Source organism: Acidobacteriaceae bacterium (genome assembly GCA_028283655.1).
GTDB lineage: Bacteria > Acidobacteriota > Terriglobia > Terriglobales > Acidobacteriaceae > Granulicella.
Genome location: JAPWKE010000003.1, coordinates 230,687 through 288,357 on the forward strand (window position 1 = coordinate 230,687; position 57,671 = coordinate 288,357).

Consider the following 57,671-nt stretch of genomic DNA (forward strand, 5'->3'; position numbering starts at 1 on the left):
TGCCATCGATCTACCGCGACGCCGGCAATCCTCTGGCCGAGCGCGATAGCTTCGCGGAGACGGAGGATTGCAATCTCCACAGGCTTGTTGTACTGAACGATTAGCTCGGGTGTATGGACGTTGTCATCCGTCGCCCAGAAAGATGATTCGTTCCCATCGACAAGGCAAGCAGCGCTATAACGTTTTTCTTGGCCCCGAACGTTTGAGGGGATGAGTAATGCTTCCGCCGCAAGATTTCGGCTGAACATCTTCTCGATACGCTCATGAAATATGGCTCCAGACGTTGCATCTTGAGGAGCTATACGTCCTTTGCGGTTGGACGGGAAGTTCAAGAGCAGGCTAGCGCCTTTCCCTACCGATTCGAAGTAAAGGTCAACAAGGTTATCGGGTGTGCGAACTTCGTCGTCTTCTGATAAGTGATAGAACCAGCCAGGGCGAATGGAGACATCGCACTCTGCTGGCTTCCATTGATCTCCAAAACGAACCCCGTTCGGAGGCTCCAAGTTCGTATCTGCTGAAGCATGAATGTCCTCTGCTTGATGCCCTTTGACTTTTGGTGTGCCGTAGGTCGCCCAGCAGGTATTAGCGGCGATGCCTTTTTCGTTACCAATCCAGCGGATATCACCTGTCTTTCCGAAAATAACAGCATCCGGTTGAAGACGACGAACGATGTTCACAATCGTTGGCCACTGGTAGTACGTGGCTTTGTCGATAAGGCGCTTCTCTCTTGCGCCGCCGTAGTAGCCATCTCCGCCATTTGCACCGTCGAACCATATCTCAAAAATGGGTCCGTAGTTCGAAAGAAGCTCGGTGATCTGTGCTCGATAGATGGGCAAGTACTCAGGTTTGCCATAGTATGCGTTGTTGCGGTCCCAAGGGGAGACGTACACGCCAAATTTGAGGCCATGCTGACGAGCAGCAACTGATATGTCTCGAACGACATCGCCTTTGCCGTCTTGCCACGAACTATGGCGGATGGAGTGTTCCGTCGTCTTTGTGGGCCAGAGGCAGAAGCCGTCATGATGCTTGCAGGTGAGTATGACCGCCTTCATACCGGCTCGCTTGAGATCGAGAACAATTGAATCGGCGTCGAAATCTGTCGGGCTGAAAAGGTTGGGGTCTTCGTCGCCGCTGCCCCACTCACGATCGGTGAAAGTGTTCACCGTGAAGTGTAGAAAGGCATAGGTTTCGAGCTTATGCCACGCGAGTTGCCTGCTAGAGGGCAAAGCTCCAAACGGTTGTAAAAGCTGACGCTCCGTAGGCTCCGCCGGCAAGTAGCGGCTGGCTAAGGAGAGAGTTACCCCGGCGAGAAGCTGGCGACGTGTTGTGTGCAATGCCATTCCTTAGTGTTCTGAGAGGATGTCAAGCTCAAGATAGTCGACTAGTGAGACCATCGCCTGAGGGGTATGCTAAACAGAAATAATAGGGTGGGCCTATAAACGCGACAATATGTCAAAAGATATACTTCCTGCTTCTCGAGAGAGCATCACTCATCGATTGTGCAGAACCACAAAAAGTGTGTTGAGCGCTGCGTTACATTAAGAATCGATAGGCACAAAACGGAGGCCTAAAAGGCACCCGAAAGATGCAGGCGGATGCAGATGGCATTGCGATCTCTAATTGCAATAAGAAAAGCCAAGTCGCAATCAAGGCACTACGGGAATAATTATTTAAAATGGTTGACCCCGACTTAAGCCAGATTGCATACATTTTGCTACAACACCTAGAATCTGACTCTTAGAAACCAAATTAAAATGGTCTTCATCGAGTTCCAGCGCGAATCTGAGCATGTTCGCAGTGACTTCGTGGACCCGAGAGCAGGAAGTGATGCGTCGGAGTTGGCAGTGGAATCTCGTTTTGCAGGTAGGAATTGTCTGTGTTGGGATGATATGTCTCTCCGGTTGCGGATTCTCGGGAATGTCCGCAAGTAGCTCGTCGGATATGGTGACCGGTGCAAAGCTACAAGGGAATGTGCACGGTGGACAGCAACCTGTATCTGGAGCAACGATTCAGCTTTACCAAGTGGGGACGACAGGTTACTCCAGTGCCGCCAAGCCGCTTCTTACGACGACAGTCACAAGCGACTCAAATGGAAACTTCAACCTTACCGGTGACTATTCCTGTGAGACGGGCGGGTATGTTTACCTCACAGCCTCGGGCGGCGACCCAGGCTCTGGAGCTAATAACGCTTTGGCGTTGATGACGGCGCTTGGTCCATGTGCCTCACTCACTTCGACCACGTACGTCTCCATCAATGAACTGACTACTGTTGCCGCAGCTTATGCGCTGGCTCAGTTTGGACGTCAGTCTACCTTTGGTACCACCCTTATTCAGAAGGCGGGGGCGGCAGCCAGTGGATCAACTGCCGCAACGGCGCCAGCAGATAATTTCTCGACCTCTGCGGCGAATATTCAGGGACTGGTGAACGCTATGAGTACGGCTAGCGTTCTTGTGAACCCGAACACAGGTGCTGCGCCGGGAAATAACTCCAACGGCACGGCCACGGTGGAGTATTGGACGCTGAATCTCCTGGCCGATATGCTCGCTTCGTGCGTGAATAGCAATGGTTCAACAGCATCGGGATCGAACTGCAGCACACTCTTTAGTGATGTCACTCCATCCGGCTCGACAGCTCCAGCAGACACGATTCAAGCGGCGCTGTATATGGCTCTGAACCCCAACCTTGGATCTACTGCAATTTCGTCACTGTATAGCCTGGTGACGAGTACGCCGCCCTTTGTTCCTGTACCCGCGTCTGCGTCTGCAGTAACGGACCTGACCGTGGGTATTGCGTATACGCCGGTGAACCCCTTTTCCGCGGCTAAAGTACTGAGTGTTCCAAATAGCCTCGCGGTGGATGGTGCCGGCAATGTCTGGGTTACGAACATTGGCACGGGATACCCCGTGACAGAGCTTGATCCAATAGGAAATCCGGTGCAAGCTGGTTCCGTTTCCGGCTATTACTCTGTCACCAATTACAGCGTGGGTGGGACGAGCACGGCGATTTCCGGAGGTGGATCTTATGTTCCTACCACCAGCAGTGCAGCCGGCGTTTCCATACCGTATAGCGTGGCCATCGACACGATCGGTAATGCCTGGATAGCTGACTACAGTGGCAATAGTATTTTTATGATTACGGGATCGGGTGGTATTGCTGGCGGTGCGAATGGTGGCGGCGCAACGTGTGGTTCTGCAAGCTGCGGATCGTCCTCTGCTGTTGGCTATAACATCCAAACTTCGGGTGGACTTGCAAATAGCTATCCAACAGCGGTCGCTGTTGATGGAAGCAATAATGTCTGGTTCACGATGAATGGCAGTACGACGCCGACGGGTTCATGTGGCAGTCTTGGTCTGGCGAGTAAGGGGATTGGTGAATTTGTTGCGGGCTCCTATGGCACCTATGTGCAGGGTGGCTGGGGAACGACAACGTCGTTGAGTATTGCTCTCGATTCGGGAACGAACGACACGTACACTCCGTCCGGAGGCAGTGCGACGACGATCCCTGGTTCGCCTTTCGTGTGGACCATCGGAGAGCAAGGTGGCGGCACTTTAGACGGACACTCCTACTACGGCCAGATCGGTCAATACTATCGGAGCACCTCCGGATCGACCATTAAGCCTGGCTGCTCGTCGACGCTGAATTTCATCTCGAGTGCAAATGCTTCAACTACACCCACGACAAAGATCCCCACTCTTACGAGTGGCAGCGACACGATCAATGCCATGGGCACGCCTTATGCGTTGGCGTTTGATCACTCTGGTGCAATTTGGATCGTGAATAACTGGTACAGCGACACAAGCGAAGGAGTCGCTCATAGCGTGACAAAGGTGGTGCCGGGTTATGGAACTGCATTCACCGCAGCGTCGGCAAGCGCAGCGTTTACTTTTTCGAACTACATCAGTCTCGGCTCGGCTTCTTCGACGCTGACATCGACACAGTTTCTGGCTGTTGATGGAGGGGGCAATGTCTGGGTTACGGGCTCCGGCTCTGGCACGGCTGCGACGGCTGCCATCATTGAGTTGAGCAATAGCGCCACGCTTATCTCTTCGAGCAAAGGGTTTGTTGGTGCGTCCTACACCTCAGGTTCCACGACATCGCAACGCTTCTCTCTAGCGAACGTCAATCATGGTGTAGCTATTGATGGCTCCGGCAACGTATGGATCGCCAACGGCAGTGCAGGTTCTGGCACTGTCACAGTGGTAGTAGGGGCTGCAGTTCCTGTAGTCACGCCGTTGTCTGTTGCGGTGGGGAACAATACGGTCGGTACGATGCCTTAGCTAGAGGACGTGTCAGTGTTCTTCCATTACGGGATAGTTTGTCTCGGCGAGCGTTGTCCATAGTCTAGTCTCAGCCAGTACGTAGATATCTGCGTACTGGCTGAATGCTAAAAGCATATGGACCCGGGATCATCGGAAGTGGAGTGGCATTGTACCGATCTACTTCGGTGTAGGAGCTCACCGAGAGACCTAGGCAAATGCGGCCGTTGTGTGGTCTTGGCGCAAGTATGGATGCTTGTCTGGTTATGGCGATCAGTGCTTCCGCTTGTGTGAAGGTTCGTAAAATAGTGTCATGTCTACGGAGGCTGACGTTCTGGTCGAGGCGTTTGCGGGACTCAATCGGAACGCTCGTGCAATGCGGATGCTTACAACTTGTGGCCTATTGGTTCGTCCGGCTCATGATCTCTATACGTGGCCAATTATCTATCGGTGTCTTCGCTGGTGGATTGTATAGAGCACAAGTGAACGGCTTCAAATATGACGGTGCTTCACAAAGGAGAAGATACGTGTTATCACGCAGGGATGCTGTAAGGCTTGGGATTGGAGTTGCTCTAGGAGCACGTACAGGATTCGCTTGGCGGAACAGAGGCGGATTAGCCTCTTCGCTTGGTAACCTTACTGAAGACGAGCGCATGCGTTGGTGGGAAGAGGCTCGCTTTGGCTTGTTCCTGCACTGGGGACTCTATTCTGTGGCTGCAGGGGATTGGAACGGTAGGCCAGCCAAAGGCGCGGAGCACTTCATGCTCTATGAGCGTATTCCGAACAAGGAGTATGCCAAGCTTGCCGCAGGGTTGACTCTCTCGGAGTATGACCCTGAACAGTGGGTTATTGCGGCGAAGCAAGCGGGCATGAAATACCTCGTGATTACGGCGAAGCATCACGAAGGATTTGCAATGTTTGATTCACCGAGCAATGCTTACAACATTGTGACGTGCTCTCCCTATGGCAAAGACCCGATGAAGCCTTTGGCGAAAGCGTGCCACAAGCATGGGATGAAGATGTGCTTCTACTACTCACTTGGCAGGGATTGGCAGGACCCGGATGTCCCCACGAATTGGCCTGTAAAAGGCGGGCGTAGCAATACCTGGGACTATCCCAACGAAGATGGTAAGGTGTTCTCGAAATATTTCCGGCGCAAGGTGCTTCCGCAGGTATCGGAGCTTCTGACACAGTATGGCCCGGTTGGCGTGATGTGGTTCGATACGCCGGAGACGATTAGTCGCGATGAAAGCATTGAGCTGAAGGCATTGATTCGTAAGCTACAGCCGGCCTGCATCATTGATAGTCGAATCGGCAATGACCAGGGCGACTTTACCGTTGCGGAACAGCATCTCGACCGCGGTACCCCGTCAGGGCCATGGGAGGCCTGTATGACGATGAGCAAGAACTGGGGGTATAACAAGCACGATCAAAACTATAAGACTCCTGAAGTATTAGTGCGGGACTTGATCGAGGTTGTGTCTGCGGGAGGGAACCTGTTGTTAGACACGGGGCCAACGGCACAAGGCACTCTGACTCCGAAGGCTCTTGAGGATATGAAGAGAATTGGTGCATGGATGGCGGAGAATGGTGAAGCTATTTACGGTACTCACCCGTGGATTGTGCGCACGGAAGAGATAGTAAGCATGAAGCCTGCAACGTCTGGAGCTGCGATCACAACCTCGTCGGAGGCGGCTGCAAAGGATGCTGTCAACGATGCAACGCCCACGCAGCTTCTATCTGATCTCCGATTTGTGGCGAAGGGCGAGGATGTATTCGTCTTCGCGCGAAGCTGGCATCAGCCTACCGTGACCGTAAAAACCTTTGCTGCCCATGGGATTGGTGTAAAGAGCGTTGAGCTGCTTGGTTACAAGAAGCCTGTTCTCTGGATGCAAGAGAAGGATCAGTTGAAGGTTGAGTTACCGAAGGACGCGGCAGCTTCGATTCCGGTGCTAACGTTACGTGTGACGCTTCGAAGCTAGCTGGCGTCGAAGCGCAACTAATGCGCGACTCCCTATGTACGGTGAGCTCGAAGACTTCTGCCTGAGAATCGTTGTGCGTGTTCGCTGATGGCGCCTTTAGTCTGGTTCCCTTCGGAGAGAGGATTTGGACTTTGCCGTCTCGCGACGGGCGGATGGTTGCTGTAGTCGTGCCATCGCACCAGACGATATCCACAGTAAATCCTCCGCGAGCATGCAGTCCGCGCACCTCTCCTTGCTTTCATGAGGTGGGTAAGGCGAAGTTCGTTTCCGTGGCTTTGCAGGAGCCTCTCGGTGATCGCGGCTGTCGTTTCGAAGTTTGCATCGATCTGGAAGATGCCCTTATCACCGGGCCCCTGTGCGCTCAGCAGCTTGCTTTGGCTGTCGTGCTTTAAGGAAGCCGAAGATGGATTGAAGGGCGGCGTCTCCGTCGTGGAGTCGAGCTTAAAAGCACGTCACCCATGAGCGGCTCCAACCGGTATAAGCATCGGTGTATCTGGCTGAGTGGCGAAATCACTGTATCCCGCTGTCGGCGTGATAATCACCGTGACGGCGCTCGCTGCATCGATTCGGAGACTGGCGTTCTCTATAGAGCCTTGAGCTGTTTCTGTTCCTCCGTCGAGCGAGACCCGGATACGCACCGCGAAGTACATTCCTTTGAAGGGACGTAGCTGCGGAGATCGAGGTTGATATAAAGCTTCGACGGTTGAATATTCAGAATTATCCTAATTTTTTTTTAGCTGCTACACAGCCGGCTAGATAACGCAGCCGTTAGAAGGAAAGTCAGCCGTAGGAAATCGGCGCGAGATCGTTAGTTTGCCTGAATGGAGATACTTCGGACGAGTACTTTGATTGGCTCGGTAATGGCAAGGATCATTGTGGCGTGTGGCTTCTCGTCATCGGTCAGTGAACGGAGCGAAGTATCTTGCCATGCTGGCGTGCCTTTGCGATTAATCTCCATAAGATTCAGCGCAGAGAGGCCGATCTTCGCAGCGTCTGTAAGTGCAGCTGATGCAGATGCTAAATCGCTTGTGAGTGCGGATTGAGAAAGCGTAGGTTCAAGCATCGCGCCGTTTTGCTTCCATACCGTCAGGAGCTCTCTCGCTCGCTTCAGATCTTCTGGGGATGCATTCCTCTTTGAGATTTGATTGCAAAGCGAGGTGAACTCCCGAGCGAGCATGCTTTCAGGAGGGATTGCGTCAACCATGTGATTTAGCGGTATGAAGGAATTATAGCTACCAAGGTAGGCTCGTCCATGCTGCTTCGGCGGTTCTTCAACATCGGCCAGCGTCTTCAGAAGGGGCATGTTCTTTCCGTTGGATAGCCGTTGAAGCATTCGCATATAGGTCTTATGCGGGCTAAGGCCGTAGGCTTCGAGTATGGGCGACTCCTGATCCATGCGGCGGTACAAATCATTGACGTCCTGTGTTGCTTCGCGAGGAGACCATAGGCGTTCGGCAACAGCTTCTACTCTTGGCCAGATGCGGCTCTCGACGTTCTCTTCGGAAACATATTCGGTCCACATCGCTGCTTCGCCGCCAAGGATGTTGGACTGCTGCTCCTGCGTGAGTTGAAGTGCTTCCTTTGGTAGCGGATCGATAGCATAGTGATCCGCTGCTGGCAGATTGAGATCGAGATAATAACCCTTCGAGAGGATGACCTTGTGGCCACTGCGTGCGGCTTCAAGGAGCTGCTTCGGCCCATGCCACGATTGAATGACCACGTCCTTCGCTGTTTCAGGTTGAAGGATCTCTTCCCACCCGAGCGGAATCTTGCCGTGCTTCGCAACGATTTTCTGCACTCTCAAAGAGAAGTAGGCTTGCATGCCTTTGTCATTTACTATGCCGTGCTGCTGCATATAGCGCATGATGCGTGGGTTTGTCTTCCACTCCTTCCCATTGCACTCGTCGCCACCGATGTGAAGATAGGCATCAGGGAAGATCTCGGTAATCTGGGTGATGATCTTGTCGATGAAGCGATAGGTCTCTTCACGCGTAGGATCGAGCGCGGGGTTGAAGACGCCCCACGTTCTTTCGATGGAGTATGGCCCTGACCCGCTGCCAAACTCGGGATAAGCTGCCAGCATCGCGCTGACGTGTCCTGGCATGTCGATCTCGGGCACGACTCGTATGCCACGATCATGCGCGTAGGCAATGACCTCGAGCATCTGCTCCCGCGTGTAGAAAAGTCCATCGGAACCATCTGCTGTGAGCTTGGGGAGCGAGTGGAGTTCGGCACGGAAGCCTTGGTCGTCGGAGAGATGCCAATGGAAGACATTGAGCTTCACGGCCTCCATACCATCGAGTGTGCGCTCTATTAGAGAGACTGGCATGAAGTGACGACTGCAATCGAGCATGAGGCCGCGCCAAGGGAATCTTGGCTGGTCGTCTATCGTGATCACAGGGATATAAAAGCCTGCGGGGCCAGACGTGACGAGTTGGGTCAGTGTCTGCAGCCCATGCATTGCACCGAGCGGAGTTTTTGCGATAAGCTTTGCGCCCTGCTCCGTAACGACTAGCTGGTAAGACTCGTCTTCACGTGCTTGCTGAATCTGCTCGCTCGCTGCATTCACCTGTATGAGGAGAGTTGGGTGTGTATTGGCAGGATTCCATACAGTGATCCCGGTTCGGTGGGAGAGTGCGTTGCGAAAGCGTTAAAGGGCTCTCTGAAGCCGCGGTTCGGTGTAGCCGCCGAACTGAACAGAGAAGCTTGCATCGAGGCTGAGCGCATGCGTTCCTTCGACGACTTGCGCAGGCAACGGTAAGAGCGAGATGCGATTTTGTGCGTGACAACTCGCGGCGCATGCAACAAAGAAAAGAGACGTAGTGGCTCGTTTAATCAGTCTTACAGCGGAGCGGCTTTTCACAAATCGTCCTCGATCTTATATTGTGCGAAATCGTCTAGATCGTTGCCAGAGATCAACTCAAGCGAAAGAGGCTTGCGCTGGTTGGCTGCGCGATGAGCTGATGCGTGCGTTCTTGCGCTTCCCATTCGGGAGCACGTCGCGCTTCGTTGAGCGGCTGCATGCCGATCGATACCTCGCCCGTGGAATGCAGCGAAGGAGCGTTCAGGGTGAGTCGTTCAATGCTGCGCATCGCGTGTTCAAGTTCGAGCGTCGCAGGCTCGTTTCCCTTGTTGATGACAAGGATGCGGTTGGGGTTGCGGAACGCGTAGACCGTAGTATTACTGTCGATCGTCTGCGTTTGGAGCGAGACGATCTCGCTACCTAGAAGCTCTTTAAAGAGCAGCAGCCCGCCATAAAGAGGGCGCGGTTCGAATGACTTGCCAGAGCCGCCTGCGATAGGCGTGTAGATGCTGGTTGCGCCTCCATGGAAGTACACGCCGCGCTCACCTGATTGAGCCAGCTCGAGCAGATACTCAAGGCTCCAGAAGGCAGAGCCGAAGACGTCGCTCACTCCGGCTTTGCCCCCGCTATAGCAGGAGTTTGTTTCTGCCATGCAGTATGGAATGCGCGATTGTTCTGCAATGCGTTTAATGCGCTGAACGCGCGAAGCGAACTCGTGATCAGGGGTGAGCAGGCGCCGCAGCGTCATGGATGGATCCGTGGGCGGGCCTTCTGCATAGTGGTGGCCGGTAAGAAGCTCCACGCCTTCTGGAGCTTGCGACGCGAAGGCCTCTACCCAGTCGAGATCTTCGGCAATGTCCGGTCCTGCAAAACGAGCCTTTGGAAGAGCTGTTAGTACAACTCGATGCAGTACCGACCACTCACGGAAGTAGTCCTGAAAGCCATATCCTTCAGGCCGCAGACCATTCATCACATAATGATCCGGTTCGTTTCCGATCTGGAAAGCTATCAGGCGATCGCCAAGCGTGGCACTGACAAAGCTCGCCTCTGTCGCTGTTCGCTCAGGTGTGCCGTTCACGAGATTGAGTCCGTAGAGACAGCGCCAGCCTGTGGCATCTAGAAACGCTTTCAGATTGCGAATAGCAAGCGGCGTAATGGTCGAGGGTGAAATCTTACGCTTGCTATTGGTGTCCGCTCCTACTGCCTGGTGAAGAAGCGAGGGAGCACCGATGACACTGGGGTCGTTGCTCCAGCGCGTGTATTCGCTCAAGTTGCCACCGAGGCGTAGGACTCCATGCGGAGAGAGCTGACGGAAGAGCTGAATCAGTTCAGTATTTTCTTTGCAAAAAAAATAAGGGGCTCCGAGTTGAGCCGATTCATAGCTAAGCCCCAGCAGGTCTTCCGGAATCTTAGCGAGGACATTCTGCCAATCTGGCTGCACCGTAAACTTTGATTTACTGGCGGTATCGTTGACAGCAGCTGCATGAGTTGCAAGTGTGGGGAGCAGGGAGAAAGCGGCGAGTTGTGATGAAAATTGTCTGCGAGTAATTAATGGCATTCGGAAATTTGGCGCTAGCTGGTTGGGGAGAAATGAGCTTGTCGAGCTACGGAAGGTTCAGATCCGCCGTGCCAATCTTGGAAGAGTTCATATCTCGTACAACGAAACGAAGCCTCGCAGAATTAGGCGATGCTTTGAACTGTAGATCGTAAATAACCTCTGCGGCGCTGGCTGGCATTGGAGGCGTCGCGGTGGTCTTATGGACTTCGAGATAATCTCTGCCTGTGACTTTTCCTTGAGGGGAAAAGCTAACGACAAATAATGCAGTGTCCGCTTCAAACGCATCGCCGTCACGAGGTTTCCACTCAAGATCTGAGGCTTTTACGCGTAGGTGATAGTTGCTCCTGTCGGCCGTCGTCGGCTTTTCTATAGCGATAGCGGTATACGCCAGTCGATTGGATGCAGCATCAATGAGGTCACTTAGGCTGATCTTCTCTTCAGTCGATGCGATCTGCTGCCGCGTTGGATTTAGCTTCACAGGAGCCACAGCTTCGGGCGGATAGTATCCCTGCCTTGTTTGCACGCTCAATCCAGGGCGATGAACTTGTACGCGAATGTGACGATACTGGGCTGCCGTGGTGCTATCTGTGTTGGGTACATAGCTGAGCGTGTAGTAGTGCGTGCCCTCGTCCAGCGACTTGGTAATCTGCCCATCTATATTGTTTCGATTGAAAAGGAAAGCACCTCCCGTCAATGGAGCAAGACTGGCAAAGGTAAATTCACTTTGGTCTGGCGCTGCGTCTGCGCCTGAAGAGAGTGATGCACTAGCTGCGACAGAGGGATCATTAGCGCTGAGGGAATCATCGCTCTGAGCGGTAGGATTCGCGATACCTCCTCCTTGCAGCCCTGCTGGGTCGATGACAAATAATGCGGCATGCGCGCGCAGCAGAAGGTTGATCGTCATGTGAAGCGATGTCTCGAAAGACTCGAGGATGGGTTCGGCAACGGTGCCGCCTACGGGATCAATCGTGGGGAAGCCTTTGCCAATCCAGACGATGTTCTTGCGTCCTGGAGTACCTATCTGCGACTTCGCGATTTGCTCTAGTGCACCGAGCGCCATAATGATGCGTTTGCCATCTCCCGCACCCAGGCCGCTGATCTTTGGGTTGACCGGCTTATACTTTTGCAGCGCAGCCAGCAGTGCGGCGCGATCCTGCGTGAAATCTTTCAAGACTAGAAAACGGTCGGAGCGTACGACGAGGATCTCGGTCGGCTGTGACAGAACTCCCTGTTGTTGCCTAAGGTAACGCTCTATGCATTCGCGGGAATACGCCATATCCTCAAACTTCGTGAGCATCTCGTCGAGCACGAGAATTGCGACGGGTGCGTTTCCAATCTTCTTCAGATCTGCAGAAGATTGCACGATAGAGCTGTCGGGCATGGGCAACAGAGCATGGTCTTGCACAGATTCAAAGTGCTTGATGATTTGTGGCTGCTTATCCTCAAGAACGGTGAAGTCATGCTTTGTGAGTCCGGAAACGATATTACCTTTGTTGTCCGTGACCACGATATCCAGAGACACGATGCGCGAATAGACGTGAAGTGTTTCCGGGGTATTGGTTGACTGTGCATGGAGGCGGTCGGCAGCAAGGGCACCGATGAGCGCGAGGGTGAGCAGGCTGGTGCGTCGCAGCGAAGGCAAGTGTACTGCGTATGGTTTCCGGCGCAGATTCGTGGTGCAACGTGCTGTTCGCATCATCGTCCTAGATACATCAGCCAGCCTGAAAAAGCCAAAATGTTTGATATCGCAAGCGCTCGCATCTTCAGCCACATCGACTGCGGAGGGTGATTTTGATGAGCCACTACCTCGTTGCTCATTCGTTCAGAAACCCTATCGGACAGAGCATTGTTTTCTCTAGGTTTCAGTTGATTTGCTGACGGACTTATTTTCAATCTGCCATTCGTCAGGGTGAGCTTATGCAGGCTACGGCGTGGTGGGTGCATTTTATGCGCTATTGAAATCTTTCACCTTAATGCCGCTTTGCCGATAGCACCGATGGTTGCAACAGAGGATGATTTGGGGGGCATAATATATCCAAAGTTAGGTAGATCGGAGGATGTGCACCACGTATGCTTGACTGCCAAGAGGCCATCTGACGCACGCTGTCAGTGACTCTTCTTTGGGAGGTGTTGCTCTATGCCCAGATCGGATGCTTCCGCACGAGTCCCTCTTATACGCAGGACAATAGCAACGGATGCAGACGATCATGCCGCCAGCTTAACGGAGTGGAAACAGTCATACGATCAGATATCTCGCGGACCGTTTTGCGGAGTGCTGCGTGAGCTTTGGATGGACAAGCAGCTTCAGGTCTTTGAAGAGACAACCAGCCATGAGTTGCGGCAAAGTTGTGAAGTGTGGGATGGGGCTTACTGGTTCGGTATACCTGTAGGCAATGCCTCGATGGGAAGAATCGGCTCGTGTGCCATCGAAGAGAATATGGTAGCTGTGCGACCGGGTGGTGTGCCGTTTCAACTACATACACCCTCGTCATTTCGCATCTTTGGCATCGTGGTCGATCGCAACTTGCTTCAGCGCTACATCGCCGACACCGAAGGCATTGAACTGGATACTGATTTGCTTCACCGCGAGACGCTGAACGCGGGAACCGCCGCCAACTTGTTGCTCAAGCAAGAGCTGCTGCAGATCTTTGAAGCGCCGGCGTTGTTGCTCTCACATGAGCATGCACGTCAGGAACTGCGGGGTCGATTGCTACATGCGTTTGCGATGCAGTGTCTGACGCAGGCGGATGTGCCGAAGCCATCACTGACCTATGTCGGCCGTCATCGTTTAGTACAGAGAACTCGAGACTATGCCGCCGCTGCCGCTGGCACTCCTATATGCATTCAGGAAATCTGCCGTGCATTGCATGTCAGTCGCAGAACGCTGCAGTATGCCTTTGAAGAAGTTTGCGATATTAGCCCTGCTGCCTATCTTCGTATCCTTCGATTGAACTGTGCACGTCGAGCTCTGCGTGATCGGACGAGCGCGTTTAATGATGTTCGAGGCATCGCTGCGCAGTCTGGATTCTGGCATCCCAGCCAGTTCGCCACTGATTATCGGCGCTTCTTCGGTGAAAAACCTTCGGACACGTTGCGTCGCCGGACGGCTCCGTTTGGCATTGCAGAATCTCGATAAAACCTTCCCACAGACTGATTATTCTTGAAGAGTTTGTCGCTGCGTATTAGGTGAAAGAAGGTGCCGCTGGCCGTTGTGTTGAAGAATTATGGTGCGGCATCTGATACGGTCACTGTTGCTAAACGCTATGGCGGTCAGCAGAATAGCTATGAAATCGCTGCTGCAGGATCCACAAAGGTTGAGTGGCCTGTAGACGAACGTCACGGTTGGCATGATCTGCTCGTGCGTCTCGCAGGTAGCGGTAATGCCGACTACTTGCGTCATTTTGCGGGCTATGTTGAGATAGGCAAAGATAGCTTCAGCGGCCCTGCAATCTATGTAGAGCATTCGGAAGTCGCAAAAAGCTCTTAGCCGTTGTCGCAACAGAGATGATTGGTCTTTGGTGAAAAGGAAGGAGAGCTTTCGAGGGATTTCGAAAGCTCTCCTTGTTTCTTTTACTGTGTGCTAACGACCAACATTGGTTGATAGGACGTTGTGGTGGAGCGGCTCGAAGCGTATGCGTGATACACGCTATTCGCTAATGTCCCCTCAATTCCAATGGAGAGTGCGCCGCTTGATTGTGCTGCGACGGCCGCAGAGGTGACATCGAAGAAGAGGGGCTTGCCGGCTGCTGCTGCTGTCAGTCCCCACGAGCCAACTTCTGTGGTGCTGAATGTTGGAGCGTTATTCCAGGTAATGCTGGTGGTGGTCCATGCATTGCTCGAGACGGTATAAGCTCCGTCCAAAGCGGTTCCAGCATCGACGCCCGTAGCGACTAGATATACTGTTGCTTTCTTGATGGTTCCGCTGACGCCTGTGAGGTCGAATTGCAAATAGGAGTTGCGCGCGTAGATGCCGGTGGCATCTTCAACGCTGAGATAGACGCTGGTTCCGTAGTTCGTTGCATCGTCCGTTCCTCCTTCCACAAAAGCGTTTTGCGAGGGTGCAATGCTTTGGCTGCCAGAGCCCACGATAAAGCCGAGCGTGAAGAGCTGATTGACGCCTCCATTACAGGTCGATGTTGTGAGTATTCCACTCGTGCTTGCCGTCATACACGCTTCGCTATCAGTGTTTCCCGCGGTGGCATAGTCAGAGAGCAGAATGAACTCGTAGTATCCCGGCGATGTGGAGACAACCTGCCATTGCTGCGCTGCGGTTGGAGTGCCAGTCGAGGTGAGCGTAGCGAGCGCTGTCGTGCTCGAGGTGCCATCCCAGATCGCGTTCTGTGCTGTGGTCAGGTTTGCTTGCTGGTAACTGGAGCTACTGACGCTGAAGGTGCCATTGCCAGATGCAAGCGGTGTAAACGTCCATTGTTGCGATGCGGCTGATCCGCAGGTGTCTGTAGAGACTGTAGAACTTCCAGCGTCAATACATTTCCCGGTCTGGCCGTAACTGGTGATCTTGTACTGTACGCCGGAGCTGATGGGTGGGGGGATGATCGCGAGCAGCTCCATGACCCAATTCGTGTTCGACGTAAGGCTGACGGTCGCAGCTCCGGCCCATAGATTCCCACCGTTGATAGGACTGCAGGCTGTCGTACTTCCGGAGTAAGAGCAATCGCCAGAGACAGCTGTGACGTTGGCCATGACGGCTTGGCAAGCCGTGCTGGAGGGACTGTTGCAGCTGACGAGGTCTGCCAACTCTGAGGTCCATTCAGTATCGGTGAGTAACGTCCCGTTAGGCGTGCCGCTCACGAATGGTGAGATGTATGGGTAGATCGGCTTATTCAATGCATTGGCTACATTGATGGCCGTATCGTTGATGATCGCCTGTGCTAGATACTGGTCCCAGACAGCGTGCGTCGTCCATCGCTGATACATCGACGGTGTGAAGAAATCAAAGGAGGCGCTGTTGTTTTGATAAAGCTGTGCACGAATTGCGTTATAACCGGTTGAGCTTGCTGGAGCATAATTGGTGTTGAAGTCGTAGTCATACATACCAATTTTTGCGTTTGGGTAAAGAGCTCGAGTCCAGGTAATCAGCTGTTGAATCAAGGCGACTGCATTGTTTGCTGCCGCTGTTGATGTCTCCTTTGTGATCACAAGATCTTCGAAGTCAAATACGATAGCGTTGCTGCTACCAAACTGAGCAACGTACTTCTCAACGACGGTATCGAACTCAGCTTGTGTAGGTGCGTTTGCGCACCCTGTTGAAGTACAACTACCAGGCCAGGTGCCCTGGCTATACACCACGGCTGCGTGCAGAGCCCCATTGTTGTCAAAGATGCTGTGCGAGTTGGCGAAATAGGATGTGTCGTAAAGCATGAAGCCGTTAGGCGTTGTCGGAGTGGCCGTGTCGGTCGTGGTCGTGGTCGCGCCTGATGTTTGGCTTGATCCACCGCATCCAAGAAGCAAAATTAAAATCGTGGGTATACATAGTGTCAAACGACATTTCCTAATCATGTTTCCGTCACGCTCCTAATAAAATGCTGTCTTTCAAAGACGGTGCTGCGCTGGTCTCATAGCTCTTGCCAGCTATGCCAAAGCCGCAAAATGGATAAAGGTGGAACTGCCGGAAGGATATTGAGCACTGTTAGAAGGAATCAATATGCCAAAGGTCAGTATGGCTATATTGGCGTTTGCATGGATTGCGGATGCTGCAAGAAAAAGACCGTACGCCAAAAACGGGCGGTACGGTCTTATGTCATGATGCGTCTGGATTACTTCGCGGACTCTTTGTGTGGTTTGTAGGGATAGACACGAACGTAGTCGATGTCGAAAGTTGCCTGGGAGTTTTGTTTTGAGCCAAAACCCTCAGCGGGGAAGGCACGCGGAACCTCTGAACTCAAAATGATGTACTCCGGGATAGCTGATACCGGAACTTCAGAGGGAGAGACCTCGTAGCTTACTTTGCCATCGACATAGAAGGTATATCCACTCGGCGTCCATGCGACTCCGAACACATGAAACTTGCCGTCATCGAAAGTGTCGAGTTCCTGGTGGGAGACGACGTGCTTGTGGGCTGGGCCATAACCATCCCAGTGAATCGCATGATCGTATTGCTTCTCTTTCGCCTGTGCCAGATGCTCGAACACGTCCATCTCAGTGCCAGAGTTTTCTGCGTGGCCAATCATGGAACCGATTGTTGAGGACTGAACCCAGAAAGCACATTGAAAGCCTGGCACAGCGTGGAAGCGGACAGCTGTCTCCCAGTAGCCGTATTTTTGTGAGAAAGTCCCATCGGTGGTGATCATTCCACAGTAGTTCGTCGGTACCCCACTCTCCAACGTGGAGTATGTGGTGATCGTAGCGTAGCCATCATGCACTCGAATTGCGTCTGGAGTATTCACACAGTGATTACGTACACCGAGGCCGCGTTGCTTCCACGTAGCTGTGTGTAGAGCATTCTCTGTGAACTCTTCATCGAACGTCGGCTTGGACGCAAATCCGGCGGGTACCTGAGCGCTAACAGCTAGAGCTTGCGTGAGCAGGAGTACGCTCCATAGGCAGATATTCGTCTTCATGAATCTGATGGCTCCAGTGAAATTCGGTTGTCGTAGATCGTTGACGTTGTCGACGCAGAACTCGTGCGGCAGTGCAGTCATGCTGCACACCGGAGGTATTCATTTTGTCGAAACTATGTGATGTCGCTTTATTCTGCAGAACTACAAATGCGCAAGCCCTCGCGTGAGAGCCACCATCGCCGCCTGTGTCCTATCTGTGACGCCGAGGCGTATGAAGATGACACTCACATGGCACTTCACCGTTCCCTCCGTGATGCCGAGGTCGGAAGCGATCTCTTTATTACTCTTGCCTGCAACAATCTTTGCCAGTACTTCCTTCTCTCTGGGGCGCAGCGTCGTGTCGGACGTTCGCCTTTGGAGCGTCTTCATGATAGGTGGCGGAAGGAAGAGCCCACCACTCGCGACGGTGCGAATTGCATCGAGCAAAACCTCGTGAGACATGCCTTTGATCACGTAACCGTTCGCGCCTGCTTTCAAGGCCTGATGTATGTCCTCATCGCCTTCATAGGTCGTGAGAACGACGATCTTTGTCTCAGAATGACACTTGCGAATCTCTTTAATCGCGTTGACACCACCGACCGTCGGAAGATTCAGGTCCATCAAGATGACGTTAGGAAGCAGAGTGCGAAAAGCATGAACGGCTTCATCGGTAGTTCCTGCGCCGGCGATGACTTCAAGGTCTGGCTGGGCGTTGATAGTCGCGCATACACCAATTCTTGTAAGCGGATGATCATCGACAACAAGCACCGAAATTTTGGCTGCATCAAGCATTGTTTGCATCCCAGTCTTTCCTGTTACGAAGCTTACTCAGCGATACCAACATTACAAGACTCGTTCCGTCTTCCGAGGAGCTGCGGATATGAAGAGTTCCACCCAGGCTCTCGACGCGTTCCCGCATCACAGAGAGGCCATAGTGTTCCCGTCCATCGTTGAAGGAGCTAAACCCCGTGTCGAATCCTGTTCCGTTGTCTGTGACTTCAATCTGAATTTGATTTCTGAGGAAGTAGATTGTCAATCTAACTTCAGTAGGGGTGGCGTGCCGAAGTGCGTTGAACAGAGCCTCTCGCGTTGCCATAAGCAACTGATGCGAAATGTTTTGTCGAATGAGAGCTTCTCTTCCTTCGGCTTGAAAGAAGATGGGAATACCGAATTGATGCTCGAGCTGTTGGGCGATTTCTCGTAGAAGCGCGCTGAGAGATGCCTGTGGGCCGTGGTCAAGCCGCAATCCCCAGATGGCTTGTCGTGCTTCTTCGATCGTAGAACTGATTTGGAGGCGCGAAGACTCCAGCAATGTGTGGCCTGGCTCTTGAGGGAATTGTGATGTTGCCGCCATTGCTTCAAGAAGGCTGGATACGCCTGTGCAGCCACGAAGCAGAGTGTCATGCATCTCGCGCGCAACACGATTGCGCTCTTTGATCACGGCGCGAAACTGCTTTGCAATCTGTCGTGTACGGATGAAATGGAACAGGGCGACCGCGCACGTTAGGATGGCTCCGCATAGCAGAAAGAACCACCAGGTGTGGTAGTAGGGTGGGCGGCGTTTGATGAGGAGTTCAGCTTCAGAGCTCTTGCTTGGAGCCTCGATGCTGTATGCAGCTACACGGAATGTATATCTCCCGGGCGGAAGGTTTGTGTAGGAGGCGATGCGTTGTGTTCCTGCTTCATTCCATTGCTCATCAAAGCCCTCGAGCTTGTAGCGAAAGCGCAAATTCGACTGTGGCAGCAGGTCGATCGCACCGTATTGAATGTCCAATCGGGTCGATGTGGCGGCGAGGTCTTGCAGCGATTCGACGGAAGATTCTTTTCCGTTCACCAGAACGGATCGAATGACTACAGGAGGAATGCTTCTGATCGAATCCTGCTGCTTGGCCGTGATGCGCACAGGGCCGTACAGGCTGGGGAACCAGAGGCTTCCGTCGGCTGTAATCGCTCCGGCTGGTTGCAGTCCACCGAACATCTGTGTCGTATAAACGCCGCTCAGCGCGGTATAGAGACGAGCCGATGGCTCATGGTGAGAGTCGTCGGCAAATGCGTTGAGATTCTCGCCGCTGATGGAGTAAATACCGTTAGGGCTGCTGATCCAAATCTCGCCGTCCTGTGTTTGAAGGATGGCGTAAATCTTGCTGGGCAAGAGCGCATTGGATGCATTCAATGCATCTACCCTGCCATTTTTCCAGCGATAAATACCTCGACCGTTCGTACCGACCCATAGAGCACCGCTTGGGTCTTCATGCATCGCCCATACCGGAACATTTTGAATCGTCTTGGTGAGTTTGTTTGTCTCAAGAGCGTCGTTGCGCCAGAGATAAAGACCCTGGTCTGCCCCGATCCACAGAGCGCCTGTGTGATCTTCGAAGAGCGTATGAGCACCACTTACCTGCGCTGGCAGCCCGTTCATGCCCGATAGAGGTTCAATCTTTCCATCACGAAAACGACTGATGCCAGAGCCGCCTGCGATCCATATTGTTCCATCGCGCCGTTGGAGCATGGCACGAATGTCTCGAAGGTTGATCTGCATCGGGAAGTGGATGAGATGGCCATCTTTGAGTTGATAGATGCCTTGATCGAAGGTGCCTAACCAAAGGCACCCATCGTGATCTCGCAGCACTGTTACCACATGAATTTGCGCGAGACCAGGCAGCGTTACTTCCTTTGCGTGCCCGTTTTGTATGTCGTACAGGTTTGTCGACGCAACCCAAAGATGCCCTTTCGGATCAGCGGAGATGGTTTGGGAGACACTGTCTGAACTCTTTGGCAGGAAGATGATCGACGTCTCTGGATGGGCAAGTCTTGCAAGGCCAGCCTGGGTCCCCACCCAGTAGCTTCCATTGCGATCCTGCAGGACGGTAAATACTGCATTGCTTGGAAGTGCCGCGGGCATCGCTAGTGGGCGCGTGCTATTTCCGTCGAGCAGGAAGCTCCCCTGATCTGAGGTGCCGACCCATAGGCGACCATCCGGGAAGAGGAAAAGTGAACGAACGCCACCACGAATAGCCTGTACTGGCGTGAAATGCAAAGGCAAATCATCCTTGGTGAGCGACGACTTGAAGAGGCCCGAGGTTGTGCCTACCCAGAGGGTGCGATTCTTATCCACCACTGTGGCCCGCACCAGAACCATCGGGGGAAGCCCTGATGCGGGATAGGCAGTTGCGGTGCCGTGCTGAATGCGAACAAGCGTCGTCGCTCCAACCCACACCGTACCACTTAGGTCCTTTGTCATCGAAAAGATGGAGGACTTCTCGAGCTCATGAATATTGCTCTTAAAGCGGGCGAGGTGGTCGCCTTCCATCCGGAAGAGACCTCCGTAGGTCGCGACCAGCAGAGCGCCCTGATCATCTTCCACGACGCTCCGGATGAAGCCTAAGGTGAACCCTTCACCATTCGCATAGCGGTGAAACTCTCCATCTCGATAGCGGACAAGCCCACCACCGAATGTTCCGATCCATAGGTCGCCGTTCTTCGCTACCGTAAGGCTGGCGATGCCGTCGACGGTGAGGGCTGGTGTTGTCTGATGGTTGAAAATGGTGAACTTCTCGCCATCAAATCGCGCCAGGCCACCGGTTGTACCCACCCAGAGATAGCCCTCGGGTGTTTGTGCCAATGCCTGAATGTTCGCTTCCGGAAGACCGTCCTGAGTCTGCCACACCCGTTGAAGGTAGGTCGCCACGGGCTGGTCTGTGGCTGTCAACTGCGCCCGCAGAGAGGCGAACGCAACGAGGAGCAAGACAACGCTGGCGCAAGCGCGAAGCCCGAGAGCGGGGCGCGGGTTGCGCTCAAGAAGTCTCAAAGATGACGTTTCGATCGACATTCCGGGGATTGCCTTTGAGAGGAAGCGTGTGGATACTTCTAGCGTAATTCGTAGCACTGAAGCGGGTATCGGGATTCGGCAATGTGACTTTCGTCATAGTGTGAGACGGTGATTCTCCGCTTTCGATACGAGATTGTTTCCGAAGAACGCGAAGTACAGTCTTGCCGTACACGCATATGAACCGATGCGCTCAAGGCTGCTTGCTTCGAACGCATGCCTTTCTGAAGAGTAGGACAAATTCCTGACTTTTAGCAGATTGATTCTCCGGCTTCCGGAACCTAGCATTGGCCTCGATCCGTTCAGAAAATTTTATTGCAGTCCGTCTGACGGGGTCGCGAATCTATGCCAAGAGGTTGTAGACGGATGAATGCATGTCAAAGAGCTGTGTGGCGAAATGCCCTATCCTCATTTTTGTTTCTTCTGCTGGTTTTCGTTGCATTGCATACGGCCGTGGCACAGAACGTGAATGCTTCGGTCACCGGCACCGTAACAGATCCTAGTGGAGCGGTTGTGCCGGGCGCGAGCGTCATCGCAAGGAATATTGATACCGGGATTACCTTCCCGGGCAAGACAAACCAGAGCGGCGTTTACACCATAGCATCTCTCCCTATTGGCAACTACACCGTCACAATTTCGGCGAGTGGGTACAAAAAGGCTTCGGTCAAGTCCTTCGCCTTGATTGGTGGCCAGGATGCCCGCTTTGACGTCGCCCTCTCCCTTGGAAACGTCTCAGAGGTCGTAAATGTTGACACCATGCCCCCGATCCTCGATACGCAGGATTCGACGCTAAGCACTACGTTCGAGGCAAAGATCATCGATCGTCTTCCGCTTGTTGCAGACAACGTGATGACGCTTGGCATGCTGACGCCTGGTGTCGTGCAGGCAAACCCTGCAGGCTTCGATAATATTTCGAATCCGACGAGCTATTCCAATCCAAGCTTCAATGTGAATGGCAACCGCGAGCAGTCGAACAATTTCACACTCGATGGTATGGACATTAATGATGCTATCGACAACGAGATGGCTTACTCTCCTTCTCGCAATTCGCTTGCGGAATATCAAATGGTCACGGGTAACAATACCGCAGAGTGGGGCAATGCAAACGGCGGCCAGGTTGTCATGATCACCAAGAGTGGCACGAACGTGTTTCATGGTGAAGCGTTCCTTCAGGATCAGACGACCGTGTTCAATGCAAACGCGTGGTCAAACAAGCATGGCGTTACGATCACTCCTCGTACAGGCCAGGACCGCGCTTACTTTGGAGCCACCATTGGTGGCCCAATCAAGCACGATAAACTTTTCTTTTTCATTGATTATCGTGGCGTGCGCCAGCATGTGGGCACAACGCCGAAGAGTTTTCAGCCTGACCCCAATTTTGGGAACGATCAGACGCACGATATGACAGGACAAGCTTATCTAAAGGGAACTGGAACGGCATACAGTCCCGCGGTAAGTCGGGCCGTCCAGATTGTGAATCCAGCAGCTCAGTTCGTTCTAAGCCATCCGGAACTCTATGCTGTGTGTAACCAATATGCTGCGGGAGTAAAGGCTGGAACGCCGGGTGTCGGCTGTGTCACTGACAACGGGTCTACGACCAGCGGCAATAACTTCGTTGGTTACCAGCTCCAGAAGGTGAGCGTAAATCAAGGAGATGTGAAGATTGATTGGAAGGCATCTAATAAAGATCTCCTATCGATCCGCTACACGCAAGTATCGAACGTTAATTCTACGCCCATTGTCGCGATGCCGGTCGACTCAACCTATACTGGAGACTACCCTTACAATGGGTTCGTGGTGAACTGGACGCATACTTTTGGCGGAAATTTGCTGAATGATGCTCGCGTTGGCTTTAGTCGCTCGCGTTACACCAATTACCCTATCGACCCAACAGGCCTGATTGGCAAGAACGGTGTAGCGGACTATGGCATCCCGAACTACCATCAGGTTTTTGACGGTGAGCCTACGATTTCTTTGGGAGGCACAAAACTCATCAATATGACCAGCTTCGGTATTTCCACCGGTGGCAGAGCTACAGATGGTCTGGTGAACGCGTTCAACTATGGCGACAAGCTTGAGTGGTCACATGGGAAGCATTTTTTCAAGATCGGCGGACAGGCGATTCGTTATCAGGAAAATCGCTACTACGCAGGTAACTATGGTCCCGATGGACAGTGGAACTTTACCGGGTCTACTTCCAATACAGCACTTTCAACGGGTGATGCTTGGGGGGATTTCCTGGCAGACGAAGCCACGAAATATTACGTTGGCAGCAGCCATGGCCGCTGGGGGCAACGCCAATGGCGTGACGCTCTTTACTTCCAGGACGACTACAAAATTCTCCCGAATCTCACTCTAAATCTTGGCATACGCTGGGAGTGGGATCAGCCGATGTATGAGGTTCACAATCATATGGTGAACATCAACCCTTACACCGGAGGGATCAGTTACGCTGGCTTGAATGGAGCTAACCGGTCACTCATCAATGCTTATTGGCTAGGATTTATGCCACGGTTTGGATTCGCATTCGCACCTGCGAGCCTGCAGAACCGCTTCGTGATTCGAGGTGGATACGGCATTACAAACTTTATGGAAGGTCTTGGGGCGAATCAGCGTATGACACAGAATCCCCCTTTTATTTTCAACAGCTCTGCGACGGCAGCAGGTTCCGCGCCATTAAGGATGACCGATGGTTATCCAGCGCAGTCGGTTACTCCTACAACTATCGCGGGTAACATGATTGGATGGGATCCGCGAGTAAAGCCTGCCTTTGTGCAGCAGTTCGATCTTCTCTTGGCCTACCAGTTCACACATAGTCTCGGCTTGCAGGTTGGTTATGTGGGGCAGGATGGAAACCATTTGTTCGATCTTCTTGGCCTGAATCAGGCTCCTTGTAGCATTTATCCTCTGGTTGCTGGCGGTACTTTCTGTAATTCGCCTCTGGCCACAGTGCTGCCCAACCTTGCGGCACACAATGTGCAGTACACCGAGTCAGAAGGAGTGATGAACTATAACTCGCTTCAGGCAACATTGCAGCAGCATACAAGCCGAGACCTTATGTTTTTGGCAAACTACACGTATAGCAAGTCGATGTCGGATAGCCCCGGATACTATGGCAGTTCCGGTGTGTCGGGGTCGGCGGGTGCATATCCGCAAGACAGCACGAATCTGGCTGGCGATTACGGTCCTTCTTTCTTCGATACAACACATAACATCTCGTTTGCCATCGTTTACTCACTTCCGTTTGGCCGCGGTCAGATGATTGGGAAGCACTGGAATCGTTTAGTGGATGGTGTGCTCGGTGGGTGGAAAGCCTCTATTTCCGGAAGTTATCACACGGGCTTTCCCCAAACGATCTTCTCGACGCCGTATTACTCCGTCAACGGCGTCTCTAGTGGTGTCGTAAGGGCTAATATGTATCGTCCGCTGAAGATTGTGAACCGTAGCCATGATCACTGGCTGGGAACCGATCCCTCCGCGAAACCCGCGACGAACACTACATATACCAGTGTGCCGTTCCTTGCCAATACTGTAATGGGGTATGGCGCAGGCAGCACTAAGGTTTATTCAAAGAACGATAACGGAACCTCGGCCTTCGGTGAAGAGCTTACAACTGGCTTCGGCAACTCGAAGGTTGGCTCCGTGCGAATGCCTGGCTATCACAACGTTGATGCTTCAGTAAGTAAGGACTTTTCTCTTAGCCGTGGTATGGTGTTGAACTTCCGTGCAAATGCCTTCAATGTACTGAATGGAGTGAGCTGGGGATCTTTCTATGCTGTTGTTTCTAACAGTGATTTTGGGGAAGGCACGAGCACCACATCTACCGTCGAGCGTCATCTTCAACTGGGCCTGAACCTAAAGTTTTAGGCAACTCATATGAGTCGTGTCTTCCGGAAGCCCCCCTGTCGTTTCGGGGGGCTATTTTTAGCAAAATTGCGAAGGAATGGGGACCGCAAAGTGATCTTAAAATACTGACTTTTGTCAGATTGACGGTCATCTTTCACGAAACCTACTATCCGAATAGATCAGCGAACACCCATAGAGATTAGTCGAGCCGTTGAGCCAAGCCGTATCCACCTTGCGTTGGAGAGTACGCATCTAGAATGCGCTTTATTTGCGTGCTGTAGATCCGCGTGTGTCGCTCGTACGCAGGCAAGTTAGCAATTGAGAGGAATAACGAATGAACTGGTTGACAAACAAGCTGCGAAGAGCGATGGTGAGCCACCTTCTGAAGGCCGTTTCGCTGGCTCTTGCGGTTCCATGTGCTATGAATGCGCAGTCGACACCATCGATGATTCAGGTACCGATCCTGTCGGCTTACGCCGGTGTTCCAGGCTCGACGTACAACGGAACTGGGGAGGCGGCATGCGCCTCGGGAACTACTGGACGTCTGGACTCTTATGGCAACGGTTGCCCGGCAACGCAAGCTCTTCTGGACTACTCCTACGGACTTGCCATCGACCAGTACAGCAACATTTACACCACGGACTACGCGGGCTCCCGTATGGTGCGCGTTGTCTATCAAGGGGGGAGTGCTCTTGCTGCGGCTCTTACTGCTGGAACCGCGTTGACAACAACTCCAGTCGTCGGCGATATGTATGGCTTTGGTGGAGTGAGTACTGTTCTCACGGCAAGCTCTGACGTTTATTACTGTACGGGAACTTCCGGAACGGTCGCGCTCAACCAGAACGGCGATGGTTGCCCCGCGAAGCAAGCGGTGATTCGCCCCTTCGGTGGCGGGCTTGCCGTCGATTCGGATGGCAACATTTTCTTCGCTAATGACGCGGGTACCCTACGTGTTTCGGTGATTTACGTGCAGGGCTCAGCCTTATCCACACTAATCACCAATTACTACAAAACCGTGTACGGACAGACGGTTACCCCACAGGTTGGTTATTTGTACTCATTGAGCGGTGGCGCCACTAGCACCGTAAGTGAGTTCATATCGTTGCGTTCCATCGCGGTGGATTCAAGCGAGAATATCTATGTCGCCGATAACGGTACGCAGGCCACAATCTCGGGCTACCTTGCGACTACCGCCGGAAATCAAATCAAGAAATTCGGCTCGGTTGGCGGCGTCTATGGCTGGACCACCTACATGAATAAAGGCGGAACCGCCGCGGGAACGAACGGCGACGGGAGTATCGCCACCGCGGGGCTCGTGAATGCTCCGTATTGTTTATATGCGGACAAATACGGGAACCTGTTCATAGCCGATAGCGGCGACGATAAGATCCGCGTTGTTTACGCCTCCGGTACAACGCCCCCGCTGTATTCGGGGAGCACGCAAACAGTGATTACAAGTCCTGTCGCGGGGTATGTCTACTCCGTTGCGGGGAATAGCACGGGTACGGCGTCATCCTCGATTTCATCCATCGGACTTGCTGCCTGGTCGATCAATTTCGGCGCGATCCAGAAAATCGGTATGGATCAGGGCGGCAATTTACTTCTGTTCGACACAAATGCTTATCTGTGGCGTGTTTCCGCGAGCTCGGGTGTTGGCGAATTGCTTGGCGGCATAAGCGCGACGTCGACGAACTACACCGCAGCGTCGAGCGCTACGCCCGCAGCAGGCATCGCGTGCAACGGTACGACGAGCCCCATAACTGGCCCAGTCATGACAGATGCGTATGGGGATGGTTGCCCAGCAACCGAGGTCCTTCCGTACGGTGGAAATGGAAACATTGTTTCTGATCTTTCTGGAAACCTGTACTGGTTGGAGGAACGAATCAATACCGGAGCAGGCGCGATCATCCGCAAGGCTACGTTTGGTGGACAATTTGGTACAGTCGCAGTCGGCGACTCGGCAACATCAGTACTAGCCTTCACCCCAACCAGCAGCGTGACTACTTACTCGCCAACGCAGGCGTATACGTTGAGTGGCGGAAGCTCGGCGGAATTCAGCGATGCAGGCAGTGATACTTGCAGCACCATTACTGCGGAAACCTGTATCTATAATGCCAAGTTTACCCCTACGCTGCCTGGTATGCGACAAGGATCGTTCGCCCTGTCTGCTTCTAGCACTGCATTGGGTTCGGCATATGTGAGCGGCATCGGCGGTTCGCCCTTGCTTACAGTTGATGCTGGTTCCACAACGACTGTTGCTGCTTCGGGCCTCACGCTTACCCCATCGGGGGTAGCTGTATCTCAAAACGGCAATGTGTATCTCGTCGATACGACCACGAATACCCTTTACAAATCTGCAAGCGGAGCTGCACTTGCTGCGTTTGCTACAGGCACAACGGGAACAGCGTTCAAGTCCGCAGCGCAGGTCGCTGTCGACGGTGCGGGCAACGTGTATGTCGCTGATGCTGGAAACAACCGTATCGTGCAGCTGACTGCGTCAGGTACCGCATCGGCGTTGAGTTTCTTTGGTGCATCGGGAACGACAACCGCGCTAAGCGCGCCCGCAGGTGTCGCGGTGGACGGCGAGGGCACACTGTATGTTGCTGACACAGGCAACAATCGCGTGCTGAAAATTCCGGCGCTGGGTGTTGCATCCACGCTCGCCTTCAGCGGACTAAGCAGCCCGCGCTCTGTCGCTGTCGATACCGCCGGCGACGTCTTCGTAGCCGACAGTGGTAATGCTCGCATCGTTGAATTGAGCGCCAGCAGCGTGCAGTCGGTAGTCAGCATCTCGCCTAGCCTTGTAACCCCTGGTGGCTTGGCGGTTGATGCAGCTGGCGATCTTCTCATCGCTGACTCCAGCAATCAAAATGTCGTCATTCTTCCCGCAGGCAGCACAACGTCTTCTACGCTGCTGAGTGGCACTACCGGTCTCGCCGGGCTCGCAGTTGATGCGAGCGGAAATGTACTACTGGCTGCTTCCGGCACGAACGGCCTCTTGACGTTGAACCGCAGTACGCCGACTATCAGCTATGCTCAAACTGCGCTCGGCCAAACAGCCTTGAGCACGCTTACGCTCAATAACGGTGGCAATACTGCTTTGACTCTCGGAAGTTCACTCGGCACCTTGAGTGATTCCACGGACTTTGCGGTAGCGGCGGCTAGCACCAGCGGTTGTTCCGTGGGGCAGAGTATTAGTGCAGGCGGCAACTGTGCAGAGATTGCAACGTTCCAGCCGCAGACCACGGGCGCACACACAAGTACGCTCACGTTTGTCTCTTCATCACCCGTTACTGCGGTAGCTGCACTTGTCGGTACTGGAACCGTATCGACACCGACGGTCAGTGTCACAAACGTCTCGACGGTACAAGGCGTAACGAGTGTGACGTTGACCGCGTCGGCCGCTTACGCGCTGTCCACTGCTCCAACAGGAGCGGTGACCTTTGTCGTCGGCACCGGTGCTTTGGTGACGGCAACTTGTACAGGATCGACGTCTCCGCGTACCTGCACGGCAACGTATACAACGTCGAGTCTTACGGCAGGAACCTACACGATCACAGCGAGTATGGCTGCCGATAGCAACTATGCTGCAGCTTCAGGAACTGGAACGCTTACCGTAACGACGTACGCGACCGCAACGCTTTCGATCACTGGTACGCCGACCGTGTCGTATGGCACCTCAACGGCTACGCTTACGGGATCGGTTGCATACTCCACCGGCATCGCAGCTCCTACAGGTGCAGTAACGTTCACTGTAGGCAGTGGTAGTGCCGTAACCGCGACCTGCACAGGCTCGAGCACACCGCTTACCTGTACGGCAAGCTATCCCACATCGACGCTTGCAGTGGGTTCATACACCATCACGATGAACATAGCTGCGGATAGCCAATACCTCGCGACTTCCACAACGGGCACGCTAACGGTGACGAAGTCTTCAGTGACGCTTGCCGTCAGCGGCAGTCCTGCTGCTGTCTACGAAGCGACATCGACGACACTAACGGCAGCGCTTAGTTACACGCTCTCAGGTACGCCGACCGGTGCAGTCAGCTTCCTCGTATCCGGAGGCAGCACCGTGGCGGCAACCTGCAGTGGCAACAGCTCGCCCATCACTTGCACGGCAAGCTATCCTACATCGACCTTCGCGGCCGGTTCTTATCCGATCACGGTTAGCTATGCCGGTGATGGAAACTTCGGCGCAACGACAAACTCGAGCACGAGTCTGACGATCACGCCTGCAGCAACCGCGACCACACTTACGGTTGCCGACAATCTCTCCGCAACCACTCCGAGCGTGACGCTCACTGCGGTGGTGAGTTCTTCGGCAGCTGGTGTTACGGGATCTGTAACATTCTTCAGCGGAACGATTTCGCTTGGTTCTGTCACGATCAACGCAGCAGATACAGCAACGCTAACGCTTACCTCGACAGGCGTTCCGTCCGCATCCTTGACGGCTCAGTTCATCCCAGCCACAACGAATTATTCGGGATCGACCTCTGCTGCCATTACTGAGAGTAGTGATTTTATTCTCTCGGCGACACCTTCGACGGTTACCGTAGCCCAGGCCGCAAGCGCGACGTACGCTCTCTCGCTTACTCCTTACTTCGGTACAACGAGTGTCACACTCGCATGCAGCGGATTGCCTGCAGGTGCCTCCTGCACCTTCTCACCAACGTCTCCTGTGAGCTTCGCAAGTGGAACTACCGCAGCTACGGCTGTAACGCTTACGGTCAAAACAAACAATATTGCGACGTCGAGCAACCAGCAGCGCAACCTTCCTGGACGCGGCTTGCCGATTGCGGCAACCTTCGCTGCATGTCTCGGCTGTGTGCTCTTCCGCCGTCGCAAGTTGATGAGCGGCATGGCCTTGAGTCTCTTCTGCCTGTTGTTGCTTGGCTCGATGACGGGATGTGGTAATGTCGGGTCTTCATCGATTACCGCAGTCGGAAGCTATCCCTTCACGGTGACGGCGACAAACCAGAGTGGCATTTCTCATAATGTAGCTCTGACACTTGTCATCACGATTGATCCCTAGCGCCGATGGCCTGCTAGAGTTCTTCTCTAGCAGGCCATCGTTCTATACGGTTGTATTGAGACTGTTCAGAATCCAGGGTAGGACGTGAGTTGCTTACTCGCCAAGTTCGTGAAGTCTGCAAGTAGTCTGACCGCGTTGGGAGTTTTGCCGAGCCGTATCCTTGGCGCTTCCATCGTGCAACTTCGAAATGGCCGTAGGCGTTCACTCCATAAGGATTCCGTCTGCCGTCCGCATCTTGGCCTAGCCATTCATCTGGGACGCTCTTCTGAGGTCAAGCTCTACGCCGTAGCCAGCCTCAAAATAGTTTGGTGTCACTGCATTGCGAAGCGCGATGTACTCTGTAGTGCGAGAGGGAATGCGTGCTCCCCTATGGGATGTAAGAAGCGAATGGCCTTCAGAGCTTACGGCACTGCATTCTTGTGGCTGCTCGTGGCATGTGAGAAGCCGATCCATACTTTGTATGGGTTCTTGATGTAGGACGCAGCGGAGCGTTCGATCTCAACCCGCGCCTCCAAAATCAATTGTTCGCTGCCCTCCTAAATGGAGGGCCCTCGTATTTTGGATGTGATTCAGGATGTTCCGGGAGGCGGCACATTGGCTATGTTGTTGGACGTGGGCTCTGTGCTGCTGGAGAGTGTTGCGGTAGATGGTCGTCCCGGGAAGCGGCTGCTCTTTCGTGATCCCGTGCGGGTGATTGAGGCAAGGAGTGTTGCGGACGTTCCTGCGGCGCTGCTGGCGGTGGATCGTGCGCTGGCAGAAGGCCTCTCTGTGGCGGGGTTTGTGGGCTATGAGGCTGGGTTGGCGCTCGAATCGGTGCTGGCCGCTCTGGTGCCAGAGCCTCTGGATGGGGAGCCGCTGTTGTGGCTGGGCTGCTATCGGTCATCAGAGAGTGTTGAGAACTCTCTGAGCGAGGTAGCCGAGAGTTCGGTCCAAGCGGTTCGGCTATCGCTGACTGAGGTTGAGTACGTTTCTCGTGTCGAGGCTGTGCAGCGGTTGATCGCAGCCGGGGAAACGTATCAGGCCAATCTCACGATGGAGGCCTGCTGGCAGGCCGGGGAGAGCGCAGAGGCGCTCTATCAGCGGCTTCTGCAAGCGCAGCCGGTGGAGTACGCGGCGCTGCTTCGTCCACAGGCTGCGTGGCATGTGCTGTCCTTTTCGCCCGAGCTGTTCTTTCGCCGCGACGGCGAGCGCATTGTGACTCGACCGATGAAGGGAACCGCTGCTCCGGGGGTGGATATGGCCGAAACGCGGGCCCAGGCTGCGTGGCTGCAGGCGGATGAGAAGAACCGCGCTGAGAACGTGATGATCGTCGATCTGCTGCGCAATGATCTGGGACGGATCTGCAAAATTGGCTCGGTGAAGGCGACGGAGCTGTTCCACGTGGAGCGTTACCCGACCGTGCTGCAGATGACCTCGACCGTTGAAGGGAGGCTGCGGGATGGCGTGGGCTATGCGGAGATCTTTCGCGCGCTGTTTCCTTCGGGATCGATCGTTGGCGCGCCGAAGGTGCAGACGATGCGCCGGCTTTGGGAGCTTGAGGCGCGCAGGCGCGGAGTGTACACGGGGGCGATCGGATACATTACGCCGGATGGTCAAGCGGAGTTCAACGTGGCGATTCGGACCGTGAGCCTGCGAGGGCAGGAAGCCCGCATGGGCGTGGGGTCTGGGATCGTTGCGGACTCGGTCGCGGAGTTAGAGTATGCGGAGTGCAAGACGAAGCTGGCGTTTTTGACGCTCCCGGCAATAGAGCCATTTTCGCTCATTGAGACGCTGCTGGTGGAGAACGGAGCTTACACGCTGCTGCCCGAGCATCTGGAGCGAATGGCTGAGTCGGCCGAGTACTTTGGCATGGTCTTCGACGGGGAGCGCGTACAAAAAGCGCTGCGCGAGGCTCTGCAGGAGGCGGGCAACGAGCGTCGGAGAGTGCGGCTGTTGCTCGACCGGGAAGGCGTTGCCAGCTGGAGTTCCACGGCCCTGCCAACTCCTTCTGAGGAGCCGGTCGACCTGCTGCTTTGGCCGCAACGTACGCAGGCGAACGATTTATTCCTGCGCCACAAGACGACGCGCCGAGCGCTTTACGATCAGGCCTTTCAAGCTGCGCAGGCGGCTGGATGCGCGGATGCTCTCTTCCTGAACGAGGACGGAGAGGTTACGGAAGGCGCCATTCACAATGTCGTGGTGGTTTTGAACGGAGGCTGGCTTACTCCACCGCTCGCTTCAGGGGTGCTGCCGGGAGTTTTTCGCAGAAAGCTGTTGGACGTCGGGCGCGTGACGGAGAGGCGTCTGACCCGGGAGCATCTGGAGCAGGCGGAAGAGATCTACCTCTGCAACTCGGTGCGCGGACTTCGGCGAGTCCGTGAGCTGAGGCCGCCTGTCTAGCTGCGTTACTGGCTTTCAGCGAGCGGATGCGGAGCGCGAAGTGCCCGGCTGGTGACATGAGCGTTTGCCTGCCGCACAACGTGCGGCGTAATGGTGATCAGCAGCTCTGTCTTGTCGTTTTCGACATCTTTGTTCGTGCCCTGGAAGCCCGGCACATCGTTCAGGCCTGGCAGGCCGGAGAGGGCGCCTATTTCGCTGGAGCTTACCTGGCTGGTAAGCAGCACAGTCTGTCCATCCGGCACGGTCGTGGTGGAGGTGAACTGGCGGTTATTCAGCACCGGAATGCCGTTCAGCGAGGTTGAGCCGAGGGCCTCCAGCTTTAGGTCCATCTTGAGAAAGACCTGTCCGCTGCGCTGGATGCGTGGCGTGGCCTTCAGCGTCAGGCCAAGGTCTTCGTACTGGATCTGCGGCACGCTTGCAGCGGTGGAGGTCGAGCTGTAGCCATACTGCGCCAGCAGGCTTGAAACTGCAGCAGAGGTGGAGGCGGAACCGGAGGTGTACGTTGCGGTGACGATCGGGTAATGCTCACCCGTGCGGAACTCCGCAGGTTGGTTGTTGCCCGCGCGTACCTGCATTGAGTCCAGCAGGTGGGCTTCAGAGTCAGTCAGCAGAGCATTGAGCGTGACGCCGCTGGAGATGGTCACGCCTGCGAGCGGGAGGCCGTTATAGGTGCCGAGTGTCCCGAGAAGGCCTGAGATGAGCGAGCTTTCGGAAGAGGTAAGCAGCCCCGCAGCGTAAAGGAAGTAAAGCTCAACCGGAAGGTCGGTCGCGGCGTTGCCGGTGAGTGTCAGCAGCCCGGCGGAAACGGCCTGCGAAATGGAGCTTTGATTCTCATTCAGGATGTTGGTGGCTGTTGTATAGACGGGGAAAACGCTGGCGCTGGTGGGCGTTGTGACGCCGATGTCTCTCGTTACGGACTTGTCGATTTCGTAGAGATTGATGTCGAGCAGAACATCGGAGTCGCCGTCGAGCATGTCGGCGTATGTGGCGTTGACGAGCCTGAGTGTTGGCTCGTCACCCCGCAGCAGAATAGTTCCGCCAGTCGCACTGGCGGTGACGTTCTTGATGTCGAAGACGTTGCGCGCGACGTTGGCGAACTCCTGCATCTGCTCGTTGCTCATGCCGCGCAGGTAGATCGTCTCTTCGATGAGCGGCATCAGGCGGTCACGGTTCTCCTGCGTGTCTTTGGAGATGATGACCCGGTCGGCCTGAACAGGAGCGGCGAAGCTCTTGGTCATCTGATGAACGAGCGCGGTGGCTGTATCGAAGTCCGCGTCGTCGAGAACGAAGCGCACGTTCTGCGTCTGCGGCGCGCTCTCGTCCATAGCAATCTGAATGCCCCAGGCTCCGTACACGGCGCGCAGTACGCTGGCTGCGTCGCCGCGCTCGTTGAAGCTGTGCTTGCCCGGCGTAGCCTTCAGGTGTGGCGCTCCAGCGAGTGTGGAGGCGATGTTCTCCGCAGGGAAGCGCAGGGGATCGATGGCCGGAGAGTTCGGTTCGCCGCCTGCCGCAAGATGGGCCGCTGCAATGCGGTTGTCCGGGTCGAGTTTGTGGGCCTCGGCAAGCAGAGATTGTGCGCGAGTGTTGTCCTTTTTGTAGCGCGCAAGAGCGGCTTCGTGAATCAGTTCGGTTACGCGGGCCTCGCGGGCGAAGAGCACGGCGCGCGTGTAGTCGGCGTTGTTGGGGTTCAGCGAGACGGCGTGCGCAAAGGACTTTTCTGCCGCGACGTAGTTGTGATGCTCGACGGCACGGGCACCGGAGAGATAGGCGTCGTCGGCTTCGCGGCGATCACGCTCCGAGACCGGTTTGGCCGGAGGCTTAGCCTCGTTGTTCTCTGGCGTCGTTGGCTGTGCGCCGGCGGGAGTGCTCACCGGCGTGTTCATTTCTGTCTTGTGGGTAGTCTGTGCAAAGCCTGTGGAGCAAAGCAGGGCCAGCGAAAGGGAGAACGCGGCTCGACGGCTTTGCAACAAGGGTGACATGCGGTTTAGACGCAGCGCAGGCGCTAACGTCCTCCGTTCACGATCTGAAGATTTGTCCGGAGGGCCGCAGCCGCCGGGCGAACCGAACGGACGGGGCGGCGCATTCCCTTGCGGATCTGTGCGGAGTCCATGTTCAGCTCTGCAAGCGTGCGCGAGAGTGTGTTGCGATGCATGCCGAGTTCTTCAGCGGCTTTGCACTGGTTTCCGCGGTGACGCGAAAGGATCTCGAGGATGTAGCGCTTCTTAAACTCACGCACCGCATCGTTGTAGTTGATGCCGGCGTCGTGCATTTGCAGAATGAGGTTGTCGAGATCGCGTTTCACTCGTCAGAAGTCCTTCGATGCAGAGGATGAGCTACCAGTGTGCGACGGCGAGGGTAATTTGATCCAATCGCCGTTTGTGTGCTTGATTTGCTCGAGCCCGGAGTGCAGCCGGGTGGAAAGCTCGGCGGGCATGGTGAAGGATACCCCATGAGCGGCGCGGAGGAAATACGGTGCGAGCAAAGAATGTTGGATCCAGGGAGCGGTGGGCAGGAATGCGGTGACCGAGAGCAGGAACGCTCCGCCCAGAACTGCACCTCGAATGATGCCAAAGACCGCACCCAGCGCACGATCGAAGAAGCCCAGACCCACAGCCGAGGCCGTCCGCTTCACCAGATGACCCAGCAGCGTGGCAATTGCCATGACGCCGAGCAGGATGAGCAGAAACGCCAGAAACTGGGCCAGCGGCACGGTGTTGATCATGCCCTTCAGCTTCAACGCCAGCGACTGGTAGCCCCAGCAGGCAGCAAAAAAGCCGACAATCAGCCCGGCCAGGGCAAACGCCTCGCGCACGAAGCCGCGAAAGATGGCGCGCACCGTGGAGTACGCCAGCAGGGTGATCAGTAGCCAGTCCAGCGGATTCATCGTGCGGCGCTCGTTGGCTGCGCGGGGTGGAAGCAGGCGTCGAGTGACTGGGCCAGCTCAGGCATCATCAGCGACGTGGCATCCCAGGTGTGTTTGCCCGGCACGGTGGCGACGGTGTGGCGGAAGCCGCGGCGGGTAAGCTCTGCGGCGAAGGCTTTGTCGTCGTCGTTGTCGTCGTCATCGTTGCTCCAGGCCATGAAGAGGAACGGTGCCTGCGAGGGCGATGCCTGGCGGATGAGGGTGAAAGGGTCGTACTTGTGGCGCAGTTTGCTGCCCGGCTTGCCCAGCGCCTCGTTGGTGCGCATGGATTCGCGAAGCTCTGTCCAGATAAAGGGGCGGGTGGAGATGTCGAGCGCGGAGTTCAGTCCGCCCGCAAAGGCGAACGTTCCGGGATGGCGCAGCGCGATGCTGATGGCGCCGTAGCCGCCACGCGACATGCCGACGACCGCACGATGCGCAGGGTCGTTCTCCGCCTCCGGCACAAGCTTGCTCACCGCGGGAATCACTTCGGTCAGGAAGTAGTCTTCGTAGCGGCCGTTGGAGGCCCGCTGGTTCAGATAGAAGCCCGAAGGGTCTTCCGGCATGGCGAGGATGTAACCGTGTGGAACGAGGTCTGCGTCCGTCGCCGACCAGCTGGAAAACGACGTGTAGTTCGACGCATAGCCATGCAGCAGATACACCACCGGCAGCTTTTCGCCGGGAGCGATGTGTTCCGGCATCGCGATGCGGATGGGGAGGTTGCGGCCGAGGATGGTGGAGTGGACGGTGCTGTCGAAGACGCGCACGCCTGCAGCGGGGAGAGCCGTACTCGGTCCCTCAGAGCAACCCGTTGCAAACACAAAGAGAACCGTCAGAAGTGAAACGTATCGAGCGCCCTTCACCGGGAGCCTCTTCCTACGAGCGGAGATGAGCCAGCAACGCCGCTTCCAACAGCGGCATCTGTGCATTCCAAGTATTCCAGTTGTGGGCTCCATTGATCACGTGAAATTCGTGGGGGATACCACGTTGATCAAGCTCATTCGCAAGACGATGGTTTGGCGTTAGCAGAAGGTCCTGGTTCCCACACGCAATGTAGACGTACGGAGCGGTCGCCTGGGCTACGTGTTCGGCCAGAATCTGGGGATCGTTTTGCTGCCTCGTAGGGCTGCCCTGAGGGCCGAAGGCGCGGTAGATCGTCTTCGATTCAAATGGATGATGCCAGCGGAAGGGCCGTTCGGGGAAGTCGATGGCACCACTGATGTCGCCGATGAAGCTGTAGAGGTCTGGGTGCTTGAGGCCGAGCGTTGTGGCTCCGTAACCTCCGCGCGAGATGCCGACGATGGCGGTATGGTCGCGGTCCGTTGCACCCTGCGGGGCGAGCATCGCGACGCGCTGCCGCACGTCTGCCGTGATGTACTGCTCGTACTCGTTGTGCCGTTTTTCTGCTTCGTTGATGTAGTACGCACCGGGCGCATCCGGCATCACCAGCAGAAAGCCTTCGGCTGCAAAGCTGGCGATCTCGCTGTTGTTGGCCCAGTCGCGGTAGTCGACACCCGCGCCGTGCAGCAGGTAGACCACAGGCAGTGGATGATCGGTGGGAGTGGCGGGGAAGACCAGCCGCAGATGCATCCGGCGGCGAAGGGCCGCGCTGTAGAACGTCGAATCGATGAGCGTTACATCACGCGTCAGATGTGGCTTGTTTTCGATCAGCGGGGCATCGCTGCAGCCGGAGCCGCAGAGCGTGAGCAACAAGAGGAAAGCGACGGCAAAGGCTCGAATCATGCGTGCGAAGTTGTTCTCGTGATCGGTACTACGTTATGAGACGAGATCCAAAATGCAAAAGATTCTGAACATTGCGTGCGGCGGACGTTTTGCCCGTCGCACGCCACAGTCCTAAGCCGCCTGTTGCGCGGAGCGTGATTCCTTGCCCTGCGAGCGGCCACCGAGTGAAACGGAGACGATCTTCGAGACACCGGGCTCCTGCATGGTCACGCCGTACATCACGTCGGCCTGCTCCATCGTGCGCTTTGAGTGGGTGATGACGACGAACTGCGTCGTCGAGCTCATATCCGAGATCAAGCGAGCAAAGCGGCCCACGTTGGTTTCGTCCAGCGGAGCATCGACTTCGTCCAGGATGCAGAACGGTGCGGGCTGGAACTGGAAGATGCCGACCAGCAGCGAGAGTGCGGTGAGCGCCTTCTCTCCACCCGAAAGCAGCAGCACGTTCTGCAGCTTCTTGCCCGGCGGCGACGCGATGATGTCGATGCCCGAAAGATCGCTCTTGCCGTTGGCTTCCGGATCCGTCAGCTTCATGAACGCCTGTCCGCCCCCGAAGAGCTTCGTGAACGTGGTGGAGAAGTTGTCGTTGATCACCTTGAAGGCTTCTTCGAACTTCTCGCGCGAGATCTCGTCGATCTCCTTGATCGAGGCCTGCGTGTTCTCGATGGAGTCGATGAGGTCGGTGCGCTGCGTTTCGAGGAACTCGTGGCGCTGCGCGGTCTCGGCGTACTCTTCGAGCGCCATCATGTTCACCGGGCCCATTGCCTCAAGCCTGCCCTTCAGGGTGCGCGCAGACTCTTCCTGATCGGTGAGGGCATCGCCTTCGATGCGTTCGATTGACTCGTCTTCGCGCAGTGCAGAGGCCTCCACGCCGAGGTCGTTGAGGCAGGTGGCCTCGAGGTACTCGATGTCCGAGGTGAGCTTTGCGGTCTTTGCGGTCAGCGTCGAGCGCTGCTCGCGAAGACCTTCGGTATCACCACGCAGAGCGCGCAGCTTGGTGTCGAGTTCGCCGATGCGTGCGCGCAACGTCGACGCTTCGGCAGAAAGCACCTCGGACTCTGCAACCGCTTGCTGGCGCATCTCGGTGAGTTCCGTGTGCTGCGACTCGAAGGCGATGTTCTCTTCTTCGCGGCGGGCCTTCTCGGACTGTGCATTGGCAAGCTGCGAATCAAGCTGTTGAATGCGCTGCTGCTGTGTCTGGAAGAGGCGATTAGTCTGCTCGAAGGTGGCGTTCGCATTGCGACGGCGCTCTTCGATGCCTGCAAGCATGGCGTTGGCTTCGGAAGCTGCAGCCTGCAGGTCTTCGCGGTCGGCACGCATCTGCGAGATGCGTGCGGTCAGCTCTTCCACCTGCTGCTCCAGGCCCGTCTGCTCGCCTGCAAAACGCTCTGCATCGGCCCGCTTGCGACCGATCAGCTCTTCACGCTGCGTGCGCTGGTCCTTGTTACGTCCCTGTGCGAGTTCGTACTGCTGCAGACGTGACTGGATGCGGCTTGCTTCGGACTCCATCTGCCGCAGCGCTGCGCCCTGGTTGGCGGATTCGCGCTCAGCGTCGCGGCGCTCGGCCTGCTTGTTCTCAAGCATCGCGGTCAGCTCTGCGATGTCGCGCGTCAACGTCAGCGTCGCTGTCTCATTGCGGGAGAGCTCTGCTTCCACTGCGTCGAGCTTCGTCTGTACCTCTGCAAGCTCGCGCTTCAACGCCAGCGGACCCTGCGAACGAGGACGCCCACCGGTGACTGTTACGTTGTTGAACGTCTCGCCGTTCGGCCCGAGGAAGAAGCTCTGCGGGTTGGCAAGCGCCAGCGCACGAGCGGTGGCGTTGTCCGGTGCGATAAAGCCTTCGCGCAGACGGGGCAGAATCACTTCCAGCGATTTGCCAAAGCCATCGAGTACGCGGATGGTGTCCTTCAGCGCGACGACACCTTCGCCGTTCGGTGAAGAAGATGCACTCATACCGTCTGCGATAGGGAAGGTGGACTGCGCATCGTTCGGATGCACGAGGAAGGTGGCGCGTCCTTCGACCTCGGATTGCAGCATGGCCATGCCGGCCTCGGCTGCGTCCCAGCTCTTCACGACGATGTAGTTCAACTCGTCGCGCAGGAACTCGTCGACCACCTGCTCGTACTTGCCGTCGACTTCGAGGAAGTCGGCAAGCGTTCCAACGGGAGCAAGGTTGCTGTCGTTGCGCTTCTGGTTTGCGCGGAAGATGTTGCGAACCGTGTCGGTCGAGTACGAGTGCTCGTTGATGAGTGCTTCGAGCGAGGTGTGGCGTCCTGTCAGCGTCGCCATCTCGGCACGCAGCTCGTTCGAACGCTTGCGCGACTGTGTCTCCTCCTCGCGCTTCATGCTGAGCTGCGTACGCACCTCAGCGATCTCGTTCTCGAGACGCTTCAGTCGCTCGGTGACGTCTTCGAACGTCATCTTCGCCTGTCCGCGCTGCTGGCCGATCTGCTCCAGTTCGGCGCGGGCGGAGTTGGCTTCAGCATCCAGACGCTCGTTCTCGCGATCAAGGCCCTGCAGACCTGCTTCAGCCTGTGCGATTTCGTTATTGGCCTGCGAGACGCGTTGCATGGCGCTCACTGCCTGACGACGCTGGTTTTCCGCGGTGGCTTCGGCGGTTAGCACATCGCGCGTTGCAGCCTGAGCCTGCGCGGTCTGCGCCTGCGCCATTTCGCGAGCGCCGCTGGCTTCGTTGTTCGCGCCTTCCAGAAAAGCCTTCTGCTGCTCGAGCTCAGCGGTCAGCGTGGCCAGTTGAGCCTGTGCCTGCTTGCGCTCTTCGCTGCCGGTCTCGGAACGCTCGGTGAGGTCCTGGATGCGGTCGTTGTTGGCGTTCGTGCGCGCTGTGATGCGCTCAAGCTCCACCGCCGAAGAGTTGGCCCGGGAGTTTGCTTCGCGGATCACACCGTCCAGCTCATACCCTCGTGCGACACCGGTGGTGTGCTCTGCGTCCATCTCGTCGAGCCCTGCAGACTGTTCGTCGATCAGGCCAGCGAGGCGTGCGATCTCGGCAGCGGTTGCAGACTGGTCTGCGTCCATCTGCGTCAGTCGAGACGCCAGTGTGGTGCGCAGCTTGCCGCGCAACTCGGTCTGCACCTCGCGATAGCGCTCGGCCTTTGCGGCCTGGCGCTTCAGCGAACCCATCTGCCGGGTAACTTCTTCGAAGATGTCGTTTACGCGCGAGAGGTTCTGCTTGGCCGACTCCAGGCGAAGCTCGGCGAGCCGCTTCTTCGTCTTGAAGCGCGTGATGCCAGCCGCTTCTTCGATGATCGAGCGGCGGTCGTGCGGCTTCGAGCTGAGCAGCTGGCCGATGCGCTCCTGCCCGATGATGGCGTAGCTTTCGCCGCCAAGACCGGTGCCCATGAAGATGTCCTTGATGTCCGACAGACGGCAGATCTTGCCGTTAAGCAGGTACTCGGAGTCGCCGGAGCGGAAGAGTCGACGCGTCACGGTAACTTCACCGGCGCGAACCGGCGTGCGGCCGAACTTGCGGCGGCGAATCTTCAGAATGACGTTGTCCGCGCGTGGGGAAAGCGTGGCCTCGGCAGCTTCGCCCTCGGGCGCTTCTGTGTCTGAAACCTCGGGCTGCTGCGGCTCTGCCTGCTGCGCTTCGTACTCTGCCAGCGAGGCTTCGTACACTTCCATCTGGTCTGGCGTTGCGTTCTCGGGGAGCACCGGCTTGCGCTTCTTGGGAACCTTCGCTTCGTAGGTCTGACCGGGCTGCGCTTCGGTGACGGCCTCTTCGGTCTCCTGCGCGATCTGTGCGCGCAGAGCCGCCTCGTCCCAGTCGCCGTTGGCCTTCAGCGCGACCTCGGCGGGATGCTCGTCGGTGATGATGACTTCAGGTTCGCCCTCCGCAAGCGTCTGGCCGTCGTAGACCTCGGGGTCGACGAGCGTGAGCGACACTTCCGCCATGCCGGTCGGCTTACGGTCGCGTGTGCCGGCAAAGATGACGTCTTCCATCTTGATGCCGCGCAGGCTCTTGGCGCTCTGTTCACCGAGAACCCAGGTGATGGCGTCAGAGATATTCGATTTTCCGCAGCCGTTCGGGCCTACGATGGCGGCAATGCCTTCGCCAGTCAACTGCACTTCCGTACGGTCACAGAAGGATTTGAAGCCAAGAATCTGAACTTTTTTGAGCTTCAGCACGCGGTCGAACCTCACAGGACGGAAGAAACCCGTCGGGAATGTATAGGGAAATGCTAAGAGGCGGAACCAAGCGCGGCAACCCGTTTTGCGCGAGATGTTGTGGATAAGGCGTACCAATGCCCAGATATTGTGCTGTCGACGCGGAAAAATGCTGGATGTCGCGGACGGTAGATTTGCAAGTTGCACCGTCTTTGTGGCAGTGGGAACGAAGAGAAAACGAAATTGCCCTGTCCGGTGTCTAAGGAAATAGCGGTTGTGAAGGGCTCGCGAGACGCCTGCAGGGCGCTGGAAACGCTTCCGGCGGAGAAGGAAAACCGGGGATAAGTTGCGTCGGAGCAACACGGTTTCTATAATCCGCATCATCCAGCGTAGGTTCTGGTGTGGCAGAAAACCACGCTTTGCTCTCCCGGCGCGAAGTTCGCGCTTGATCGAAAACCGACATACTAAAAGTTCGAGGAGTTCGCTTTATGAAGAAGGTCGTCCTAGCGTCGCTGCTGACCCTGACCGGTGCAGTTCCGGCGTTTTCCCTTGCTGTCGCGCAGAGTCCCCAACCCGCTGCGCAGGCTAGTGGCCAGGTGCAGATGTCGGAAGCGGAGTACGCGGCATACAACAATGCCAACACGCAGACCACTCCCGCAGCCAAGGCCCAGGCGTTTGAGGCGTACCTGAAGCAGTATCCGAACTCGGCCGTAAAGGGCCAGGTGCTGAACCAGATGCTTTTTGCCTACAACCAGGCTGGTGATCAGGCCAACACGCTCGCAACGGCTGACCGTGTAGTTGCGGCTGAGCCGAACAACCTGCGCGCTCTCACGCTCGAGGTGTACTACCGCCGTGCGGATGCTGAGAAGCTGACGGATCCGGCTGCGAAGTCTGCTGGTCTCGACACGGCTGCCAAGTACGCCAACCAGGGTCTGAGCGCCACCAAGCCGGCTGACGTTGCGGAAGCCGACTTTACGGCTCTGCAGAAGGCCACCAAGCCGACCTTCGAGTCTGCTCTGGCTGCTGCTGCGCTCGCGAAGAAGGACAACCCCACGGCGATCGCTGCGCTGAAGGCCGAGCTTGCGGCTGATCCTGACGACACCATGAAGGCCAGCCCTGTGCTGCAGGACGTCTTCACGCTTGCCCAGGCCTACTACACCTCGACCCCGCCGGATTACCTGAACTGCGCCTGGTACGCAACGCGCGCGCTGTCGTTTGCGCCCGATGCTTACAAGCCGCAGATCCAGCCGCTGGCGACCTACTGCTACACGAAGTACCACGGCTCGAAGGACGGTTACGACGCTCTGCAGGCGATGACGAAGACCAATATCGACCCGCCTGCCGATCTCGGCACGACGGTCAAGCCTGCTCCCAAGCCTGCTGACATCGTTGCGAACCTGATTGCAACGACGCCTGATCTGGCAACGCTGGCGCTTTCTGACAAGGAGTTCGTCCTTCAGTACGGCAAGCCGGAAGATGCGGACAAGGTCTTCGCTACGGTGAAGGGTAAGAGCGTTGAGATCCCCGGTGCTACGGTTGTTTCGGCAACCGACAGCCAGGTGGTGGTTTCGGCCTCGGACTCGGCTGTGCAGGAGAAGCGTGCGGACATGACCTTCAACATGAAGGAACCGCTCAAGACGCTTCCTGTGGCTGGCGACAAGGTCAACCTGCAGGGAACGTATGACTCCTACACGCAGACCCCGCTGATGATCACCATGACCACGGCCAGCATTGTTACGCCGAAGACGACCCCGGCGAAGACGACGGTTCATCACACCACCCGCAAGAAGTAAGCACCACGGCAACACAGCAGAAACGGCCTCCCCAGCGGGAGGCCGTTTCTGCTGCTGCAGTTGCTTTTCTTACTGGCTGAGCAGGTTCGCAAAGAGACGGAACGCGCCGGGAACCGCTTCGGGGAACTGACGGTAGAGAGCGAAAGCCACGTAGGTGTAGTGGCCTTTGCCAACCTTCGCCGTCAGCAGGCCACCAAGCTGCGGCTTTTGCGGCAGGATGTGTTCTGCAGGTGCTCCTGGGTCGTGTGTCTCGGTCAGCGCTGTGTACTGTGGGTCCCACGTCGCCATGAAGCCGTGACCGCGTTCTTCGATCCAGCCGTTGAAGTCAGCAGATGTGATGTGATTCGGCGTGGTGAGTAACGGATCCTGTGCACTCAGCAGTTTTACCGCAGCAGTCTCGTCCACAACCTTCTCATTCGCTCCGAGCGAGAGAGGGAAGGGAGCGTCTGCGGCGGTGTACTCCATCGTCTGATACTGCACAACAACGTTGCCGCCATCGCGTGCGAAGTCGAGCAACGCCTGTGTCGGCGCGCCATGCAGATCAGGATGTGCGGCGTATGTGCGGACGCCGAGGATGACCGTGTCGAAGTCCGCGAGTCCTGCCTGAGTCAGGTCGGAGACTTCCAGCTTCGTGACAGGCAGTCCGATGGCCGCGAGGGCGTCAGGAACGGAGTCTCCGGTGCCGGGGAGGTAAGCGATGCGACGTTTTTTCGGAAGCTGCAGATTGGCTGGGGGGGCGAACCTCGCCGGGCGTTCGATGAAGTTCGTGCGCGGCAGATCGTCATAGCCAACAGATCGGATGCGCTTCCGCTCGGCTGGATCATTCGGCACGAATTGAATCGGTTGCAGGGTGCCTTCGGCGTTGACTGCGAATGGCAGCTCAATCCGCCCCCCTGTGTGGCTCATGAATGACTCGTTGACGATGAGCGGTGCGGGGGCGAGCGGCGCATTGCGTAGCGCGGTATCGGTAACGTCGTAGTAAGGCTGTTCGACATTTGCCCGATGGAAGTAAGGGAGCGTTGTCGGGAACCGCCCGGCCTCTGCTGCGGAAACCTCAAAGACATCCGTGCCGTCTGTTGCCATGTGCGTTTGATGGGTGGATGCAACCCAGGTATTTGATAGCTTGCCGCCGTGCGGGGAATCGGATGGGCTCTTCACCTTGAGATGGATGGTGAAGGGAGAGCCGGTCTCGAGATCATTCGACGGGGTGGAGATGGTGGCTTCGGCTTGAATATTCAGTGCAAACATTCGAGCTTCTTCAAGCTGGCTATGCTTTACGAGAAGCTCATGGGAGAGGCTTGCAAACTCCTCCTGGGAGATGTTGCCGAAGCCTTCCGCGTCGTCAAGATGCGGAGCAAAATCGATCCCTCTGGTGTGTGGGTCGGTGAGGGTGTGGAGTGCAGTGTCTATGTGATCTACGCTGCTTTGCAGCAGCTTGCTGACGCCTTCCAGATCGCCTGCCTGCTCCTTTGTGTTTGCCTGTGCGAGAAGGTCGGCGACCCTCTGCAGGATCTTGCGTAGGGATGCCGGAGCGTTCGGCGCGAGATCGGCGATGCCTGCGATGCTGGTGTCGATGCCGTGGAAGAAGTCGGCTTGTCCGTTGTCGTTCGCCGCGTACGCAGGCTGAATGCAGCTTGCGAGAGATTCGGCGGAACCGCAGATTCGCGAGCCGTACAGGTGATAGGCCACGTCGAAAGCTCCAGCCGGAGCGGAGCGCATCCCCGGCCCCATCTGGGACTTCTGCTCGCTGAGGCCGCGACGAGCAAACTGAATGTAGCTGACCGGAGCCTCACCCTCAGCAGAGAGCAACGGATCGGTATTGCCTTCGTGGACGATCACATCGGTGCTTGGCGAGGTGGGTGAGTCCTTGCCGGAGACGTAGTTGTGAAACTCCGCAGGCACATACTGGTTCGTCGCGTAGTCGTAGAGACCCTTTTCGCTGATGGCGCTATGCGGCACGCGCGCGTAAACGCGCAGCGGCTTCCACGGGTAGATGCCTTCCTGCTCCATCTCCGGGAAGACCTTCGGATCACCCGCAGCGAGGAACGCCTCCTGCGTAATCTCTCCCGAGACCTGGTGCTGTCCGTGGCCGTCCGTGACGCCGCCAATCCATGTACTGGTGAGTACGAGCGGGCGGAAGATGCGGATGGCACGCACGGCATCGTAGAGCACGCGCTCGTGGGTCCACTTGCCGAAGGTCTCGGCCTTGGTCTTGGAGAAACCGAAGTCCACCTCGGTGCCGAACATCTGCGAGACGCCGGTGTAGCGGTCGTTCGCGAGCAGCTCCTGCGTACGCAGCAGGCCGAGTGCGTCCTCGAAGTCGCCGGTCATGGCGTTCTGTCCGCCTTCGCCACGCGTCAGCGAAAGATCTGCCACCTGCGCTCCCATGCCGCGAGCGTAGAAGGTCAACATGCCGCCATCTTCGTCGTCGGGGTGCGCGACGATGTTCAGCACGGAGGCTCGCGTGCTGATGCGACGCAGCATCTGCTCCAACCCGCGCCGTCCCTGATCGACCGGCAACTCACGGCCATCGCGTGGCTCCACGCGTTCGCGGGCCAGGTTGGCAGGGTCTGTAAAGTGGGCTGGGGCCTGGGCTTTCGCGAGGACAGGCGAAGCGGTCGCGGCAAAAAGGGTCGCAAAGGCGAGCGGAGCAAAACGGCGGCGCATGGTGGTTAGATTCGCACAACTTGCCCAGGGCGCAGAGTGTTTCTGCGCGCATTTGCATAGACTGGGCAGAGCGTGACGATGCAAACCCAGAACGGCAGGCTGGAGCGGACGCTCACCGCGCGAGGCGCGTTGGAGCTCAACCTGCTTGACATGATCGGCGTCGGCCCGTTCCTGACGCTGCCTCTGCTACTTGCCGCGATGGGCGGGCCGCAGGCGATGCTCGGCTGGTTGCTGGGCGCGTTGCTCGCTGTTTGCGACGGTCTGGTGTGGGCCGAGCTTGGCGCAGCGATGCCGCAGGCTGGCGGGACGTACGCATACCTGGTGGAGATGTTTCCCGGCCGCTGGGGCCGCTGGCTCAGCTTCCTCTTCGTCTTTCAACTCTGCTTCAGCGCACCGCTGAGCGTCGCCAGCGGATGTATCGGGCTCGCGCAGTATGCGAGCTTTCTGTGGCCGTCGTTGGCCAGCGAACCGGCGATGCATGTAACGCACCTCGGCGCCTATAGCTTTGGCATGGGAGCCAGCCGCACCACGTTGCTCGCGATGGTCGTCGTCGTTGTCGCCGTGCTGCTGCAGATGCGCAGCGTAGGCAAGCTGCGTGTGCTCTCGTTCAGCCTGTTGACGATTGTGCTCGCCACCATCGCCTTCTCCTGCGCGACCGGCGCGTTGCGCGGACACTGGTCGCAGGTGGTGGCGTTCCCGCCCGGTGCCTGGCACCTCGACGGAGCGTTCTTTGCCGGGCTTGGCTCTGCGATGCTCGTCGCCACATACGACTACTGGGGCTATTACAACGTCACGTTTCTCGGCGCGGAGGTGCGCGACCCTGAGCGCACAATTCCGCGCGTGGTCGTTGGTTCCATCTTCATTGTGGCGGTGCTGTACGTCGCGCTGAACGCCAGCGTTCTCAGCGTGATGGGAGCGCCTGAGATGCTCGGCGCACAGAGTCTCGGCGCACGCCGTGCCCTGCTCTCGGTCTTCATGATGAAGGCGTGGCTCCCCGTGCTCGGCGCAGTGCGTGCGATGGCGTTGGCAAAGCTGGCGGCGATGCTTGTGATGGTGACGGCGTTTGCAAGTGTCTTTTCACTACTGCTCGGCTACTCACGCATCCCGTACGCGGCGGCGAAGGACGGCAACTTTCTGCGGCTGTTCGCGAAGCTTGATCGCCGCGGCGAGTTCCCGCTGGTCTCGCTCGTAGCGCTCGCCGTAGTCGCCTGCGTATGCTGCTTCTTTTCGCTTGGTGACGTCATCGCCGCGCTGGTGGTGCTGCGCATCCTGCTGCAGTTCTCCATGCAGCACGTCGGCGTAATGCTGTGGCGCAAGCGCTGCCCGCAGGCGCGCCGACCGTTCCGTATGTGGCTGTATCCGCTGCCTCCACTGCTTGCGTTGTGCGGTTTTGCGTACATTGTGGCCAGCCGTACGAAGGCTGCCAGCCAGATCTGGCTGACGCTTGTCATCGCGGTCGTCGGCTCGGTGATTTTTTTCATGCGCCGAAGCTCGCCGAAAGAGAATCTATAACTCTCTCTGGTGCGTCGATATGATGAGGGTGCTGCTCGACGGGATATCACCCGAACGAACGTCCTCAGGAGGACAGGCCGATGCTGATCAGAACAACCCAGGAAATTCCTTCCAGCGAAATTACTCCGAGGGACACGGTGCGGGCGTTTCAGCGCAGCCGCCGCGAAGTGCTGATGGGCATGGGCGCTGTGGCAGGAGCCGCGCTGCTTCCTGCTAAGGCCTTCGCACTCAACAAGCTCGCCGTCACGCCGAACGGCAAGTACGTCGTAAACGAGCAGATGACACCGCAGGGCAAGGCCCAGAGCTACAACAACTTTTACGAGTTCGGCACGGACAAGAGCGATCCCTCGGAGAACGCTGGCTCGCTGCACACGCGGCCGTGGACGATCAAGATCGAAGGGCTGATTCAGAAGCCGCTCACCTTCGATATCGACACCGTGCTGCGCTATCGCCCGCTCGAGCAGCGCGTCTACCGCTTCCGCTGCGTCGAGGCGTGGTCGATGGTGATCCCGTGGGACGGCTATCCGCTCGCTGAACTCATCAAGGCCGCTAACCCTTTGCCCAGCGCGAAGTTCGTGCAGTTTGTCTCTCTCGCAGACTCTAAGCAGGAGAAGCTGCCCAGCGGCTTTGACTGGCCCTACGTCGAAGGCCTGCGTATGGACGAAGCGATGAATCCGCTGACGCTGCTGACCTTCGGCAGCTACGGAGAAACGCTCGCGAACCAGCAGGGCGCACCGATCCGCGTGATCGTGCCGTGGAAGTACGGCTTCAAGAGCGCGAAGTCGATCGTGAAGATTCGCTTTACGGACAAGCAGCCGGATACGACGTGGAACCAGATGGCTCCCAGCGAGTACGGCTTCTACTCCAACGTGAACCCGTACGTTGACCACCCGCGCTGGTCGCAGGCGCATGAACGCCGCCTTGACTCCACCAACAGCCTCTTCCCGAAGACGATCCCGACGCTGCCCTTCAACGGCTATGGCAATGAAGTCGCCGGGCTGTATGCTGGGATGGATCTCAAGAAATTTTTCTAGAGGAGTCGGATGCCGTCCAAAGCGATCCCCTGGCTGAAGGCCGTCGTGCATGTACTTTGTCTGCTGCCGTTCTTGAAGCTGCTGCAGATGTATCACTCGGGCGCGCTCGTCGAGCTCACCGACCCTGTGCAGTACATGACGCACTTCACCGGCAACTGGGCGCTCTGGATTCTGCTGGCCGATCTTGCCATCACACCGCTGCGCCGCCTGTCACCGAAGCTCGGCTGGCTGATCCGCTTCCGTCGCATGGTGGGGCTCTACGCGTTCTTCTACGCGACGTTGCATCTGCTCATCTACGTCTTCCTTTTCTCGGGCTATGACGTTCCGACAGCGTTGGAAGGTCTGAAAGCGCACCACTACGGCGAGCCTTTCCACCAGCTTTCGCTGGTCTGGCCGACGATTTGGGACGATCTGCTGAAGCGCAAGTTCATCCAGGTCGGCCTGCTCACCTGGACGATTCTCCTGGCCCTGACCATCACCAGCCCGCAACGCGTCCTGCGAGCGATGGGCGGCAAGAACTGGCAGCGGTTGCACCGTCTGGTGTATCTCGCTGGCTTCCTCGCGCTCATGCACTTCTGGTGGTCGGTGAAGGCTGGCGTCAAGGCGCCGATGGCCGACACCATCGTGTTTTTTGCGCTCATGCTCGCTCGTATTGCCTGGACGCTGATCAAAAAGTACAAAAAACGCCCTGTGTTGAAGCCCGCCTAAGCAACTTGCATTTGCCAGCGGGGTTCTCACAGGTTGAGAATTCCTCCGTAGCGATCGAGGTGTTTTGCGATGAAGCTGATTCCGCTGGCGTTAGTTCTTTCGAGCATGGTGGCATCGGGTGCGATCGCGCACTCGCAAATGATGACCGACGCGGCGACGCAGCAGGACGCGCCGTCGATGCAGAATGAGGCGCCACCTCCGACGCCGGCGCAGATGCATGCAGCCCAGACTTTCGCGGGCAAGAGCAAGGCCGCGTTCCCTCCGAAGCCTGCAGCCCACGCTGAGTTGGCTTCGTTGAGCCAGCGTGAACGCGCCGTACAACTGCTCAATCGCTTCGCCTACGGTCCGCGCCCCGGCGACGTCGACCGCGTCCTTGCCATGGGTACGGACAAGTGGCTGGAGCAGCAGCTTAATCCCGATAGCTACAAGGACGCCGCTCTCACGAAACGTCTGGCTGATTTCCCCACGTTGAACATGTCTCCAAGCAGCGCGATGGCGGTTTATCCGTTCGTGTCGCAGGTGAACATGACTTCGGACGGCAAGATTCCTTTTCCGGCTGATCCGCTGACGAACGCCGTGATGGAGGTGCAGGTGGCGAAGTATCAGGCTTCGCGAACGCACCGTGCGCCCGATGGCACGGTGGTACCCAAGCCCATCCTGAGTGACGACGAGATTGCCGCAAAGAAGAAGCAGGAGAAGGAAGCCGCAACGCGGCTTGCGGCTGGTCTGCTGGTGTTGCCGAAGAATGAGCGGATGGCGGCGATCGTGAAGATGCCGGTCGACGATCGCATCGCGCTCACCCGCAACGGCAGCCTGAGCGGTGAGCAGCGTCGGATGCTCTTTGCCGACTTCAACCCGCGCGAACGCGAGACCTTCATCGCCATGAGCGGAGAGACGAACTCGGCCTACTTCCTTCGCGACGAGCTTTCGCAGGCACGGATGCTGCGCGACATCCTGAGCGAGCGGCAACTCGAGCAGGTGATGACGAACTTCTGGTTCAACCACTTCAACGTCTACATGCCGAAGGACGGCGACCAGTGGTACACCGCCAGCTATGAGCGCGATGTGATTCGCAAGAACGCGCTGGGCAAGTTCAGCGACCTGCTGCTGGCCACAGCGGAGTCTCCGGCGATGATGGTTTATCTCGACAACTATCAGTCGATCGGTCCTGATTCACTGGCGAACGGCGTCGATCCGAAGAACCCGAACAGCAAGCGCGGTAACAAGGGATTGAACGAAAACTACGGCCGTGAGGTGATGGAACTTCACACGCTGAGCGTCAACGGCGGCTACTCGCAGGCAGACGTTACAACGCTCTCGGCGATCCTCACCGGCTGGGGTGTGGACCGCGCCAACCAGGGCGGCGGCTTCGCGTTTGACCCAAGGCGGCATGAACCCGGGCCGAAGTACTGGCTCGGTTACCGCATCGATGACGACGGCATGGCCACGAAGTTGAAGCCAGGCGATCCGATTCCGAAGCAGGCCTTTGGGCCGAGCGATGACGTTGCCACCGCCGCCAGCATGAAGCAGGGAATTACTGCGCTGAAGATACTGGCGGCAAGCCCGAAGACCGCGCACTTTGTCTCTTACCTCATGGCGCAGTACTTCCTTGCGGACACACCTCCAGACGCGCTTGTGGCGCGGCTTGAGAAGACCTACATGGACTCCGATGGCGACATCAAAGCGATGTTACGTACGCTCGCGCACTCGCCCGAGTTCAACGCCAGGCAGTACTTCCACAACAAGGTGAAGACGCCGGAAGAGTTCGTCGCCTCTGCGTTTCGTGCAACGGCGACGACGCCCGACAATCCATCGCAGCTCGTGAACTCGATCAAAGAGTTGGGCGAGCCGCTCTACGCCAAGCTGGAGCCGACGGGCTACTACCTGACGGCAGATGTCTGGATGAACTCCAACGCGTTGAAGGACCGTTTGAACTTTAGCTACAACCTCACGACCGGCCGTTACGGCGGACAGAAGTTCGATGCGCCGAAGCTGCTGGCGATCGGTCTGATGACGCCTTCAGGAGCCGGGCAGATCGCCGCTCCGCAGCCGATGCCAGCCTCCTCGCCAGTATCGGCTACGCACGCTGCGCCTGCAAAGCGTGTGGCATGGGCCGGGGAAGAACAGCAGGCCGCACCCATGCAAAAGCCCGCTCCTGCAACGTTGAGTACGGGATCTCAGGTAACGATGCGCGTGCTTGAAGCCACGATGATGGGGACGCCTGTCTCGTCGCAGACCAACCAGTTGATTCAGGCCGAGATGGTTCGCCAGGGCGAAGGCGATCCCGTGCAGGCGCTCAACGTATTGTCTGCGTTGGTCATGGGCTCACCGGAGTTCCAGTTGCGTTAGAGAAAAGCTTGCGTGAAGAAGGCCTGACGGCGATATGATCTGCAGAATATCGCTCTGAAATCTTTTGCACGACAAGGACAACGCATGATCGTTGACACTGCCGCTCCGCTTGAAGCGCAGCCTGTTCACTGGACTCCTCTTACGCGCTTTCTCTTTCGCTTCGCGTTTTTGTTCTTCTTCTGCTTTCTGTTTGCCTTCGGGAACGGCTCCTTGCTGGAGCTCTTTCCCGTCGTCGGTAATTGGATCAGCACGGGGATTGAGTGGCCGTTCCAGCACCTGAGCGTGTGGTTGGCCGCACACCTGTTTCATGTGCAGGGCATCGGGGCTCACTTTCATCCGACGGGCTCGGGCGACACCGCCGTGCAATGGATTCTGCAGGGTGTCTTCCTCGCCTTTGCGCTAGGCGGAGCCATTGTCTGGACGATCCTTTCGCACCTGCGCGGCAAGCGGGTCGAGTACCAGATGCTCTACGCCTGGCTGCGTTTTCTGCTGCGCCTCACCTGTGCGCTCTTCATGTTCTCCTACGGCACGGCAAAGCTCTTTCCCATGCAGATGGCGCCGCCTTCCATCGCCATTCTCAATGAGCCCGTCGGCAATCTCTCTCCGATGACGTTGCTGTGGATCAGCATCGGGCTCAACCCTTGGTACGAGATGATCTGCGGCGCTGCGGAGCTTATGGGTGGCGTGCTTCTGCTCTTCCGGCGCACGGCCCTGGCTGGAGCGTTACTCTCCGCGTTCGTGATGACGAACGTGCTGCTCTACAACCTCTTCTTTGATGTTCCGGTGAAGATCTTTGCCGCCAATCTGCTGCTGGCGTTGCTCTTCATCTGCCTGCCCGACATCAAGTCGTTGTGGGGCTTCTTCTGGAAGCATAAGCCGTCCGCTCCCACGGGCATATGGATTCCGCCGGTCCAGCGTAAGGCGTTCCGCATTACGACGCGCACCATAGAGATCGTCTACGTCGTGGCTATCCTCGTTGTCATGCCGGGGATGGAAGGCTATGGCTACATGGCGTCGGTGAAGAACGCGCACAAGCCCACCGACCTGCTCGGTGCGTGGCATATCGTCGCCACCAGCAACCCTGCCGGTGCGCTGTTGACGCCGGAGAAGCAGCCCATCACCGACCTCTACGTCGACACCGCTGTGCGTGCGTTCACGCGCGGTGTCGATGGCGAGCTCTGGCGCACGCGGCTCAACACAGATCCCACGGCGAAGACCGTCAACGTCCGTGTCTATGTGGAAGGTGGCCGTGACTACAGCTACACGATGCCGGACAGCCAGCACCTGCAGCTAATAGCCACGGCACCGAAGAGTGATCCGAAAATCAAGGCACCGGCAAAGCCGTTTGTACCCGTAACGATCATGCTCGTGCGCACACCTGTGCCGTCGCACTATCCGTTGCTGGATCGCGGCTTCCATTGGGTGAACGAGTGGGGTCTGGAGCGTTAACTAGACGTCCGCTACGCCTTCAAATAAGTCAGTGGATGGACGCGCTGGCTGCGGCACGGTTGCTGCGGCCAGCGTGTAGCGTTCTTCCCCGCCGTGCTTGGCAAAGACATCCGCCGTTGCGTGCATCACCGGAGCCTGTGAAACATGTTGGCGGAACGCCTCCTGCTTACGCTCGAAGACGTTGCGAACATCCAGCGTGCAGGTCCACGGAGCCAGCAGGGGAGCGTGGCGCTCGGGCAGCACAAAGTTGCCACTCAGGTAATACAACCGCTGCGGCTGGAAGAGGTCGCCAGCTTCGGGGTAGCGCTTCGGGTGCCCTGCCCAGTGGAACGCCGCTGTCGTTGCGGCAGAGACCGTCGTATGGTCAGCGTGCGTGTTCAGCGCGCCCTCGCCGCCGAAGGTGATGATGACGTGCGGACGGAGTGCGCGGATACGCTTGACGAGCACTTCGCCGAGTGACGAGAGCGACTCGAACTCCAGCCGGGCGTCCTGATAATCCAGCAGCTCCGCGTTCTTCACACCAAGCACCTTGCAGGACGCTTCAAACTCTGCGCGGCGCATCGCGCCCAGCTCTTTGCTGGAGCTCGCGCTGCCACGGTACGTCGCCGCCTGACCATCCGTCAGGCAGATCACCGAGGTTTCAGCGCCGCGGTCAGCGGCCAGAGCCAAAGCTCCGCCGAAAGCAAAACATTCGTCATCAGGATGTGCGCAGACGCAGAGTAGCCGAAGTGCCATAGACCTCCTATGGTAGCGCGGCAGGGAGCTCATTTCACCGCGAAAACTACGCCGGTTCGTCGCCGAAGAGAAGATCGGCAGAGTCGATCCTGTCGGCGAGCGCGGCTTCGCGATTCAGCGCCGCCACGGGAGCAAAGCTCTGCCGATGCAGCGGCGTCGGCCCATACTTTCGCAGGGCATCGCCGTGCACCCGCGTGCCATAGCCCTTGTGCGCGGCCAGCCCGTACTGCGGATAGATCAGGTCCGCCTCCCGCATCAGCGCATCGCGATGCACCTTGGCTACAACAGAAGCCGCCGCAATCGACAGGCACAACGCATCGCCGTAGTAGAGCTTCGTCTGGGCGCATGGGTGGTCGATCAGCATCGCGTCCAGAATGATGTGGTCCGGCGCGACGGCAAGCTGCTGCACGGCTCTAAGCATCGCCAGTCGCGATGCCTGATAGATGTTGATGCGGTCGATCGTCTCCGCATCGACCTCGGCGATCGCAAACGCAATCGCCTTTGCACGAATCTCTTTGTCGAGCGCCTCGCGTTGCGCTTCGTCCAACTGTTTGGAGTCCGTCAGCCCCATGCGCTGCAGATCTTCGCTGCCCTCGGGCAGAATCGCGGCCGCCGCCACAACCGGCCCATAGAGCGCTCCCCGCCCCACCTCATCCACGCCCGCAATGACTTTGTAGCCGTGGTAGCGCAGCGCCTCTTCCGGCGCGCTGGAGCACACAAGCTGCTTGAGCATCTTCTGTTTGGCCGTCGCTTTGGTCACGCCGGTCGGCTGCGGAATACGGAAAAGTGAGCCCATTGTCCAATCGTGTCAGTAGGTTGTAGTCGCGCGAGAGTGCGTTCCAACTTAAGTGTAGAGGAAGCCCCTAATCGGGTAATCTGAAGGTATCTCCCCGCAGTTTGTAAGCGAAAATGATGAAAGCTTGTAAAGAAAAATGAAGAAAGCGGAAGGGCGGCCGTTCGCGGTTGCGGCCTTCCTCCCTGTCTTCAGGATCAACATGGCGATGGCATCACAATCTCGGCGATGGAAGCGCGGCTGGTTAGCTGCAGCAGGCGTGCTGTGCGTCTCTGCCAGCGGCATCACGCACGCGCAGGACGCTCCCGCGAAGCGCATCAGCCTCCGTCCGAACGCCGACACCGCGAGCCAGCCCGCACCGTCCTCGACTCCCGCCAGCGGCAGCAGCAGCACGATCCTGCAGCAACCGGCCACTTCGCCGGGTCTCTACGCCCAGCCAGCCGCGACGTCGCAGTCCGCGCAGCCTTCTGCGGCTGCTACTTCGGCTCCAGCTTCTGCACAAGCCGCCCCTGTTTACGCGCAGGCGCCGCCGATTGCCTCTGCAGCACCTGCTACCACCTCTGCTGCGCCCGGCGCAGCTCCTGCCGCAACCCAGCGGCCGGCTCCGCCGGTCTTCCTGCAGGCAGGGCACTCCGCCGCCGCGGAAGCCGCTGCCGTAGCCACTGACTTCCCCGCGCCGTCTCCCGCGCCCCAGGCTCCTCCCGCAGCGCCTCGCCGCATCGTGCTCTTCAATCACCAGCCCGAAGCAGGCGCAACCTCTTCGTCCATCGCCGGAGCGCCCTCCATGAGCGCTGCTCCCGGGCCTGTGAAGAGCACGCCTGCACCGGCTCCTGAGCCGGAACCTGTCACCGCCGCAGCCGACGTCCCACCGCAGCCTAGCGGAGAGATTGCCGACGCTCCTGCGCCTGTACGGAAGAACTCCGGGCGGAAATCCCAGCTTAAGGCCGCAGCTCCGGTCATCGAAATCCCCGGCAAGCCTATGCTCGACGAACTTGGCGTGCAGCGTGTGGACGCCACCGGCAAGCCGATGTTCTATCCGCCGACGCTGCAACTGCGCGACGCGCACGGCAAGCCCGTCTTCAAGGGGGATAAGCCTGTCTTCCAGACCGCTGACGATCTCGGCTACGACGCACACGGTCACCGTTTGCGCGCTCCGAAGGAGTACGTCGCCCGCAAGGCCAACCTGACCCTTGAGCGCGGTGCACTCATGGTGGACGGCATCGTGGGCAAGGTGCGGCTCAACTACGACATCGGCGAACTCCACTACCTGTACATGTATGTGCCGGACACAGGCGTCGTCATCGTCTCAAACGGCCCGTTCCCCGGCGCGATCAAAGAAGCCGGTGCCTTCCGTGGAAATTCGCTGACGGTGCAGGTGGAAGAGCACACGCTGAAGGTTTCTTCGGCCAAATCTCTCATCGGCAACAAGCCGGAGGCGGCGTTTGTCGCCGTCGACCGCAGCTATATCCTGCCTCACGCCACCTTCCCGGTCTTCGGATACGGTGCGACCCGCGTAGCGCCATACGTCTGGCCGGGCAGCAAGGCGGAAGAGAAGCAGCTTGGCGTTCGCGCAGATGCCCCTGCGATTGTTGATGAGTTGAAGCCTCGCCTGCAGAGCCAGGGCTGTGAGCAGGGCGTACGCTGCTCCGACAATGGAGACGTCACCGCCGCTCCCGCCACACCTGCTCCGGAAGCGAAGCCTGCGGCGACGGCTACGCCTGCTCCAGCAGCAGGCAACAAGCCCGCAACGGCGGATCAGCCTGCGAGCACCCCGGCAACTGCTCCAGCGGCACAGACCGCAAACCCTGTAGCGACTCCGAAGCCATAACCACTTTGTGGTAGCCCCATGCCGCTGCTTTGCCTGTATTTTTCACCATATACACACCACCGGAGCGTATTCTCCGTGGCAAACCCTTATCTTGCCCGCCGCCGCTCAGTCGAAGCGTCTGCGGCCCTGGAGTTTGATGATGCCTCGTGGACCTCAGCTTTTTGTCCTGGCCGTTCTGCCTATTGCGCTGTTCGTGGTGCCTCGAGCCTACTCGCAGGCAAGCGAACCAACGCCCCCACCCGCAGCGACGGCTCCCGCCTCACCTTCTCCAACAGAGCCTGTGGCCGCCGACGCTGCCAACGCAGCAGACGCGCCGAAGGCTGAAGTGGCTCCCGTCGCTGGCAGTTTCAAGGGCCCGCTCTATGTGAAGCAAGGTAAGAAGGAAGTGTACGTTGGGCCGAAGGAGCTAATTTCCCTCACCCCAACCCCAATGCTCGACGAGGAAGGCAAGCAGCGCCTCGACCCGGACGGCAAGCCGATGTTCAACCCGCCGGTAAAGCAGCAGCGCGACAAGCACGGCAACCCGGCCTTTGAAGAGAGTGGCAAGCCGCTCTTTCAAACCGCATCCGCGCTCGGCTATGACGATAAGGGCAAGAAGATCCACTCGGAAAAGGTAAAACCGCCTAAGATGACGCCGATTTCCATCAGCCGTGGCACCTTCACGGTGGACGGCGTTGTGGGCAAGGCGGCGATGAACTACGAGATCTCCGACTTGAAGTTCATCTACCTCTACGTTCCGGGGATGGGCGTAACCGTGGTTTCCAACCACGCTTTCCCCGGCTCAAAGGAGCAGCCCAAGGCCTTCGACGGCCCTACCCTGACGGTGAAGGCCGACGACCATACGCTGCAACTCTCCAGTGATAAGCGTCTTCTGGGCAAGAACCCGGAGTCGGCGTTCGTGCTCGTCAACCGCGAGTTCCAACTGCCGTCACACTATCCCGTTGTGGGGTACGGCGAAACAACACGTTCGCCCTACACCTGGCCGGGAAGCCATGTGAATCAGCAGATCGCAGGTATCGAAGCTCCGCCCGTTCCGACCAACCTGCAGCCAACCCTGCTGATGAAAGCCTGCGAAAAGGGCGAGATGCGTATGCCCGCGCCGCCTGTGCTTCCGGGGCAGGTCGCACCGCCGCAGCCGTGCGTCTCGATCGCCAGGGCCGAGGCTGCTCGCAAGGCGCTGAGCGCATCAACCGCATCTGTTGCCGCCACGCCCGCAAAGTAACGGAAACGAACAAAGCTAAGCGGCGATCCCGAGGGATCGCCGCTTAGCTTTAGGACAGATTTCGGCAGTTGCCGAAGGGAAGTCTACGCTTTACGCGCAACTTCCTTCAGGCGGGCAGCCTTACCACGCAGAGCGCGGATGTAGAACAGCTTCGAACGGCGGACGCGGAACGAGCGAATCTTCTCGATCTTATCGACAACCTTCGAGTTGTAGGGGAAGATGCGCTCGACGCCCTGGCCGAAGCTCATCTTGCGAACTGTGAACGATCCTTGCGGTCCCTTGCGGCACGCAATGACCAGGCCTTCAAAGGCCTGCAGGCGTTCTTTTTCGCCTTCCTTGATCTTCACCTGGACGCGAATGGTGTCGCCAGGGCCAAACTCAGGAAGATCGGTGCGCTGGTGCTTCTCAGCCAGCTTCTGCATGATCGGGTTGATGGACATGATACGAATCCTTGCTTTGTAGTCGCAGGGTTTAGTCTACCACGGTTTTGAAAAAACCGTTACTCTTTGTGTCCCTCAAGCGGCAGGCGAGAGAGAAATTTTCGGTCGGTATCGGCCAGTTCAGCCTTTTCCAG

The 57,671-nt window shown here is 57.2% G+C and carries 34 protein-coding genes (2 of these 34 running past the window's edge); 15 read left to right on the forward strand and 19 right to left on the reverse strand.

Annotated features, from left to right (window positions below; genetic code table 11):
- A protein-coding gene (locus PW792_03800) for an alpha-L-fucosidase (protein MDE1161054.1) crosses the window boundary here: on the reverse strand, positions 1-1,340 show its 5' portion. Its footprint begins 175 nt before the window's first position; only the first 1,340 of its 1,515 coding nucleotides appear in the window; its start codon is at positions 1,338-1,340; its stop codon lies off the left edge, out of view.
- Positions 1,341-1,917: 577 nt separating this feature from the next.
- Here PW792_03800 and PW792_03805 point away from each other — a divergent pair.
- Positions 1,918-4,278, forward strand: a complete 2,361-nt coding sequence (locus tag PW792_03805) for a hypothetical protein (protein MDE1161055.1) — start codon at positions 1,918-1,920, stop codon at positions 4,276-4,278.
- Between the two features lie 461 nt (positions 4,279-4,739).
- Positions 4,740-6,239: an alpha-L-fucosidase gene (locus PW792_03810; protein ID MDE1161056.1), complete on the forward strand. Its 1,500-nt coding sequence runs from the start codon at positions 4,740-4,742 to the stop codon at positions 6,237-6,239.
- 808 nt (positions 6,240-7,047) lie between these two features.
- On the opposite strand, the gene PW792_03815 is transcribed toward PW792_03810, so the two are convergent.
- The 3 genes from PW792_03815 to PW792_03825 all read right to left on the reverse strand — a co-directional run bounded on the left by PW792_03815 (position 7,048) and on the right by PW792_03825 (position 12,371).
- On the reverse strand, positions 7,048-8,700 hold the full coding sequence (locus PW792_03815; protein ID MDE1161057.1) for a family 20 glycosylhydrolase: 1,653 nt from the start codon (positions 8,698-8,700) through the stop codon (positions 7,048-7,050).
- Between the two features lie 454 nt (positions 8,701-9,154).
- Positions 9,155-10,312, reverse strand: coding sequence for a hypothetical protein (locus tag PW792_03820; protein ID MDE1161058.1), 1,158 nt, complete (start codon positions 10,310-10,312; stop codon positions 9,155-9,157).
- Positions 10,313-10,646: 334 nt separating this feature from the next.
- The gene (locus PW792_03825; protein ID MDE1161059.1) at positions 10,647-12,371 is read right to left on the reverse strand and encodes a VWA domain-containing protein; all 1,725 of its coding nucleotides are present in this window, start codon (positions 12,369-12,371) and stop codon (positions 10,647-10,649) included.
- Positions 12,372-12,890: 519 nt separating this feature from the next.
- Between PW792_03825 and PW792_03830 the strand changes: the two genes are divergently transcribed.
- Together PW792_03830 and PW792_03835 are read left to right on the forward strand one after the other, a co-directional pair.
- Entirely contained in the window at positions 12,891-13,736 is an 846-nt protein-coding gene (locus PW792_03830) for a helix-turn-helix domain-containing protein (protein ID MDE1161060.1), read from the forward strand.
- 75 nt (positions 13,737-13,811) lie between these two features.
- Positions 13,812-14,087, forward strand: coding sequence for a DUF756 domain-containing protein (locus PW792_03835; protein ID MDE1161061.1), 276 nt, complete (start codon positions 13,812-13,814; stop codon positions 14,085-14,087).
- 83 nt (positions 14,088-14,170) lie between these two features.
- Here the strand turns inward: PW792_03835 and PW792_03840 are convergent, their stop codons facing one another.
- The 4 genes from PW792_03840 to PW792_03855 all read right to left on the reverse strand — a co-directional run bounded on the left by PW792_03840 (position 14,171) and on the right by PW792_03855 (position 20,194).
- Positions 14,171-16,069 (reverse strand): DNRLRE domain-containing protein, encoded by a 1,899-nt coding sequence (locus PW792_03840; protein ID MDE1161062.1) that lies wholly within the window; start codon positions 16,067-16,069, stop codon positions 14,171-14,173.
- 305 nt (positions 16,070-16,374) lie between these two features.
- Positions 16,375-17,178: a glycoside hydrolase family 16 protein gene (locus tag PW792_03845; GenBank protein MDE1161063.1), complete on the reverse strand. Its 804-nt coding sequence runs from the start codon at positions 17,176-17,178 to the stop codon at positions 16,375-16,377.
- Positions 17,179-17,319: 141 nt separating this feature from the next.
- Complete coding sequence (locus PW792_03850) at positions 17,320-17,958, reverse strand: response regulator transcription factor (GenBank protein ID MDE1161064.1); 639 nt, start codon at positions 17,956-17,958, stop codon at positions 17,320-17,322.
- Positions 17,942-20,194, reverse strand: coding sequence for a two-component regulator propeller domain-containing protein (locus PW792_03855; protein MDE1161065.1), 2,253 nt, complete (start codon positions 20,192-20,194; stop codon positions 17,942-17,944). Before PW792_03855 ends, PW792_03850 begins: the two co-directional genes overlap by 17 nt.
- Before the next feature lie 1,176 nt (positions 20,195-21,370).
- On the opposite strand from PW792_03855, the gene PW792_03860 reads away from it, so the two are divergent.
- The 3 genes from PW792_03860 to pabB all read left to right on the forward strand — a co-directional run bounded on the left by PW792_03860 (position 21,371) and on the right by pabB (position 32,240).
- Positions 21,371-24,850, forward strand: coding sequence for a carboxypeptidase-like regulatory domain-containing protein (locus PW792_03860; protein MDE1161066.1), 3,480 nt, complete (start codon positions 21,371-21,373; stop codon positions 24,848-24,850).
- A gap of 313 nt (positions 24,851-25,163) precedes the next feature.
- Positions 25,164-29,861 carry an Ig-like domain repeat protein gene (locus PW792_03865; GenBank protein ID MDE1161067.1) on the forward strand — a complete coding sequence of 1,566 codons (4,698 nt, stop codon included), beginning with the start codon at positions 25,164-25,166 and terminating at the stop codon, positions 29,859-29,861.
- A 600-nt stretch (positions 29,862-30,461) separates the two neighbouring features.
- Positions 30,462-32,240, forward strand: coding sequence for an aminodeoxychorismate synthase component I (gene pabB / locus PW792_03870; GenBank protein MDE1161068.1), 1,779 nt, complete (start codon positions 30,462-30,464; stop codon positions 32,238-32,240).
- Between the two features lie 5 nt (positions 32,241-32,245).
- Here the strand turns inward: pabB and PW792_03875 are convergent, their stop codons facing one another.
- From PW792_03875 to smc, 6 genes are all read right to left on the reverse strand, one after another.
- A complete protein-coding gene (locus tag PW792_03875) occupies positions 32,246-34,111 on the reverse strand; it encodes a type II and III secretion system protein (protein ID MDE1161069.1) in 1,866 nt (621 codons plus the stop codon).
- 131 nt (positions 34,112-34,242) lie between these two features.
- A complete protein-coding gene (locus PW792_03880) occupies positions 34,243-34,542 on the reverse strand; it encodes a helix-turn-helix domain-containing protein (GenBank protein ID MDE1161070.1) in 300 nt (99 codons plus the stop codon).
- 3 nt (positions 34,543-34,545) lie between these two features.
- Complete coding sequence (locus PW792_03885) at positions 34,546-35,124, reverse strand: CvpA family protein (protein MDE1161071.1); 579 nt, start codon at positions 35,122-35,124, stop codon at positions 34,546-34,548.
- The gene (locus PW792_03890) at positions 35,121-36,005 is read right to left on the reverse strand and encodes an alpha/beta hydrolase-fold protein (GenBank protein ID MDE1161072.1); all 885 of its coding nucleotides are present in this window, start codon (positions 36,003-36,005) and stop codon (positions 35,121-35,123) included. Before PW792_03890 ends, PW792_03885 begins: the two co-directional genes overlap by 4 nt.
- 13 nt (positions 36,006-36,018) lie before the next feature.
- Positions 36,019-36,885, reverse strand: a complete 867-nt coding sequence (locus PW792_03895) for an alpha/beta fold hydrolase (protein MDE1161073.1) — start codon at positions 36,883-36,885, stop codon at positions 36,019-36,021.
- A 111-nt stretch (positions 36,886-36,996) separates the two neighbouring features.
- Complete coding sequence (smc, locus tag PW792_03900; protein ID MDE1161074.1) at positions 36,997-41,028, reverse strand: chromosome segregation protein SMC; 4,032 nt, start codon at positions 41,026-41,028, stop codon at positions 36,997-36,999.
- Between the two features lie 467 nt (positions 41,029-41,495).
- On the opposite strand from smc, the gene PW792_03905 reads away from it, so the two are divergent.
- Positions 41,496-42,800 carry a hypothetical protein gene (locus PW792_03905; protein MDE1161075.1) on the forward strand — a complete coding sequence of 435 codons (1,305 nt, stop codon included), beginning with the start codon at positions 41,496-41,498 and terminating at the stop codon, positions 42,798-42,800.
- Positions 42,801-42,869: 69 nt separating this feature from the next.
- On the opposite strand, the gene PW792_03910 is transcribed toward PW792_03905, so the two are convergent.
- Positions 42,870-45,467, reverse strand: a complete 2,598-nt coding sequence (locus PW792_03910; protein MDE1161076.1) for a PIG-L family deacetylase — start codon at positions 45,465-45,467, stop codon at positions 42,870-42,872.
- 78 nt (positions 45,468-45,545) lie between these two features.
- Between PW792_03910 and PW792_03915 the strand changes: the two genes are divergently transcribed.
- The 5 genes from PW792_03915 (at position 45,546) to PW792_03935 (ending at position 52,519) form a co-directional block, all read left to right on the forward strand.
- Positions 45,546-46,979, forward strand: a complete 1,434-nt coding sequence (locus PW792_03915; protein ID MDE1161077.1) for an APC family permease — start codon at positions 45,546-45,548, stop codon at positions 46,977-46,979.
- Positions 46,980-47,059: 80 nt separating this feature from the next.
- Positions 47,060-48,013 carry a protein-methionine-sulfoxide reductase catalytic subunit MsrP gene (gene msrP / locus PW792_03920; protein ID MDE1161078.1) on the forward strand — a complete coding sequence of 318 codons (954 nt, stop codon included), beginning with the start codon at positions 47,060-47,062 and terminating at the stop codon, positions 48,011-48,013.
- A 9-nt stretch (positions 48,014-48,022) separates the two neighbouring features.
- On the forward strand, positions 48,023-48,721 hold the full coding sequence (locus PW792_03925; GenBank protein ID MDE1161079.1) for a sulfoxide reductase heme-binding subunit YedZ: 699 nt from the start codon (positions 48,023-48,025) through the stop codon (positions 48,719-48,721).
- A gap of 69 nt (positions 48,722-48,790) precedes the next feature.
- Complete coding sequence (locus PW792_03930; protein ID MDE1161080.1) at positions 48,791-51,070, forward strand: DUF1800 family protein; 2,280 nt, start codon at positions 48,791-48,793, stop codon at positions 51,068-51,070.
- Positions 51,071-51,154: 84 nt separating this feature from the next.
- Positions 51,155-52,519 (forward strand): hypothetical protein, encoded by a 1,365-nt coding sequence (locus tag PW792_03935; protein MDE1161081.1) that lies wholly within the window; start codon positions 51,155-51,157, stop codon positions 52,517-52,519.
- On the opposite strand, the gene PW792_03940 is transcribed toward PW792_03935, so the two are convergent.
- Both PW792_03940 and PW792_03945 read right to left on the reverse strand, forming a co-directional pair.
- Positions 52,520-53,254, reverse strand: a complete 735-nt coding sequence (locus PW792_03940; GenBank protein MDE1161082.1) for a PIG-L family deacetylase — start codon at positions 53,252-53,254, stop codon at positions 52,520-52,522.
- 46 nt (positions 53,255-53,300) lie between these two features.
- Positions 53,301-54,050 (reverse strand): ribonuclease HII, encoded by a 750-nt coding sequence (locus PW792_03945; protein ID MDE1161083.1) that lies wholly within the window; start codon positions 54,048-54,050, stop codon positions 53,301-53,303.
- Positions 54,051-54,255: 205 nt separating this feature from the next.
- On the opposite strand from PW792_03945, the gene PW792_03950 reads away from it, so the two are divergent.
- Positions 54,256-55,875, forward strand: a complete 1,620-nt coding sequence (locus PW792_03950) for a hypothetical protein (protein ID MDE1161084.1) — start codon at positions 54,256-54,258, stop codon at positions 55,873-55,875.
- Between the two features lie 136 nt (positions 55,876-56,011).
- Positions 56,012-57,097, forward strand: a complete 1,086-nt coding sequence (locus PW792_03955; protein ID MDE1161085.1) for a hypothetical protein — start codon at positions 56,012-56,014, stop codon at positions 57,095-57,097.
- Between the two features lie 83 nt (positions 57,098-57,180).
- On the opposite strand, the gene rplS is transcribed toward PW792_03955, so the two are convergent.
- Together rplS and trmD are read right to left on the reverse strand one after the other, a co-directional pair.
- A complete protein-coding gene (rplS, locus tag PW792_03960) occupies positions 57,181-57,531 on the reverse strand; it encodes a 50S ribosomal protein L19 (protein MDE1161086.1) in 351 nt (116 codons plus the stop codon).
- A 65-nt stretch (positions 57,532-57,596) separates the two neighbouring features.
- Positions 57,597-57,671 carry the 3' portion of a tRNA (guanosine(37)-N1)-methyltransferase TrmD gene (gene trmD / locus PW792_03965; protein MDE1161087.1) on the reverse strand. Its footprint extends 747 nt past the window's final position, so 75 of the gene's 822 nt are visible here — the last part of the coding sequence; its start codon lies off the right edge, out of view; its stop codon occupies positions 57,597-57,599.

Coding starts and splice junctions, on each gene's coding strand:
- PW792_03805 (MDE1161055.1), top strand. CDS start 1,918: ATGTCCGCAAGTAGCTCGTCGGATATGGTGACCGGTGCAAAGCTACAA.
- PW792_03815 (MDE1161057.1), bottom strand. CDS start 8,700: ATGCATGGGCTGCAGACACTGACCCAACTCGTCACGTCTGGCCCCGCA.
- PW792_03830 (MDE1161060.1), top strand. CDS start 12,891: ATGGACAAGCAGCTTCAGGTCTTTGAAGAGACAACCAGCCATGAGTTG.
- PW792_03845 (MDE1161063.1), bottom strand. CDS start 17,178: ATGAAGACGAATATCTGCCTATGGAGCGTACTCCTGCTCACGCAAGCT.
- PW792_03850 (MDE1161064.1), bottom strand. CDS start 17,958: ATGCAAACAATGCTTGATGCAGCCAAAATTTCGGTGCTTGTTGTCGAT.
- PW792_03865 (MDE1161067.1), top strand. CDS start 25,164: ATGAACTGGTTGACAAACAAGCTGCGAAGAGCGATGGTGAGCCACCTT.
- pabB (MDE1161068.1), top strand. CDS start 30,462: ATGTTGTTGGACGTGGGCTCTGTGCTGCTGGAGAGTGTTGCGGTAGAT.
- PW792_03885 (MDE1161071.1), bottom strand. CDS start 35,124: ATGAATCCGCTGGACTGGCTACTGATCACCCTGCTGGCGTACTCCACG.
- PW792_03895 (MDE1161073.1), bottom strand. CDS start 36,885: ATGATTCGAGCCTTTGCCGTCGCTTTCCTCTTGTTGCTCACGCTCTGC.
- PW792_03905 (MDE1161075.1), top strand. CDS start 41,496: ATGAAGAAGGTCGTCCTAGCGTCGCTGCTGACCCTGACCGGTGCAGTT.
- PW792_03910 (MDE1161076.1), bottom strand. CDS start 45,467: ATGCGCCGCCGTTTTGCTCCGCTCGCCTTTGCGACCCTTTTTGCCGCG.
- PW792_03915 (MDE1161077.1), top strand. CDS start 45,546: ATGCAAACCCAGAACGGCAGGCTGGAGCGGACGCTCACCGCGCGAGGC.
- msrP (MDE1161078.1), top strand. CDS start 47,060: ATGCTGATCAGAACAACCCAGGAAATTCCTTCCAGCGAAATTACTCCG.
- PW792_03925 (MDE1161079.1), top strand. CDS start 48,023: ATGCCGTCCAAAGCGATCCCCTGGCTGAAGGCCGTCGTGCATGTACTT.
- PW792_03930 (MDE1161080.1), top strand. CDS start 48,791: ATGAAGCTGATTCCGCTGGCGTTAGTTCTTTCGAGCATGGTGGCATCG.
- PW792_03935 (MDE1161081.1), top strand. CDS start 51,155: ATGATCGTTGACACTGCCGCTCCGCTTGAAGCGCAGCCTGTTCACTGG.
- PW792_03940 (MDE1161082.1), bottom strand. CDS start 53,254: ATGGCACTTCGGCTACTCTGCGTCTGCGCACATCCTGATGACGAATGT.
- PW792_03945 (MDE1161083.1), bottom strand. CDS start 54,050: ATGGGCTCACTTTTCCGTATTCCGCAGCCGACCGGCGTGACCAAAGCG.
- PW792_03950 (MDE1161084.1), top strand. CDS start 54,256: ATGGCATCACAATCTCGGCGATGGAAGCGCGGCTGGTTAGCTGCAGCA.
- PW792_03955 (MDE1161085.1), top strand. CDS start 56,012: ATGATGCCTCGTGGACCTCAGCTTTTTGTCCTGGCCGTTCTGCCTATT.